General features: G+C 47.3%; 54 protein-coding genes (1 of these 54 running past the window's edge). 27 read left to right on the forward strand and 27 right to left on the reverse strand.

The window, feature by feature from the left end:
- Nucleotides 1–836, reverse strand: an 836-nt coding sequence (locus tag ACWIP2_RS05920; protein WP_448518987.1) for a carboxypeptidase-like regulatory domain-containing protein, incomplete at its 3' end; no start/stop codon positions are given.
- Between the two features lie 146 nt (nt 837–982).
- Between ACWIP2_RS05920 and ACWIP2_RS05925 the strand changes: the two genes are divergently transcribed.
- Together ACWIP2_RS05925 and ACWIP2_RS05930 are read left to right on the forward strand one after the other, a co-directional pair.
- Nucleotides 983–2,608 carry a GMC family oxidoreductase gene (locus tag ACWIP2_RS05925; protein ID WP_448518988.1) on the forward strand — a complete coding sequence of 542 codons (1,626 nt, stop codon included), beginning with the start codon at nt 983–985 and terminating at the stop codon, nt 2,606–2,608.
- Between the two features lie 8 nt (nt 2,609–2,616).
- Complete coding sequence (locus ACWIP2_RS05930) at nt 2,617–3,393, forward strand: YdcF family protein (protein ID WP_448518989.1); 777 nt, start codon at nt 2,617–2,619, stop codon at nt 3,391–3,393.
- Between the two features lie 62 nt (nt 3,394–3,455).
- On the opposite strand, the gene ACWIP2_RS05935 is transcribed toward ACWIP2_RS05930, so the two are convergent.
- Together ACWIP2_RS05935 and ACWIP2_RS05940 are read right to left on the reverse strand one after the other, a co-directional pair.
- Nucleotides 3,456–3,761, reverse strand: a complete 306-nt coding sequence (locus ACWIP2_RS05935; protein WP_448518990.1) for a hypothetical protein — start codon at nt 3,759–3,761, stop codon at nt 3,456–3,458.
- 108 nt (nt 3,762–3,869) lie between these two features.
- Complete coding sequence (locus ACWIP2_RS05940) at nt 3,870–5,630, reverse strand: T9SS type B sorting domain-containing protein (RefSeq protein WP_448518991.1); 1,761 nt, start codon at nt 5,628–5,630, stop codon at nt 3,870–3,872.
- Nucleotides 5,631–5,684: 54 nt separating this feature from the next.
- Here ACWIP2_RS05940 and ACWIP2_RS05945 point away from each other — a divergent pair, with 54 nt between their 5' ends.
- The 4 genes from ACWIP2_RS05945 to ACWIP2_RS05960 all read left to right on the forward strand — a co-directional run bounded on the left by ACWIP2_RS05945 (nt 5,685) and on the right by ACWIP2_RS05960 (nt 8,428).
- Nucleotides 5,685–6,395 carry a hypothetical protein gene (locus ACWIP2_RS05945; RefSeq protein WP_448518992.1) on the forward strand — a complete coding sequence of 237 codons (711 nt, stop codon included), beginning with the start codon at nt 5,685–5,687 and terminating at the stop codon, nt 6,393–6,395.
- 61 nt (nt 6,396–6,456) lie between these two features.
- On the forward strand, nt 6,457–6,720 hold the full coding sequence (locus tag ACWIP2_RS05950) for a hypothetical protein (RefSeq protein ID WP_448519050.1): 264 nt from the start codon (nt 6,457–6,459) through the stop codon (nt 6,718–6,720).
- On the forward strand, nt 6,621–6,881 hold the full coding sequence (locus ACWIP2_RS05955; RefSeq protein ID WP_448518993.1) for a DNA methyltransferase: 261 nt from the start codon (nt 6,621–6,623) through the stop codon (nt 6,879–6,881). Before ACWIP2_RS05950 ends, ACWIP2_RS05955 begins: the two co-directional genes overlap by 100 nt.
- Before the next feature lie 335 nt (nt 6,882–7,216).
- Nucleotides 7,217–8,428 carry an RsmB/NOP family class I SAM-dependent RNA methyltransferase gene (locus tag ACWIP2_RS05960; RefSeq protein WP_448518994.1) on the forward strand — a complete coding sequence of 404 codons (1,212 nt, stop codon included), beginning with the start codon at nt 7,217–7,219 and terminating at the stop codon, nt 8,426–8,428.
- A 3-nt stretch (nt 8,429–8,431) separates the two neighbouring features.
- Here ACWIP2_RS05960 and ACWIP2_RS05965 read toward each other — a convergent pair whose 3' ends face one another.
- The 5 genes from ACWIP2_RS05965 to ACWIP2_RS05985 all read right to left on the reverse strand — a co-directional run bounded on the left by ACWIP2_RS05965 (nt 8,432) and on the right by ACWIP2_RS05985 (nt 13,404).
- On the reverse strand, nt 8,432–9,970 hold the full coding sequence (locus ACWIP2_RS05965; RefSeq protein ID WP_448518995.1) for a YifB family Mg chelatase-like AAA ATPase: 1,539 nt from the start codon (nt 9,968–9,970) through the stop codon (nt 8,432–8,434).
- A gap of 35 nt (nt 9,971–10,005) precedes the next feature.
- Nucleotides 10,006–11,784, reverse strand: coding sequence for an ABC transporter substrate-binding protein (locus ACWIP2_RS05970; protein WP_448518996.1), 1,779 nt, complete (start codon nt 11,782–11,784; stop codon nt 10,006–10,008).
- A gap of 151 nt (nt 11,785–11,935) precedes the next feature.
- Nucleotides 11,936–12,700 carry an exodeoxyribonuclease III gene (locus ACWIP2_RS05975; protein ID WP_448518997.1) on the reverse strand — a complete coding sequence of 255 codons (765 nt, stop codon included), beginning with the start codon at nt 12,698–12,700 and terminating at the stop codon, nt 11,936–11,938.
- A gap of 3 nt (nt 12,701–12,703) precedes the next feature.
- Nucleotides 12,704–13,057, reverse strand: coding sequence for a hypothetical protein (locus ACWIP2_RS05980; RefSeq protein WP_448518998.1), 354 nt, complete (start codon nt 13,055–13,057; stop codon nt 12,704–12,706).
- Nucleotides 13,057–13,404 (reverse strand): carboxymuconolactone decarboxylase family protein, encoded by a 348-nt coding sequence (locus ACWIP2_RS05985; RefSeq protein WP_448518999.1) that lies wholly within the window; start codon nt 13,402–13,404, stop codon nt 13,057–13,059. Before ACWIP2_RS05985 ends, ACWIP2_RS05980 begins: the two co-directional genes overlap by 1 nt.
- Before the next feature lie 39 nt (nt 13,405–13,443).
- Here ACWIP2_RS05985 and ACWIP2_RS05990 point away from each other — a divergent pair, with 39 nt between their 5' ends.
- Nucleotides 13,444–14,136 carry a ComF family protein gene (locus ACWIP2_RS05990; protein ID WP_448519000.1) on the forward strand — a complete coding sequence of 231 codons (693 nt, stop codon included), beginning with the start codon at nt 13,444–13,446 and terminating at the stop codon, nt 14,134–14,136.
- 32 nt (nt 14,137–14,168) lie between these two features.
- Here ACWIP2_RS05990 and prfB read toward each other — a convergent pair.
- Nucleotides 14,169–15,246, reverse strand: a protein-coding gene (gene prfB, locus ACWIP2_RS05995; RefSeq protein WP_448519048.1) for a peptide chain release factor 2 whose coding sequence is annotated in 2 segments (ribosomal slippage) — nt 14,169–15,194 and nt 15,196–15,246 — 1,077 coding nt in all. Because the reading frame shifts where the segments join, the coding sequence is not laid out codon by codon here.
- A gap of 170 nt (nt 15,247–15,416) precedes the next feature.
- Between prfB and gcvH the strand changes: the two genes are divergently transcribed.
- From gcvH to tatC, 3 genes are all read left to right on the forward strand, one after another.
- Nucleotides 15,417–15,794: a glycine cleavage system protein GcvH gene (gcvH, locus tag ACWIP2_RS06000; RefSeq protein WP_448519001.1), complete on the forward strand. Its 378-nt coding sequence runs from the start codon at nt 15,417–15,419 to the stop codon at nt 15,792–15,794.
- A 331-nt stretch (nt 15,795–16,125) separates the two neighbouring features.
- On the forward strand, nt 16,126–19,500 hold the full coding sequence (gene ileS / locus ACWIP2_RS06005) for an isoleucine--tRNA ligase (RefSeq protein ID WP_448519002.1): 3,375 nt from the start codon (nt 16,126–16,128) through the stop codon (nt 19,498–19,500).
- Nucleotides 19,497–20,360, forward strand: coding sequence for a twin-arginine translocase subunit TatC (tatC, locus tag ACWIP2_RS06010; RefSeq protein ID WP_448519003.1), 864 nt, complete (start codon nt 19,497–19,499; stop codon nt 20,358–20,360). Before ileS ends, tatC begins: the two co-directional genes overlap by 4 nt.
- A gap of 94 nt (nt 20,361–20,454) precedes the next feature.
- On the opposite strand, the gene sucC is transcribed toward tatC, so the two are convergent.
- Both sucC and ACWIP2_RS06020 read right to left on the reverse strand, forming a co-directional pair.
- Nucleotides 20,455–21,666 (reverse strand): ADP-forming succinate--CoA ligase subunit beta, encoded by a 1,212-nt coding sequence (gene sucC, locus ACWIP2_RS06015; RefSeq protein WP_448519004.1) that lies wholly within the window; start codon nt 21,664–21,666, stop codon nt 20,455–20,457.
- Between the two features lie 64 nt (nt 21,667–21,730).
- Entirely contained in the window at nt 21,731–22,360 is a 630-nt protein-coding gene (locus ACWIP2_RS06020; protein WP_448519005.1) for a 3'-5' exonuclease, read from the reverse strand.
- 164 nt (nt 22,361–22,524) lie between these two features.
- Here ACWIP2_RS06020 and ACWIP2_RS06025 point away from each other — a divergent pair, with 164 nt between their 5' ends.
- On the forward strand, nt 22,525–24,093 hold the full coding sequence (locus ACWIP2_RS06025) for a SulP family inorganic anion transporter (RefSeq protein ID WP_448519006.1): 1,569 nt from the start codon (nt 22,525–22,527) through the stop codon (nt 24,091–24,093).
- Here the strand turns inward: ACWIP2_RS06025 and ACWIP2_RS06030 are convergent.
- The 5 genes from ACWIP2_RS06030 to ACWIP2_RS06050 form a co-directional block, all read right to left on the reverse strand.
- The gene (locus ACWIP2_RS06030; protein ID WP_448519007.1) at nt 24,090–24,449 is read right to left on the reverse strand and encodes a hypothetical protein; all 360 of its coding nucleotides are present in this window, start codon (nt 24,447–24,449) and stop codon (nt 24,090–24,092) included. The two genes, ACWIP2_RS06025 and ACWIP2_RS06030, sit on opposite strands and share 4 nt — an antisense overlap.
- A gap of 57 nt (nt 24,450–24,506) precedes the next feature.
- On the reverse strand, nt 24,507–26,423 hold the full coding sequence (locus ACWIP2_RS06035) for an OmpA family protein (RefSeq protein WP_448519008.1): 1,917 nt from the start codon (nt 26,421–26,423) through the stop codon (nt 24,507–24,509).
- Between the two features lie 129 nt (nt 26,424–26,552).
- Complete coding sequence (secDF, locus tag ACWIP2_RS06040; protein ID WP_448519009.1) at nt 26,553–29,606, reverse strand: protein translocase subunit SecDF; 3,054 nt, start codon at nt 29,604–29,606, stop codon at nt 26,553–26,555.
- Between the two features lie 112 nt (nt 29,607–29,718).
- Complete coding sequence (locus tag ACWIP2_RS06045) at nt 29,719–30,120, reverse strand: hypothetical protein (RefSeq protein ID WP_448519010.1); 402 nt, start codon at nt 30,118–30,120, stop codon at nt 29,719–29,721.
- Between the two features lie 138 nt (nt 30,121–30,258).
- Nucleotides 30,259–31,332, reverse strand: coding sequence for an anhydro-N-acetylmuramic acid kinase (locus ACWIP2_RS06050; RefSeq protein WP_448519011.1), 1,074 nt, complete (start codon nt 31,330–31,332; stop codon nt 30,259–30,261).
- Nucleotides 31,333–31,362: 30 nt separating this feature from the next.
- Between ACWIP2_RS06050 and ACWIP2_RS06055 the strand changes: the two genes are divergently transcribed.
- Nucleotides 31,363–31,773: a hypothetical protein gene (locus ACWIP2_RS06055; protein ID WP_448519012.1), complete on the forward strand. Its 411-nt coding sequence runs from the start codon at nt 31,363–31,365 to the stop codon at nt 31,771–31,773.
- Nucleotides 31,774–31,819: 46 nt separating this feature from the next.
- The gene (locus ACWIP2_RS06060; RefSeq protein WP_448519013.1) at nt 31,820–32,557 is read left to right on the forward strand and encodes a 3'-5' exonuclease; all 738 of its coding nucleotides are present in this window, start codon (nt 31,820–31,822) and stop codon (nt 32,555–32,557) included.
- Nucleotides 32,558–32,574: 17 nt separating this feature from the next.
- Here ACWIP2_RS06060 and ACWIP2_RS06065 read toward each other — a convergent pair whose 3' ends face one another.
- On the reverse strand, nt 32,575–33,357 hold the full coding sequence (locus tag ACWIP2_RS06065) for a DUF3050 domain-containing protein (RefSeq protein WP_448519014.1): 783 nt from the start codon (nt 33,355–33,357) through the stop codon (nt 32,575–32,577).
- A 111-nt stretch (nt 33,358–33,468) separates the two neighbouring features.
- On the opposite strand from ACWIP2_RS06065, the gene ACWIP2_RS06070 reads away from it, so the two are divergent.
- The 6 genes from ACWIP2_RS06070 to ACWIP2_RS06095 all read left to right on the forward strand — a co-directional run bounded on the left by ACWIP2_RS06070 (nt 33,469) and on the right by ACWIP2_RS06095 (nt 36,981).
- Entirely contained in the window at nt 33,469–34,092 is a 624-nt protein-coding gene (locus tag ACWIP2_RS06070; protein WP_448519015.1) for a Crp/Fnr family transcriptional regulator, read from the forward strand.
- A gap of 62 nt (nt 34,093–34,154) precedes the next feature.
- A complete protein-coding gene (locus tag ACWIP2_RS06075) occupies nt 34,155–34,952 on the forward strand; it encodes a sulfite exporter TauE/SafE family protein (protein ID WP_448519016.1) in 798 nt (265 codons plus the stop codon).
- Nucleotides 34,953–35,215: 263 nt separating this feature from the next.
- Entirely contained in the window at nt 35,216–35,530 is a 315-nt protein-coding gene (locus ACWIP2_RS06080; RefSeq protein WP_448519017.1) for a rhodanese-like domain-containing protein, read from the forward strand.
- 20 nt (nt 35,531–35,550) lie between these two features.
- Nucleotides 35,551–35,844 carry a thioredoxin gene (gene trxA / locus ACWIP2_RS06085; protein ID WP_448519018.1) on the forward strand — a complete coding sequence of 98 codons (294 nt, stop codon included), beginning with the start codon at nt 35,551–35,553 and terminating at the stop codon, nt 35,842–35,844.
- 21 nt (nt 35,845–35,865) lie between these two features.
- Nucleotides 35,866–36,435, forward strand: coding sequence for a YeeE/YedE family protein (locus tag ACWIP2_RS06090; RefSeq protein ID WP_448519019.1), 570 nt, complete (start codon nt 35,866–35,868; stop codon nt 36,433–36,435).
- A 99-nt stretch (nt 36,436–36,534) separates the two neighbouring features.
- Nucleotides 36,535–36,981: a DUF6691 family protein gene (locus tag ACWIP2_RS06095; RefSeq protein ID WP_448519049.1), complete on the forward strand. Its 447-nt coding sequence runs from the start codon at nt 36,535–36,537 to the stop codon at nt 36,979–36,981.
- Between the two features lie 76 nt (nt 36,982–37,057).
- Here ACWIP2_RS06095 and ACWIP2_RS06100 read toward each other — a convergent pair whose 3' ends face one another.
- The 3 genes from ACWIP2_RS06100 to menB form a co-directional block, all read right to left on the reverse strand.
- Nucleotides 37,058–40,393, reverse strand: coding sequence for a VCBS repeat-containing protein (locus ACWIP2_RS06100; RefSeq protein WP_448519020.1), 3,336 nt, complete (start codon nt 40,391–40,393; stop codon nt 37,058–37,060).
- Nucleotides 40,394–40,586: 193 nt separating this feature from the next.
- Entirely contained in the window at nt 40,587–41,060 is a 474-nt protein-coding gene (locus ACWIP2_RS06105; RefSeq protein WP_448519021.1) for a hypothetical protein, read from the reverse strand.
- Between the two features lie 303 nt (nt 41,061–41,363).
- Nucleotides 41,364–42,185, reverse strand: coding sequence for a 1,4-dihydroxy-2-naphthoyl-CoA synthase (menB, locus tag ACWIP2_RS06110; protein ID WP_448519022.1), 822 nt, complete (start codon nt 42,183–42,185; stop codon nt 41,364–41,366).
- Nucleotides 42,186–42,531: 346 nt separating this feature from the next.
- On the opposite strand from menB, the gene thrA reads away from it, so the two are divergent.
- Nucleotides 42,532–44,979, forward strand: a complete 2,448-nt coding sequence (gene thrA, locus ACWIP2_RS06115) for a bifunctional aspartate kinase/homoserine dehydrogenase I (RefSeq protein ID WP_448519023.1) — start codon at nt 42,532–42,534, stop codon at nt 44,977–44,979.
- Nucleotides 44,980–45,049: 70 nt separating this feature from the next.
- Here the strand turns inward: thrA and ACWIP2_RS06120 are convergent, their stop codons facing one another.
- The 6 genes from ACWIP2_RS06120 to ACWIP2_RS06145 form a co-directional block, all read right to left on the reverse strand.
- Nucleotides 45,050–46,354, reverse strand: a complete 1,305-nt coding sequence (locus ACWIP2_RS06120) for a cryptochrome/photolyase family protein (RefSeq protein WP_448519024.1) — start codon at nt 46,352–46,354, stop codon at nt 45,050–45,052.
- Nucleotides 46,341–47,252: a rhomboid family intramembrane serine protease gene (locus ACWIP2_RS06125; protein ID WP_448519025.1), complete on the reverse strand. Its 912-nt coding sequence runs from the start codon at nt 47,250–47,252 to the stop codon at nt 46,341–46,343. Before ACWIP2_RS06125 ends, ACWIP2_RS06120 begins: the two co-directional genes overlap by 14 nt.
- Nucleotides 47,253–47,296: 44 nt before the next feature.
- Nucleotides 47,297–48,079: a rhomboid family intramembrane serine protease gene (locus tag ACWIP2_RS06130; RefSeq protein ID WP_448519026.1), complete on the reverse strand. Its 783-nt coding sequence runs from the start codon at nt 48,077–48,079 to the stop codon at nt 47,297–47,299.
- 52 nt (nt 48,080–48,131) lie between these two features.
- Complete coding sequence (gene rlmB / locus ACWIP2_RS06135; RefSeq protein ID WP_448519027.1) at nt 48,132–48,875, reverse strand: 23S rRNA (guanosine(2251)-2'-O)-methyltransferase RlmB; 744 nt, start codon at nt 48,873–48,875, stop codon at nt 48,132–48,134.
- Between the two features lie 90 nt (nt 48,876–48,965).
- Nucleotides 48,966–50,069, reverse strand: coding sequence for a vWA domain-containing protein (locus ACWIP2_RS06140; protein ID WP_448519028.1), 1,104 nt, complete (start codon nt 50,067–50,069; stop codon nt 48,966–48,968).
- A 28-nt stretch (nt 50,070–50,097) separates the two neighbouring features.
- Nucleotides 50,098–50,880, reverse strand: a complete 783-nt coding sequence (locus ACWIP2_RS06145) for an alpha/beta fold hydrolase (RefSeq protein ID WP_448519029.1) — start codon at nt 50,878–50,880, stop codon at nt 50,098–50,100.
- 119 nt (nt 50,881–50,999) lie between these two features.
- Between ACWIP2_RS06145 and ACWIP2_RS06150 the strand changes: the two genes are divergently transcribed.
- Entirely contained in the window at nt 51,000–52,952 is a 1,953-nt protein-coding gene (locus ACWIP2_RS06150) for a GAF domain-containing protein (RefSeq protein ID WP_448519030.1), read from the forward strand.
- Between the two features lie 7 nt (nt 52,953–52,959).
- Nucleotides 52,960–53,427 (forward strand): gliding motility lipoprotein GldH, encoded by a 468-nt coding sequence (locus tag ACWIP2_RS06155; protein WP_448519031.1) that lies wholly within the window; start codon nt 52,960–52,962, stop codon nt 53,425–53,427.
- A gap of 5 nt (nt 53,428–53,432) precedes the next feature.
- On the opposite strand, the gene ACWIP2_RS06160 is transcribed toward ACWIP2_RS06155, so the two are convergent.
- On the reverse strand, nt 53,433–53,780 hold the full coding sequence (locus tag ACWIP2_RS06160) for a hypothetical protein (protein ID WP_448519032.1): 348 nt from the start codon (nt 53,778–53,780) through the stop codon (nt 53,433–53,435).
- A 177-nt stretch (nt 53,781–53,957) separates the two neighbouring features.
- Between ACWIP2_RS06160 and ACWIP2_RS06165 the strand changes: the two genes are divergently transcribed.
- From ACWIP2_RS06165 to ACWIP2_RS06185, 5 genes are all read left to right on the forward strand, one after another.
- Nucleotides 53,958–54,254, forward strand: a complete 297-nt coding sequence (locus ACWIP2_RS06165) for an FtsB family cell division protein (protein ID WP_448519033.1) — start codon at nt 53,958–53,960, stop codon at nt 54,252–54,254.
- Between the two features lie 8 nt (nt 54,255–54,262).
- A complete protein-coding gene (locus ACWIP2_RS06170) occupies nt 54,263–55,222 on the forward strand; it encodes a transketolase family protein (RefSeq protein WP_448519034.1) in 960 nt (319 codons plus the stop codon).
- 18 nt (nt 55,223–55,240) lie between these two features.
- Nucleotides 55,241–56,527 (forward strand): M16 family metallopeptidase, encoded by a 1,287-nt coding sequence (locus ACWIP2_RS06175; RefSeq protein ID WP_448519035.1) that lies wholly within the window; start codon nt 55,241–55,243, stop codon nt 56,525–56,527.
- A 106-nt stretch (nt 56,528–56,633) separates the two neighbouring features.
- Nucleotides 56,634–57,086: a RidA family protein gene (locus ACWIP2_RS06180; RefSeq protein WP_448519036.1), complete on the forward strand. Its 453-nt coding sequence runs from the start codon at nt 56,634–56,636 to the stop codon at nt 57,084–57,086.
- 71 nt (nt 57,087–57,157) lie between these two features.
- Nucleotides 57,158–57,671 carry the 5' portion of a TerC family protein gene (locus ACWIP2_RS06185; protein ID WP_448519037.1) on the forward strand. Its footprint extends 215 nt past the window's final position, so the window shows 514 of its 729 coding nt (coding positions 1–514); the start codon lies at nt 57,158–57,160; the stop codon falls past the right edge of the window.

Genomic DNA, 57,671 nt, shown 5'->3' on the forward strand with positions numbered 1-57,671 from the left:
CCGCCGATATATTTGTTTTGATACACAGGCAATACGGCGGTGTTGCCAAATACAGACTGTGTCAATGTGATTTCGGCAGGTTTGTTCTTCGTACTTGCGTTCTTGGTAGTAATCAAAATAACACCGTTTCGACCTTGGTCGCCATATAGCACGGCAGCCGCCAGACCTTTCAGTACGGATACGTTCTCGATATTGTTAGGGTCAATATCCAAGAATCGGCTGGGCGCGGCTTGACCGCCTTCAAGAAAATTACCTCTTGCATTAGTAGCTGAATTGAAAGGCACGCCATCTACTACAAACAAAGGCTGCACAGAACCTGTGATAGAAGAGTAACCGCGAATGGTAATGTTTGTACCCGTACCGGATACGCCTGAAGTTTGGGTAATGTTTACGCCGGCAATCTTGCCTTGCAACACGCGGCCCACATCGGCCAGCGGGCGGTCGGCGATAGCATTTTGATTAACCGTTGCAACGGCATAGCCCAACGCTCTCTTTTCGCGTACTATACCTTGTGCGGTTACAACCACTTCGCTCAATTGCTTTGTATCTGGTTCTAAAACAACATCAATCGTTGTTCTGCCACCGATTTCCACTTCCTGTGTCAGGAAGCCTACAAATGAAAAAACAAGCCGCGTAGCCCCTTCGGGAACGCTTAGCTTGTACTTACCATCACCGTCGGAAACCACGCCTGTGTTGGTTCCTTTCGCCAGAACGTTTACGCCAGGCAAGGGCGAGTTGTCTTCAGAAGACGTGATCTTGCCCGAAATAACCCGATCTTGCGCATACGCGGAAATCATCAGCGCATAAAGTGCGCCAAAGAGTAGAAATCGCTTCATGCTTTGAAATTTAGTTAGGTTAATAAATCCACACCAATTCTACGAAAAGCATGACTTAAAATCAAAGAAACGTTAAAAAAAAAATACTGCTCATTGGCATAAAGTTTCTTAATTGCGTAGCAATCACCAAAAATCACCACGTAATTATGGGTCTATCACACAATTATGACTTTATCATTATCGGTGCCGGATCTGCGGGTAGCGTGCTGGCGCATCGCCTTTCGGAAAATCCCGGTAATTCTGTGCTTCTATTAGAAGCCGGCGGCCCCGATACGGCTATGAAAATTCACATACCCGGCGGATATACAGATCTGTTTCGCACTGAGGTAGATTGGGCATTTTATTCTGAACCACAGGCTTTTGTGGCTAATCGCAAAATATTTTTGCCGCGCGGCAAAACACTCGGAGGCAGCAGCAGTACGAATGCAATGGCCTATATCAGAGGGCATCAGAAGGATTTTGATACATGGGCTGCTACAGGTAATCAAGGTTGGGATTATAACAGTGTACTGCTATATTTCAAAAAGTCGGAACACAATGAAACTATTCAAAACAGCTACCATGGACAACAAGGTCTGCTTCATGTAAGTAATCCGGCATTTGTTACACCTTTCGGGCCGGCATTTATCCAAGCCTGCGCCCAAAAAGGGATTCCGTTAACTGAGGATTTCAACGGCGTGCAACAGGAGGGCGCGGGCATGTTGCAGTTTACTATTAAGCATGGAAAAAGGCATAGCACAGCAACTGCATTCATTAAAACTGCGCTAAGTCGTCCTAACCTGACCGTTATTACCAAAGCATATACGACCAGAATTTTACTCAATAATGATAAGGCTACCGGGGTAGAATGTCTGATTAAAGGAAATTTGCAGACCTTCAAAGCCAATAAAGAAGTTATTCTGAGTGCCGGCGCTTTTTCCTCGCCGCAGTTGTTGATGCTTTCGGGCATCGGCTCGCCTGACGATCTCAAATCGCATGGCATAGATCTAAAACACAGGTTGGAGGGCGTAGGTAAGAATCTGCACGATCATTTATTTTATCCGGTAAGTATGCTTTCTAAAACAGCAGTCGGCAAAAACCATATCCTGAAGCCACTCAACATGATAGGTGCGCTTTTTTCTTATTTGATCGCTAAAAGGGGGGCGCTTACTACAGGACCGTTGGAAGCCAACGCCTTTGTCAAAACTTCAGCAGCAGCTGTACAGCCCGATTTGCAACTGCACATGGCTCCCGTACAACTCGGCGATCAGTATGGACTGGACATTTACGATCTAAGTAAATATCCGAAAGATCGCGATGGATTTATTATACTGCCGACGCTGCTGCAGCCTGAAAGTCGCGGTTATGTGGCCTTGCGCTCTGCCAATCCTACCGATGCCCCGATCATCCAGCCCAATTTCCTTTCCAAAGAGGCAGACTTAGAACTGCTCGTTAAGGGTGGGAAACTGGCGCAGGAAATATTGCAGCAGCAAGCCTTAGACGACCTGCGCGACCGTTTGCAGTTTCCTCAGCCCAATATTAGCGACGATGAGTGGGCAAACCACATCCGCCTTTCGTTAGAAACAGTTTATCACCCCGTAGGTACTTGCAAAATGGGCAGCGATGAAATGTCTGTTGTTGATGATCAGTTGCGAGTGCACGGCATAGAGGGACTGCGCGTCGCCGATGCCTCGATTATGCCGCGCATTGTATCGGGCAATACAAATGCCGCCTGTATTATGATTGGGGAAAAAGCTGCCGATATGATACTTGCAGCACATGCTATGAGCTAAATTGCACCATGTTTTTCCTGTTGTCCAAATTGCTGACCTTTCTGATTAATCCGCTTTTCTGGTTGATGGTGGGAATACTCTGGGCGCTGCTGACCCGAAGCGCAAAGCTACGGCAGCGACTACTGATAGTTGTTGCCGTAGCATTTTGGTTTTTTGGTAATCCATGGGTGGCTAATGAGGTATTGCTGCGTTGGGAAATTGCACCGACTCCGTTTGCAGCCATTCCGCAGGATAAGTACGAGGTTGCAATTGTCCTGATGGGAATGACACAGGACAGCAAGTCGCCCAAAGATCGGGTGTATTTCATGCGCGGCGCCGATCGCTTGCTCTATGCCATTCGGCTCTACAAAGAAGGAAAAGTCAAAAAGATAATTATCAGCGGGGCATATATTGATAAACTCGCAGCAGTGCATGCTGAAGGTGCAAATAATGTAACAACGCTTTGTCGCATGGCGGGCATCCCCGACGAGGATATTTTGACCGAAGAGGTATCGCTCAACACACACGAAAACGCGCTTTATACAGCACAATTACTACGGGAAAACGGTATTAGCTTGAAAAAATGCATTGTAGTTACGTCTGCATTTCACATGCGCCGGGCTTTGCTGTGTTTTCAGAAACAAGGCATTCATGCACAGCCTTTTGCTGCTGATTTTTATAGCGAAGATCGTTTTTTTGATATAGCGCGGCTGCTTGTTCCCTCTGCTGCTGCCATTGATCGTTGGAATATATTGTTAAAAGAGTGGACAGGCATCATCGTGTACCGGCTGGCAGGTTATCTGTAGGAATACTGATGTAAGATATGACCTGCTCCAAAGGCATGCTATACTTTAATTATTTACCCCGATCAGCGCAACAGCAGACGCAAAACCGCGAAAAAAAAGCTAAGCGGTAAAATGAGTGTCAGGCAGACCAAACCGAAACTAACCCAGTGTGGAGGAAGTTGCGTGGTTTCATAAAAGTTCACAAGTAGGCTAATACCAATGACGGACTTTGTAATTAAAAGAAAAAACGAACATACGAGCCATTTACCTGTAAAAGGCTTTTGTTTGGGGCTGGCTGACTTCAGAATTTGATCTGCTCCTATCAAATTACCATGCTCATCTACGCTGAGAAAATCAGAGATACCCTCTTTTTCTTTTGTCTTTTTCATTTGAAAATGCTGCTTAGAGAAGTTAAATGTATCAAAAGTCCTATTAGCGAAGTTGCAGCATTAGTTTAGATGATCAAATAACGAACTGCGCGTTAGTTTGTTTTAGACTTATTCCAATAAGTGTAGCACCCCTGCCATTCTGCCTGAAAATAGAAATCCGTTCTGGCAGCTTGTGTACTGAATGATGACTTGATAAACGCCCGCCTGTGCAGGTTTGCCTTCAAATGTGCCATCCCAACCCTGCTCGGGGTCGCTGCTGCGATAGACCAGATTACCCCATCGGTTGTAAATCTGAATATCAATGCTTTGCAAGTTGTCGTGCCTGATGCGGAACAGGTTATTGGCAGGTGTGCTGTGTGGAGTGAATGCTGTAGGCATTTCGATCACTGCTTGGCAGCAGTTGGTAACAACGATGCTATCCCGAAACGAACAGCCTGCCGCTGTTGTAACGGTGAGGAAGTATTTGCCCAGCTCCCGCACGGTCAGCGTTGGCGATGAGCCGATAGTTTGCCCGCGTTCGTTTTGCCAGCGATAAGTTCCCAAACCTCGCGGCGCTTCCAGCAGGGCAGCAAGCTCGCCCGCACAGATGGTAGAGTCGCCGCCAATCTGGAAGACGGGTATTGGCACTACATTGATCTGTACCTGCGCCTGTACTTCGCCGCAGCCTCTGGCAACTACCCGCAGTGTTTGCGATTCATTGGGGCGAAGGGTGCGTACCTGCCCTGTTTGTCCATCCGACCATTCGTAGGCAGGATAGCCCGCGCCTGCATCTAAGGTTACCGACTGCCCGCGGCAAACGGTTAAAGTGGTCGGGAGGCGGAGAGGTGGAGGGGTCTGTGGTGAGAAGGTTACTTGCCCTGTTGGGTGTAAAGCCGATAATTTGCCTTCGGTAACAGCATAGGCACGGTAGTGATAGGTGCGCCCCTGCTCAATATTCCGATCGGTAAACAATGCAGCGGGAGCATTTACCTGTGTCAAAAACTGGTAGTTGATACCGTCTGTAGAGCGATAGAGCACAGTACCTACTGCATTAGCTGCCTGATTGCGCCATTGCAACTGTACTGCATCGCTACCTAAGCAGCTAACCGTTAGGTCTGTCAGTTGCCCATTAGGAACAGGTGGATCAAAAGTAAACTGCCTGCGCTGTCCGTCAGCAGTGCTGTTGAGTTGGGGAATAGCTCCCGGACTAATTGGATTGCTGCTCGATACGCCCTCGCGAGCAGTCAGCGTGGCAAGGCTGATTGCAAGGAACTGCGTAGCCCCGTCGCCGCTGCCGATACCGATGTTGATGCTGTTCAGTTCTACGGTAGATCGCACCTGTCCGTAGCGAAACTCAATACGCCCGCCGTTGGCATTGCCCGGGGCAGTTTCATAGATAACAATCTGGAAAGTAGCATCTGCCGTATTGCTGGTAAAATTAACCGCCATGTTGCGACTTTCTACAATTAAAAAGCGATTAGGGGCTGTGCCGCCGCGTCTGAAGTGCACTCGTCCCGTAGCCGAAGTACGCAAAGAGCCTACCTGTGTTTGTGTCTGCGGGTTAAAGTCTGTCCCAACAAAAGGTACGAGCCGCGCATTACCTGCAATAGTGAATGCGTTGCCTGTATTAACAATTGGTTGATTGCCCAGACGCATGACACCGTTGCTATTGACTGAAAAGTCTGTGTAACGAACACCCATGAACCAGAACTCAAATCCAATAGGAATTACCGGGCTGGCACTGAGATGTGTATTAGGCCCGTGTACGAGCGTAGTCGTTGCGTCGTTCATAGGCAGCAGCGAAGCACTTGTAACAGTTGAAAACGCATAATTGCCTGCGCGTTGTGCAGAAGTTGCAAAAGGCAACAGAATTATTGTGCCAAAAATCAAACAAAAAAACTTTAAATTGCTTTTATTGAAACAGTATCGGATTTTCATTGTCGCATGTTGTTGGATTTAGCCTTGATAGGTGTGCTATTTTTGCTGAGTATTCCGCTTACTTGCGGCTACTTTGCGTACACACGCGGGCGCTCATTCTGGTTGTGGTTTACTTTAGGTATGCTGCTGCCAGGAGTTGCGCACCTGATATTGGTTTGCCTTCCCGACAAATCTAACCCAATAGAGAAAGAACTCGAGAATATACGAATAGAAAACAGTCTTTTAGGTACAAAGCCACAATCGAGTGCCGAAAAACGCTTCCGCAAACTCATAGCAGGCAAAAAACATACCATCAGGTTTTCAGGAAATGTACTCGGAGAAGGTCAGATAGCCGTTGCACAAATTTGGATTGACGAACACTCGCTGCTCGAGAAATTCACTGCCAACGAAAAACTGCTGAAAAACTATCAGTTTGAGCCGCTGCCTGTAGATCTGGTCATGCCGCCTTCCAATCACTTACTGGGCGAGCCTGTTGCTCCTTATCAAAACTACTACAAACGCTCGGCTATTTTTGTGCACCGCAACAGTGCAGGCGTAGCAACGGCACAGGTTCGCGTCAAGATCGAACCACATTCCGAATATATCATCTGGCATGATTTCGTACTGGAACACATGGGCGTTGAGCGCCCGCTGCGCAGAATTAAGGCGCTGGTTTTCAATCGCCTGCAATACATCGAGGCATTAGACTATTTGGCAGATTTGGAAATAAGGGCATAGCACAACAGTAATTTTTATGTAATTTTGGTGATAAGAGAACTTATATCAGAGTTACGTTACTATGATTCTTAGTGAAAACTTTCCTGTCAATACTATTATACAAGGCGACTGCATTGATGTAATGAAAAAATTACCAGATAATTCTGTGGATTTAATTATTACTTCACCGCCATATAATCTCAAAAATTCTACAGGTAATGGCATGAAAGATGGTCGCGGTGGCAAGTGGAAAAATGCGGAATTAGTGAAGGGGTACATCCCGCCCCATTCCCCGTTGCTCTCATTAGCCAAATCATACGTTCTACAACTGCTGAAGTTATTTTAGATCCATTTATGGGATCAGGTACTACTGCTATTGCAGCACTCATACACGGCAGAAAATACATAGGCATTGAAATATCACCCGAGTATATTGATATGGCAAATACAAGGATTGCAAAATATTATGCAACACAAGAAGCGTCTTCTTACAAATCAGCAATATGATTACAATTCAAAACCAAATAGCGGCTTCTATGCAAATTGGCATTTCTTGTAAAAGAACTATTCGCGAGCGGTGGAAGCAGGTTTCTTCCGCAGAAGCTCAAATACTCAGTAAATACAAAATCAAATATATCTTTCATATCGTAACCTACGATGAGGATCTATCAGATGATAAGCTGTCCCTCTTAGGAGGACAGCGACATATTTTTTACTTACCCGATAGCAGTAGGCGATTAAACTATGCAAGCCAACATATTGGCTTAAGAGACTATGTACGACCAATTTCAGAATTAGTAAATGATTTGCACAAACATTTACACTAAAAGCTAATTCTTACCTTGAAATTACACCTAAACTTAGTAGGGGCAGTCGTAGAAGGGCTGCAAGCCATCTTCGGCGAAGGCCGCTATGCCGATAAAGTCATCGAGAGTGTCTTGCGTTCCAATCCCAAATGGGGTTCCAGCGACAGAGGGTTCATTGCCGAAACAACCTACGATATGGTGCGCCATTGGCGGCTGCTCTGGCATCTTGCAGACGCAGAACCTTCGCTGAAACATCAGGCGCTTTGGCAACTTTTCGGCGTTTACTGGACTTGGCGTGGTTTTGAACTGCCCAATTGGCCCAAATTTGAGCATACCAATCCTGCACATATCGCTGTGCGCTTTGAACAGGCGCAGCGGGCGATAAAACTGTTGCACTCCTTCCCCGATTGGTTAGATACACTGGCAAGCAATGAACTTGGTAGCGAACGTTGGGCAACCGAAGCCGCCGCGCTCAATACGCAAACGCAGGTTGTACTACGTGCCAATACCCTTAAAACTGATCGCGATGCGCTCATGCGACTCCTTTCAGAACACAAAGTAGAAACCTACACGGTCGAAGATTTGCCGGATGCTGTCATTTTGAAAAAACGCCTCAATATTTTCGGTAATCCGCTGTACAAACAAGGTCTTTTCGAGATTCAGGACGGTTCGTCGCAATTAGTTGCGCCGTTTGCACAAGTTGCGCCCGGTATGCGCGTAATAGATGCCTGCGCAGGTGCAGGCGGAAAAACACTGCATCTGGCAGCACTGATGAAAAACAAGGGCAATATCATCAGCATGGACGTAGAAGGTTTTAAATTAGATGAACTGCGCCGCCGTGCTAATCGCGCAGGCATCAGCATTGTCGAAACTCGTCTGATTGAAAATAACAAGACGATCAAGCGCCTCCGCGAGAGTGCCGACGTAGTGCTGCTCGATGCGCCTTGCTCCGGAACAGGGGTAATCCGCCGCAACCCCGACAGCAAGTGGAAACTTTCCGAAGATTTTATTGCGCGCGTACGGGACATCCAGCGCGATATTTTGCGCCGCTATAGCCAAATGACCAAGCCGGGCGGCATCTTGGTCTATGCTACGTGCAGTATTTTACCATCAGAAAATACCAGACAGATAGAGTGGTTTTTAAACGAACCCGAAGGCAGAGATTTTACACTCGAGGCAGAACGTACTATTATGCCTTCTGAATTTGGCTTCGATGGTTTTTACATGTCGCGGCTGAAGCGCAAATGAGAATTAACCTGCCCAATTTTCGCGGTCTAAGCTGCGGTACTGAATAGCTTCTGCCAAGTGTTCGATCTTAATTTCGTTGCTGCCTGCCAGATCAGCAATGGTTCGCGAAACTTTCAGGATGCGATCATAGGCGCGTGCGGAAAGTCCCAGCCGCTCCATGGCGGTTTTCAGCAGGGTCTTACCCGAGTTACTGATCACACAAATTTCTTTGACCATCTGAGAAGGCATCATAGCGTTGGAATAAATGCCTGCATGATTTTTGAACCGCTTACTCTGGATCTCTCGTGCCTGTACTACACGCGCGCGGATTTCCTTGCTGCTTTCGGCAGGGCGCATGCTGGTCATCTGATCGAAGGATACAGGTGTTACCTCTACGTGGAGATCTATGCGGTCTAAGAGCGGCCCGCTTACTTTGTTCAGGTAGCGCTGTACGACACCCGGACCGCATACACAGTCTTTATCGGGATGATTATAGTAGCCGCAAGGACAAGGGTTCATGCTGGCTACAAGCATAAAGTTCGCCGGAAAATCTACCGTAACTTTTGCGCGGGAAATGGTTACGCGGCGTTCTTCCAGCGGCTGGCGCATGACTTCGAGTACCGTCCGCTTAAATTCGGGCAGTTCGTCTAAAAATAAGACGCCGTTATGTGCCAGCGAAATCTCTCCGGGCTGTGGAATACCGCCACCGCCTACCAGTGCTACGTCGCTGATCGTATGGTGAGGGGCGCGAAAAGGGCGCTGCGCAATCAGTCCGGCTCGTGCGCCTAACTTACCTGCTACGGAGTGTATTTTGGTAGTCTCCAGAGACTCTTGCAGGCTCATCATCGGCAGGATAGACGGCAGCCGTTTGGCAAGCATTGTTTTACCTGCCCCGGGCGGCCCGATCATAATTACATTGTGTCCGCCGGCTGCTGCTATTTCCAATGCACGCTTGATATTTTCCTGTCCCTGAACATGCGAGAAGTCTGCCGTATAGTGGTCTTGCTCGTGAAAGAATATTTCGCGCGTGTCTTTGCGCAGGGGTTCTATCCGCTGTTCGCCGTTGATATGCTCGATTGCTTCAAGCAGTGTTCCTACACCTATGACATCAATATTATTGACAATAGCGGCTTCGTGAGCATTTTCTTTGGGAATAATGAGTGTTTTGTAGCCTCTTTTGCGCGCCTCGATAGCGATTGGCAGCACTCCCTTGATCGGGCGAACGATACCATCGAGCGATAGCTCACCCATAATCAGGTAGCTGTCCAGATCGTCAGCAAGCAACTGATCAGAAGCCCGCATAATACCAATAGCAAGGGTTAGATCATAAGCAGAACCCTCCTTTCGCAGGTCTGCAGGGGCCATATTGATTACGACACGCTGTCGAGGCATTTTGTAACCAAAAAACTTCAAAGCTGATTCTACACGTTGAGCGCTCTCTTTAACAGCACTGTCGGGCAAACCTACTATGACAAAACCTGTGCCTTGCATGATCGTTACTTCGACAGTGATAATAGATGCATCAACGCCAAAAACAGCGCTGCCAAAAGTTTTAGCTACCATACAAAAGTTCTTTTACAATGGGGCTGCAAATCTTGTTAGTTAGTTTTTTGGGGTCTGAGATAGACTTCGCTGAAATCGCGGTATTGCATAGGGTTATTGGGCAGATTTTCTACATGCTGCTGCAAAAGACGATAGCATTCGTCGTACCATAAAACGATGATAGGAGCGTCTTCCATCATAATAGATTCAGCTTTTTGGAAGTACTCGGTTTGTTCTTCTATGCTAGAAGCCCTTAGTGCTTTTTCGTAATTCTCGTTGAACCTTGGGTTGTAGTAGCGCGAAATGTTGGGGTAGGTATTCTCGCCCGGCTTGAATGTAGATTGCTTGCTGTAGAACATCCATAAGAAGTTTTCAGGGCTTGGAAAATCGGCTACCCACGACAGGCGGATCATTGAGTAGTTGCCTGAAAGACATTTATCCGTAATGTCGGAGTGAGTAACTACGTTCAGTTCGATTGAGATGTTGAGTACTTCTTTAAGTTGGCGCTGAACCTCTGTAGCTACCAGTGTGTGGCGCTCGCCTTCCGGGTTGAGATCGAGGGTGATCTTAGGGAAGTTTTTACCCATCGGATAACCTGCTTTTGCTATGTAGTACAAGGCAGAATCTCTGTTAAAGTCATAACCGCGTATCTTGTGAATGTCGTACCAGCGGAAAGAAGGAGGAGTCAGTCCGTGCAAACCTGCTTCGTAGCCTTCGCCGTTTAGTACCCGATCGAGAATTTCCTTGCGATCGATCGCAAAAGAAAATGCCTTGCGCACGTTCAGATCTTTGAAAACAGGATGTATGTTGAGCATGGCATAAAACTGTGTCTGCGTTTCGGGTTCGCGCTGTAAGGTGTATTTGCTAATGCCGCCGTCAGGATCAGATTCGGCTTCTTCCAATATCTCGATGATGTAGTCTGTAGGCAGACGATACATCATATCTAACTTGCCTTTTTTAAACTCGAAAAACTCGGTGCGCTTCTCGCGGATGAATTGAATAAATACACCATCCAGCAGGGGCAGTTGATTACCAAAACGATCTTTGCGATGGTAGTTAGGATTCCGCTTGAGTGTAATTGAGTTGTTGTCGTCAATATTTGTGAGTATGAAAGGCCCTGTACCAACGGCTTTAAACTTCATTTCATTACCGTACTTTTCGTAAGCTTCGCGCGGAAAGATGAATCCACCGCTGCGTGCTAAGTTGGAGAGCAAAAGGGAGTAGGGTTTTTCGAGCGTCAGTTGGATCGTGTACTTGTCAAGTACTTTGATGCCTTCTACCTCAAAAGTAGGTTTTTTACCTCCCGCTGAAGCGTTGTAATATTCCTTTGCCCCTTTGATGATGCCATCGAAAAGGTGAAAAGACTGGTTATCGGTGCTTTGCGTACAAATTCTTGTGAAGGAGTATTTTACGTCTTCAGCTGTCAGTTCGCGCCCTTTGCCCCCCGGAAAAGCAGGATCATCGTGGAAGAATACATTACGCCTCAGTTTGAAGGTATAAATGGTTTGGGTAGGATCTACGTCGAAGGTATCGGCCAGCGAACAAATTACCTTCATATCGGTCTGATCGAATTTGAAAAGTCCTTCGTAGATGTGGTTGGCGACCCGGTAAGAATATACATCAACAATAGCAGGTGGATAGAGTGTTTTGATGTATTCGGTTTCATTGATGCGCAAAACTCCGCCGTAGAAACGTCCACCCGCAGCTTCGCGGGGGGGAGTGGTAGAGACTTGCTTTTCGCTATTGCTCTGGCATCCATAAAAAGTGATGAATGCAATTGCGTAGAGGACTGTCTTTCCCAGTTGCTTCAATTTATTGCACAGCTTGTGTCGCATTATAAGTGTTAGTTGTTTGGGCATATACTCAGTTTGTACAAATATCCGCTATAAAAGCAGTTATCACAATACGAATTAACAAAAACGCAGGTGGTTTGTTACCGCTTGCTATATTAAGCATAAAAAATTATCGTGCCAATATTAGCACGTTCTACTGCCGAATTTCCACTACTACAGGGCAATGATCTGAGTGGACAATAGCTTGTAAAATGTCACAGGCAAGCACGCTGTCGCGCATCAGATCGTTGGCTACCCAATAGTCAATCCGCCAGCCTAAGTTTTTAGCGCGGGAATTAGCACGGCTGCTCCACCACGTATAGCGATGCGGCTCTGGGTGAAAAGTACGGAATACGTCCCAGAAACCTTCCTCGAACAGCCGATCCATCCACTCGCGCTCGGCAGGCAGAAAGCCCGAACTGTTTTTATTTGATACCGGATTGTGGATGTCTATTGGGCGGTGTGCAATGTTAAAATCGCCGCCGATAAGCAAACCGCGCCCCTGCTGCTGCAAATCCTGCAAATAAGACTTGAAATCGTCTAACCATTCGTATTTGAATTGCTGACGTACGTCGCCCGTAGTGCCGGAAGGCATGTACACATTAATAACAGAAAACTCGGACAGGTCAAACTTGATCACGCGCCCCTCTGTGTCATACTTGGGTTTGCCCATGCCGTAGGTAACTGCCAACGGTTCAACTTTAGAAAAGATTGCAACGCCGCTGTAGCCTCTTTTTTCGGCTTCGTGCCAGTAGTATTGGTAGCCCATTGCGGTGAAAGGTGTCAAATCTATTTGTGTAGGTGCAGCTTTGACCTCTTGCAGGCATAAAATATCGGGTTGTTCCTCTTCCAGCCACCCGACAAGGTTTTTCTTCATAGCTGCCCGAATGCCATTGACGTTGTAAGTAATGATTTTCATGTGTCATGCTTCAGGGAATATTTCCTTGCGGAAATACTCGATGATATATTGCTTGAGCAGTTCTTCTTGCAAACGAAGGCTGAGGAAGGGTAGTTTGGCAGTAGGTTGCCAGTGTGGCCAGCCCTCGTTATCAACTCCTTCCAACTCGTAAAAACCGGCATAGCTAAGTACCTTGCATACAGCAATGTGCATCAGATCCTGCTTTTCTTCTTTGCTGAAGTTGCGCACACCCTGTCCTAATTCCTGAACGCCAATTAGAAAGAGTACGCCGTTGAGGTCGGGCTTTTTGCCAAAATGCACTTTTAGCCGTTCCAAAAGCTCTTCCCACGCTTTTTGAATGGAAATATCTTCACACATTACCGGGCATTTAGTTTAAACTCGTCTAAGTATTCTACTGCACGGCGCAAATGCGGGATTACAATGCTGCCGCCTATCAGTAGGGCAATGGAAAATACTTCTTCTATTTCTTCAGGGCTAATCCCGGCCTCTACACACTTGCCGATGTGGTATTTGATGCAGTCGTCGCAGCGCAGCACCATCGAGCTTGCCAGCCCGATCATTTCTTTGGTGCGCACGTCCAATCGTCCGGGAGCATAAGCGTTCGTATCCAGATTGAAAAAGCGCTTAATCACCAGATTATCAGAGTCGAGAATGCGCTCATTCATCCGGCTTCGATATTCGTTGAATTCTTCAATTTTTCCCATGTGCTTTGTAAATTTACCCTAAAAGTAAACCAAAGGAAGATGTTACTTTCAAAGTTGTGGGGCGATTTTGTGCAATTGGCCTTTCCGAGCTTGTGTGCAGGCTGCCGTTCGGCACTGCTTGCCGAGGAGTGCATGGTTTGCACGGTCTGTCGGCTGGGTTTTCCGCTGACTTATTTCCATAACTCTCCTGACGATAACCCGCTGTTCGACAAGTTCAAGGGCAGGTTGCCGATTAGCTATGCTGCCGCTTTCGCATATTTTTCCGATGGCGGCATTGTGCAGTCGCTGGCCCATCAGGTCAAATACGACGGCAACCGCGAGTTAGGCGTTTATCTGGGCAGGTGGTATGGTTCTTATCTAGCCCAAAGCGATCTGAGCAGTCGTTTTGATTGTTTGGTGCCTGTTCCCTTACATAAACAGCGACAAAAGGAGCGCGGCTACAATCAGTCGGCCTGCTTTGCAAAAGGCATTAGTCAGGTTACAGGTATTCCTATGCGCGAAGATCTGGTGTTTCGCTGCAAATCAACTACCTCGCAAGTACGGATGAATCAGGAACAGCGCGTCGAAAATACCAATAAAGCCTTTCAGCTACTGCCCAATGCCCGGATCAATCACCTGCGGATTTTGTTTGTCGACGACGTGATTACCACAGGTGCGACCATAGAAGCCTGTATCGAGCCGTTTCTTGGCGGCTGCGCCGATATTGGCATATTAGCGCTGGCAAACGTGTAAACAAGCACATACCAAAGTATATCTTTTTGATGTTAGTTTTGCATTAAAAATGCCTTGATGAAATCATCAATTTCGCCATTCATCACGCCTTGAACGTCTGAGGTTTCTGCGCCGGTGCGCAGGTCTTTTACTAATTTATAGGGGTGAAATACATAATTGCGGATTTGCGAGCCAAAATCAATTCGTTTTTTGGTGTTTTCTATTTGGGCGCGGGCTTCGTTGCGCTTCTCAATTTCCAACTGATACAGGCGCGATTTGAGCATCTTTAGTGCTTTGTCCTTGTTCTGGACTTGTGAGCGCTCCTGCTGACACTCAATAACCAGTCCCGAAGGCGCATGGCGGAGACGCACCGCTGTTTCTACTTTGTTTACGTTCTGACCGCCTTTGCCTCCTGCACGGAAAGTTTCCCATGTAATATCGGCCGGGTTAATTTCAATATTGATCGAGTCATCTACAATCGGATAGGCATACACCGAAGCAAAGGAAGTATGGCGGCGAGCATTGGCATCAAACGGAGAGATACGTACCAATCGGTGTACTCCTATTTCTGCCTGCAAGTAGCCGTAAGCAAAAGGCCCGTCTATTTCCAGCGTAGCGGACTTGATACCCCCGCCTTCGCCCGGCTGATAGTTGAGTTCGGAAACTTTGTAGTTGTGTTTTTCTCCCCACATGATATACATGCGCATTAGCATTTCTGCCCAATCCTGACTTTCAGTGCCACCTGCACCAGGGTTAATTTCAATAATGGCACTTAGCTGGTCTTCTTCTTTGTCCAGCATTTTCTTCAGCTCCAGCGCTGCTACTATTTCTTCGGTCTTGCTTTTTTCTACCAGTATTTCTTTTTCGCCGATTTCCCCTACAGTATAAAATTCATAGAGGACTTCCAGATCTTCGACGGCTTTCTGCGCCTGCTCAAAGTCGTTTGTCCAATTCTTGCGCAGTTGTATTTCTTTCATTGTTCGCTGTGCAGCCTGCGGGTCATCCCAAAAGTCAGCGGCAGTGGTTTTTGTTTCCAGTTCGGCTATTTCTTTGCGCTTGCCGTCATAGTCAAAGATACCTCCTCAAGGCAGAAATGCGTGCCTTTAAATCTTCTAATTGTGTGAGCGTCATTTGTGTCATCTGAATTTCAGGAAACAAAATTAGGATTTGGTAGGTAAAGTAGTGCGTTAGCTGCATTTTATGCAAAATCGTTGGCTATTGATAGGAGTATTATCGCGCGGATGTGCTATAAATCTCTATTTTTGTCCCCATCAGAAAAAATTGAATTTAGCCTCACGATCATGAACATCCCACAAGACCTCCTCTACACCAAAGACCACGAATGGATTCGCTACGAAGGCGACATCGCCATTGTAGGCATTACTGATTTTGCTCAGGGCGAATTGGGCGATATTGTTTATGTTGATGTGAATACTGTTGGCTCAGAAGTAAAAGCAGGCGAGGTATTCGGCACTGTAGAAGCCGTAAAAACAACCTCAGACCTATTTATGCCCGTAGATGGCGAAGTGCTGGAAGTGAACGACAGCCTCAACAGTAACCCCGAGCAAGTAAACAGCGATCCCTACGGCAGCGGCTGGATTGTTAAAATCCGCCCGACAGGCGGCGGCAAAGAACACCTGATTGATGCTGCAGCTTATGGTTCGCTAGTAGGTGCGTAACAAGAGCATGCATACCACGAGGCTGTCCAAAAAGTAACACGGACTTTAGTCTGTGATTTATTAATAACTTGATAATCAAATAGCTACAGACTGAAATCTATGCTACATCCATCCTTTTTAGACAGCCTCAAAATCTACGTGATACATGCATTAGACTATTCCTTTCCATCAGCTGACCGGGTGCGGTAAAAATCGGTGAACAAACAAACCTAAGGGGAACTTTGTGTATCTCATCACAAAGGCGGAATGGTACACTTAAAAATCCAACTTCACACGAAAAAACCTAACTTTGCCTTTGCACTTTTTTGCAGGCGTTTGGAACAAGGTTTCTATGAAATACAACGAATATAAACAGTCTGTAACCGAGCTTGGCAGGCAAGCCGGCGAGCAAATCCTGACCTACTGGAAGGAAAATGCCATTTTTCAAAAATCTGTTGAATCGCGTCCCGCCGACCGACCTTTTGTATTCTACGAAGGTCCCCCTTCTGCCAATGGAACGCCCGGCATTCACCACGTGATGGCGCGTACCATCAAAGATATTTTCTGCCGCTACAAAACCCTGAAAGGCTACCGCGTAGAGCGCAAAGGCGGATGGGATACGCACGGTTTGCCCGTTGAATTGCAGGTAGAAAAGGAACTGGGCATTACCAAAGAAGACATCGGCAAAAAAATCAGCATCGCGGACTATAACCAAAAGTGCCGCGAGGCAGTGATGAAATACAAAGCTCAATGGGACGACCTGACCGAGCGCATCGGCTTTTGGGTGGATTTGGAAAACCCTTACATCACCTTTGACAACAACTACATCGAGTCTTGTTGGTGGCTGCTCAAACAACTGTATAACAAAGGTTTGCTATACAAAGGCTATACCATTCAGCCCTATTCGCCTGCGGCAGGCACAGGTTTGAGTTCTCACGAACTCAACCAACCCGGCTGCTACAGAACTGTAAAAGACACCTCCGTCATCGCGCAGTTCAAGGTGAAAGGGTCGGATAACGACTACCTGCTGGCATGGACGACCACCCCCTGGACGCTGCCTTCCAATACCGCGCTGGCAGTCGGCAAGGACATCACCTATCTGAAAGTCAAAACCCACAATCAGTACACCAAACAGCCTGTGAGCGTTATTTTCGCCAAAGAGCGCTTAAACTATGTACTGGGCGGCAACTACATCAACCGCAACGATTTTGTGGAAGGCAAGCACAGCGGCAAAATCCCGTATGTGATTGTGGAAGAGTTCAAAGGCGAGTTTCTGGTGGGTATGGAATACGAGCAACTGCTGCCCTTTGTACAACCCCATGAAAATCAGCAAAATGCTTTCAAAGTATATGCAGGCGATTTTGTAACCACCCAAGACGGCTCCGGCATTGTCCATATTTCGCCAACTTTTGGCGCGGACGATGCCCGTTTGAGCAAGCAATATGATGTTCCGCCGCTATTAGTAGCCGACGAACACGGGCATTTTCAGCCAACAGTGGACAAAAAAGGCAAGTTCGTTCATGCGATTGGCACACACTTAGCCGAACTGACAAAGCATTATGGCATCAAAACCCATAAAACGCTTGGCGCGGAAGATTTCTACGTGAAAAACTACACCGACGAAGACGAGTCGCACCCTGACTACAAATCAACAGATGTCATCATTTCCATCATCCTCAAAGAGCAAAACAAGGCGTTCAAAGTAGAAAAATACGAGCATACCTACCCGCACTGCTGGCGTACCGATAAGCCCGTGTTATACTACCCGATGGAAAGCTGGTTTATCCGTACCACGGCGCTAAAAGACCGCTTGGTGGCGCTCAACAAAACCATCAACTGGAAGCCTGAAAGCACCGGAACGGGTCGCTTTGGCAACTGGTTAGAAAACTTGGTGGACTGGAATCTGAGCCGTAGCCGCTACTGGGGAACGCCGCTGCCTATCTGGCGTACCGAAGACGGCGCTGAGGAAATCTGCATCGGTTCTACTGAAGAACTGGCTGCCGAAATTGCCAAAGCCAATGCGCAATTGGGTTTGCAACAGCCGACCTCATTAGCCGATTTGCACCGCCCGTATGTGGATGAGGTAACGCTGGTTTCAGCCTCTGGCAAACCTATGAAGCGCGAACCCGACCTGATTGACGTTTGGTTTGACAGCGGCGCAATGCCTTATGCGCAGTGGCATTATCCTTTTGAAAATGCCGATTTGATTGACCAACGGAAAACTTATCCGGCGGATTTCATTTCCGAAGGCGTTGACCAAACGCGCGGCTGGTTTTTTACCCTGCACTCTATCGCGGGATTGGTTTTTGACAGCGTAGCCTTTAAAAATGTGGTTTCCACAGGGCTTGTGCTGGATGCCAACGGCAACAAAATGAGCAAGCGACTGGGCAACGTGATTGACCCTTTTGAAACCGTAGCCAAATACGGACCCGACGCGGTTCGGTGGTATATGATTGCCAACGCTGCGCCTTGGGAAAACCTCAAATTCAGCCTTGACGGCTTGGCGGAAATGCAGCGCAAATTCTTCGGAACGCTGCAAAATACTTACAACTTCTTTGCGCTGTACGCCAATCTGGACGGATTCCGCTATCAGGAAGCCGATGTGCCGCTGGCTGAGCGCACCGAAAGCGACCGCTGGATTCTATCGCGACTGAATGCTATCATCAAAGAAACCGATGAGGCATATGCCGACTACGACCCCACCCGCGCCGCACGTGCGATTCTCAACTTCGTCAATGACGACCTGAGCAACTGGTACGTGCGCCTGAACCGCAAACGTTTCTGGAAAGGCGAGTACAATACCGACAAACTGGCGGCTTATCAGACGCTTTATACCTGTCTGGTAACGGTTGCCAAGCTGGCTTCGCCGATTGCACCGTTCTACACCGACCTGCTGTTCCGCGATTTGAACAGCATTTCGGGCAAAGAAACTGCCGAGTCGGTGCATTTGGCAAACTATCCTGAATATCAGTCTTATCAGAGAGATGAGGACTTAGAGGATATTATTGCTTTTGCTCAGACTGTTTGTTCTTTGGCGCACTCTATCCGTAAGAACAAAAAATTGCGAGTACGTCTGCCCTTAAAGGAGATTTTAATTGCGTCAGATGAACGCTTCTTCCAGGATAATATCAAAAAAATCAAGGACTTAATTCTTTCGGAAACGAATATTAAAGAACTTGGCTTTGTAAACGCGCTTGGTCAGGTTACAATGAAAGCAAAGCCTAATTTTCCTGAGCTTGCAAAAAAAGGTTTAGGCAAACAGATAAAAGTTATTCAGGAGCATCTTGCAAAAATGGATACGAATGATATTCGTACTTTCATGTTTAATGGAGAATTTGCAGTGCCTGAAACAGATATTATCTTACGACTCAGTGATGTCATTATAGAAACATTTGATATTCCGGGTTGGGTGTCAGCTACTGAAAGAGGCATCACGGTTGCATTAGACATCAGCGTAACGCCTGAGCTGCGCAAGGAAGGCATCGCCCGCGATTTGGTGAACCGCATTCAAAACCTGCGCAAAGACCAGAACTTTGAAGTACAGGACAAAATCAGCGTTGCGATTGCAGCAGGTGAGGCGCTTGTCGCCGATGCAGCCAAAGAATTCGCCGACTACATTCAGTCTGAAACACAGGCGGTTTCCCTGCAAATCCACAGCGACCTGAACGGTACGGAAGCCTACGAAATTGATGAGTTCATGGTGCCTATCCGCATAGCCAAAGCATGACAGAGGAAAAAGAAATGTCGTTTATAGACCACTTGGAGGAACTGCGCTGGCATCTGATCCGCGCGGTTGCTTCAGTGGCTGTTTTTTCAGTAATTGCCTTTTTGTCCAAAGAGTTTGTGTATGGAACGCTCATTCTGGGGCCTTCCAAAGTAGATTTTTGGACGTACCGAATGCTTTGCGCTCTTTCGGATGCTACTTGTATTGACAAGATCAACTTCAAACTGCAAAGCCGCCTGATGACAGGGCAGTTCACCATGCACATGCTCTCCTCGCTTGTGATTGGGGTTATTTGTGCTTTCCCCTATGCCTTTTGGGAAATTTGGAGTTTCGTTAAGCCGGGTTTATATCCGCAGGAGCGCAAAGCGGCAAGCGGAGCGGTGTTTTTTGTTTCGCTGCTGTTCATTTTGGGGATTCTGTTCGGTTATTATGTGATTGCGCCGCTGTCTATTCAGTTTTTAGCTAATTATCAGTTAGACCCGTCCATTTCCAACGAGTTTGATATTGTTTCCTACATCTCTACGCTCACCACGCTGGTGCTAGTAACGGGATTGATGTTTCAGTTGCCGATGGTGGCGTTTTTCCTCGCCAAAATAGGAGTGATTTCACCCGCATTTATGCGCGAATATCGCCGCCATGCGTTTGTTGTTGTGCTGATTATCTCTGCCATTATTACTCCGCCCGATGTGATTAGCCAGATATTAATTTCTCTGCCGCTGATGTTACTATACGAAATCAGCATATGGGTAGTAACAATCAGTGAAAAACGCAATAAGGCAGCGGAACTGCTGGAAGAGAAGTCGCGCAAGCAACCTACAGGGAGCTACCCGGCTTCTACCCCGCTCGACCAGTTGCCTGATTAGCCGATTGAAGGCATTGAATTTTCAGGGAGTCATAAAAAAATCCCAACAAGCTATCAGACTTGCCGGGATTTTCGTTTACGGGTTAATCTCAAACTTATGCAAGCGCCTGTTGTACTTTGGCGGCAGCATCTTTCAGCGCGATTGCAGATGTTACTTTCAGTCCCGATTCTTCAATCACGCGCGCACCTTCTTCGGCATTAGTACCTTGCAGGCGAACGATGATAGGAATGTCAATATTACCGATTTTCTTGTAGGCTTCAACTACACCGTTAGCTACGCGATCGCAACGCACAATACCGCCAAAAATATTAATCAGTATAGCTTTCACATTAGGATCTTGCAGAATGATGCGGAAACCGGCCTCTACGGTTTGGGCATTCGCGCCGCCGCCTACGTCTAAGAAGTTGGCAGGTTGGCCACCTGACAGTTTAATGATGTCCATTGTAGCCATTGCCAATCCTGCGCCGTTTACCATGCAACCAACGTTGCCATCCAGTTTTACATAGTTCAAACCTGATGCAGAGGCTTCTATCTCTAGCGGATCTTCCTCGTTGAGGTCGCGCATGGCGGCTAATTCCGGATGACGGAAGAGTGCATTATCATCTAAGTTGACTTTGGCATCAACAGCGATGATTTTATTATCAGAGGTTTTCAGACAAGGATTAATTTCAAACTGCACAGCATCAATAGCATCATAGGCTTTGTAGAGGGCAGTGATGAATGAGACCATTTCTTCATGGGCTTTGCCTGAAAGTCCGAGTTTATCGGCTATTTCTTTTGCCTGTTCGGGTTGCAACCCTTGTATCGGATCTACCCAAACTTTGATGATTTTTTCGGGAGAATGGTGTGCAACCTCCTCAATATCAACGCCGCCTTCGGTGCTTGCCATGATTACGTTGCAAGCCTTCGAGCGGTCTAAGAGGATCGCGAGATAATATTCTTTGGGTTCGTTTTCGCCTTTGTAATAAACATCCTGCGCCACTAATACTTTATTTACCTTACGTCCTTGTTCGCCTGTCTGGATCGTTACCAGTGTGTTACCGATCAGGTTGCGAGCCACCGTTTCAACTTTTTCCAACGAGGTGCAGAATTTTACGCCTTCCTGTTGGGTTTCAATGGTTTTGCCTTTGCCACGACCGCCGGCATGGATTTGTGCCTTTACAACCCAGCCTTCAGTGCCTGTAGCTGCCTGCAACTGACGCGCTGCTTCTACCGCAGCCTCAGCAGTATCGGCTACGATGCCTTCCTGAATACGAACGCCATAACTTTTCAGTATTTCTTTTGCCTGATATTCGTGAATGTTCATGTGGGCGAGAATTTGATTTTTTGGATTGCCAAAATTACGCAATCCATATCAATGAACAACCTTTTTATTGGTCATCGTCTTCCCAAAATGCTAAATCGTCTTTCTTGACTCTGAACTTGTCGCCATTTTTTAGGATCAGTGCCAAGCAACGTCCGGTCAAGATAGAATCTTCCAGAGCATTGTGAGTTTCCGTTTCGCGCTCCATGCCAAAATAGGCGGCTACACTTTTGAGACTTAGCGATTTGGGCCCTGCAATACCATTTGCTTTAAGGATGCGGAAGTAAAAGTTGGAAAGAACGAACAGGTCGAGCGGACGGAACGAAAACTCCCAGCTCATTTGCGATTTCCTGTAGGCAAATCGCAGAAAGTTAATGTCTGTAGCTACGCTTTGCCCGCAGATGGTGATGCGGCGCAGGTCGTTGCGGCTTTGCAGGTTCAACTCGTCCATGAGCCAGTCCTCGAAGTCTTCGAGCATTTCATAGATCATGGGCGCATCGTCCAGATCCTCTACTGTGAGGTTATGTACCTCAGAGGCAGGAATAGAGAACCTGTCGGGGTATTCGGGATAAACATTACTCAGGAAAGTAGCAAGTTGGTTCCATCGGTCGTCATACAAGACGGCGCCGAGTTGTATGATTTCGTGATAATCCGGCTCAAGTCCGGTAGTTTCTACATCAAAAACTAAGTAAGGCATGAATAATTATTGATTATGCGGCGGCCGAAATTGGTTCTTTTGCGCTTTAGCAGCGCTGTGCCGCAATTTAGCGCATAAAACAAGCATATCAACTACTTTCTTAACAATTCACTTACGATATTTGCCTTACCTAAGGCGCATCAGCGCGATGGACTTATTGCCTCATGCAACCACGTTTTAGTCATTATGTATCTCATTTGAAAAGCGATTTGGCTGCGGGGCTAGTAGTGTTTCTGGTCGCTTTGCCGCTGTGTCTGGGCGTTGCTCTGGCTTCGGGAGCGCCGCTTTTTTCGGGCATTATTGCCGGGATTGTCGGCGGGGTAGTTGTTGGTATCATCAGTGGCTCGGCAGTAGGCGTGAGTGGGCCTGCCGCCGGCCTGACTGTAACTGTGCTTACTTCCATTGATAAATTGGGCAGCTACCAGGCTTTTTTGCTGGCAGTTATTGTAGCAGGGCTGATACAGATTGCTCTGGCAGCACTTAGGGCAGGTATCTTGGTGTATTTCTTTCCCTCATCGGTGATTAAAGGAATGCTGGCAGCTATCGGTCTGATCCTGATTCTCAAGCAAATACCTCACGCATTGGGCTTTGATGCCGACCAGATGGGCGACGAGTCTTTCCTGCAAAGCGACGGCAACAATACGTTTACTGAAATTGCTTATGCCCTCGAGCGCTATAGCCCTGGAGCGATTGTCATTAGCGCGCTTTCGCTTGCACTGCTCATACTCTTCGATCGGCCTTTTATGAAGCGCTTTGTGCTGTTCCAATTTTTGCCGAGTGCGCTGTTTGTCGTAGTGGCAGGCGTAGGCATCAATGAACTGTACAAACTCTTTTATCCTGATTGGGTATTGTCAAAAGATCATCTGGTTACGCTACCCGTTACCGATTCGCCTGACGACTTATGGGCGCTTTTCATGCAACCCGACTGGTCGGCATTCCGCAATTTTGAGGTATATACCACTGCCGGAACGATCGCCGTTGTTGCCACGTTGGAAACCCTGCTTTCTGTAGATGCTACTGATAAATTAGACCCCTACAAACGCAAAACCCCTGCCGACCGCGAAATACTTGCGCAAGGAGTAGGCAATATCGCATCGGGGCTGCTGGGTGGCATCCCGATCACGCAGGTAATCGTGCGCAGTTCTGCCAATATCAATGCAGGGGGACGTACCCGTGTTGCCACTGTTGTACACGGGCTGCTTTTGCTCGCCTCTGCCGTATTGATTCCGCACCTTTTGAACCTGATCCCTCTAGCTTCGCTTTCGGCAATTCTTTTGTTGCTTGGCTATAAACTCATCAAGCCTTCGATGATGGTGCAAATCTTCCGGATGGGCTGGGAGCAATTTATTCCTTTTGCTGTTACGGTGGTAGCAATTGTATTTTCGGACTTGCTCCAAGGCATCGGCGTGGGAATGATCGTTTCTATTTTTTATATCCTGCGTGCCAATATGCGCAATGCCTATTCCTATAACCGCACCGAGATGGGAAAGCGCGATGGTATCTATATCACTCTTTCACAGGGCGTTACCTTTCTCAATAAAGGAAGTATCATCACGATGTTGGAGAAGCTGGAGTCCGGCGACCATGTGATAATAGACGGCGTTCAAACTAAATATATTAATCACGATGTGCTGGAAATACTACATGACTTCAAGGAAAATATTGCCCCGCAGCGCGGTATTCACTTTGAACTGAGAAACCTGCCTGCGCTGCCGGTAACGCTTGAGATTTAACGAAACTTCTTATGGTCAGCAATGATTTGGGCGATTTCGCTGTTGAGCATATTATCTTGATTAGCAGGTGGTAGTTCTCGATGTGCCTCGTTACTGCTCCTTTTTACCTGCCTGAGATCGGCCGATATATCGCCTAGCGTTACAATCGTTTCCAGATTTTCTACGCGCTGGCGCAGTTCTGTATTTTCTTTGGCAAGTTTATTTACCATGTGTGTGAGTTGCTCCAAAGCCTTAGCTGTATGACCGTTGTCTTTGCTTTGCTGAAGTTCCAACTTCTTGTACTTCAAGAAAGTAGCAGACAGAATCCCTGTGATTGGGACTGCCATGATGATACTGATGATAAAAATATCCTGCATTGTTTTGAGCGCTTTCAGGTTAAAGGTACTGATTTCTATAGGAAGGGTGGCTCGATTCTATAACAATTTAAACTCAATGCGGCGATTTTTAGCGCGGTTCTGGTCGCTGTTGTTGGGTACTTGCGGGACCGTTTCGCCGTATCCCTTAGCTGTAAGTCGGACTGCATCTATGCCGTTTTGGGTCAAGTAGTCGACAACTGACTGTGCTCGTTTGCGCGAAAGCTCCAGATTGGCAGCATCCGAGCCAACATCGTCCGTATGTCCGCCAATTTCTACTTTGAGTTGCGGATTTTGTTCTAACAGCCGTAGTAGCTTGCGTAGTTCGGTAATAGATTTAGGTTGCAAATCCCACTTGGCGGTTTCAAAGAAAATATTGTTCAAAACAATTTTTGCACCTTTACTAATCGGGTCTAATTCGATGTCTATCACTACGTCTGTGCCTTCTTCGGCATAATTAAACGTCAGACTTTTGAACAGATAACCTTCGCAATTGACGTAAAGTGCGTATTCTGCGCCTTTGTTGAGTACAATCAGGTAGCGCCCGTTGGCCGCGTCTGATGAAACCTGCTGCTGAATGCTGTCAGTAGCAAGATCAATTAACTCTATGCGGGCGGCAAGGGCTTTTTTAGTAACAGCATCGCGCACCGTTCCTTTGACGTAGTTGGAGGTTGTTGTAGGTCGAAGTTCTTCGGGTAGCTCGAACATGTAAATACGGCTCGAAATCAGTTGATTGCCAATATTTTCCTCATGGGAATAATAGCCCTTTTTGCCATCTGCCGTAATAAAAAGTCCCATTTGATTGCGGTGATCGTTGATAGGATAGCCCAGATTGGTAGGTTTGCTCCATCCTTCTGCCATGCGCTCGGCTTTGTACAGATCGTAGCCACCATAACCCAGATAGCCGTCGGAAGCAAAAAACAGCGTTTGTCCGTTGACGTGAATAAAAGGCGCAACTTCGTCGCCGCGTGTGTTAATTTGCGGGCCTAAGTTGAAAGCCTCCCCCCAGCTCCCGTTTTCGTGTCTGTGCGTAACCCAGATGTCATGCCCGCCGATTCCTCCCGGCCGATCGGACACGAAGTAGAGTGTTCTGCCGTCAGCGGAGAGCGAAGGCTGCGTATCCCAGTGGCGCGAATTAACAGCAGGGCCCATGTTGCGCGGCTCAGACCAGCGGTCGCCTGTGCGATAGGTGATGAACAGATCGCAACTGCCAATGATTTCTTTGTCCTTATTTTCACAAATGGTAAAGATCATTGTTTGCCCGTCGGCAGAGATCGTACAGGTGCCTTCGTTGAAAGGTGTGGATAGTTCGGTAATGATTTTGGGCATCGTCCACTGCCCGTTTTCCTGATAGCTGATGTAAATATTTTCGTCATTGATGTTTGCTGTTCCTTCTCGTGCGGTGTAAATGATCTGTTGCTGATCAGCAGAGAGAACAGGGAAATACTGCAAGGGCAAATGGTTGATTGGAGCAGCAACGGCCACAGGCTTGAAATCCACAGGTTTTTTCATGCCCTCGACCGCATAACGACAAGAGGCAATCCGCTTGCGGGCATCTTGTATGTGGTTATTGTTGCCGGTACCCATAGAAAGAAACTTCTCTAATTTGGAGAGCGCCCCTGCGTAATCGCCTCTGCTGAAATCTATCACTCCTACGTGGTAGTACACGGGAGCAAGTTTTTTATCGTTGGGGCTGATGGTAAGACACTTTCGATAATGAATTTCCGCCTCCTCAGTTCGGCGCATCGTATTGAGCGCGTTGGCAAGGGCATATTGTGCTTCCAAGAAGTTAGGATCAATCTCCACTGCTTTGCGCAACTTTTCTATGCAGCGATCAAAATCGCGGCGGCGCAGGAACTCTTTAGATTCCTCATACAGTTTTTCTGCCTTTTTATTGGTAGTGCTCAGTTGTGCATAAGAAGTAGTTGTAAACAGGAAGAGTATAAGCCCGAAAAGGGCAATGATGCGTTGAAACATTGGCTTGAGAAATAATACACCTAAAATAACGTCAAAATTCATGCAATCTGCATAGGAATCCATAAAAAAACGAAGCCTTCGCTGTCGGGCGAGGGCTTCGCATGCATGGGTACATCGGTACAAGGGAATTTACGCCTTAGCGCGGGCAACCTTTACTGGTGTTTTCGCAGCTTTGGCATCTTGTTGTGGTGCAGCAGTAGCCTCTATACTATCCATTGTATCTGTTACTAGAGAACTTGCAACGAAAATAGAGGAATAAGTACCAAAGATTACACCCAGCAACAAGGCGAAAGAGAAACCGCGCAGTACTTCGCCACCTGCCATGAACAGCACGAATACGACAAGAAAAGTAGTAAGCGCTGTGATGATGGTACGGCTAAAAGTATCGTTTACAGCTTTATTCATGCCTGTAATCAGTTCCTGCTTGTTGGCCGCACCTCTGGAGAGCGACTCGCGTACGCGGTCAAATACAACCACAGTATCGTTAATTGAGTAACCGATAATAGTCAGGATTGCTGCAACAAATACCTGATCAACTTCTACGCTAAATCCAAGTACACGGGCAATAGCAACGCATGACATAACGATCAATACGTCGTGGAAGAGTGCCAATACCGCCCCTAAACCAAATTGCCACTTGCGGAAGCGCAGGAAGATATAGGCAAAAATAGCCAGCAGCGAGGCGAAGATAGACTCCAGAGCAGAGTCGCGAATGTCGCTTGCAATAGTAGCGCCCACTTTAGATGAACTCAAAATCTGCGGATTCAGATTAGCGTATTTGCGCAAACCTTGATTCAAAGCGGCAAGTACTTTTTCATCTGCCGCGTCAGAGTCGTCATCAATCAAAAAGGTTGTAGTAACTTTTACCTTGTTATTGGTGTCGTAGGTTTTTACCTCAGTGCCTTGTCCTTCGAAGAAAGGACTCAAAGTTGAGCGAACTTCAGAGGCTATTACATTTTCTTTGAACTCTACTATATAGGTTCTGCCACCTTTGAAATCAACACCCAGATTGAGTCCTTGTGTGAGCATCAGTCCGAGTCCGATCACAATCATAATACCCGAGAAAGCATAGGCAATCTTGCGCTTGCCGATGAAATCAACGCCTTCAATGCGGAAAGCATTGAAGGTAAATGGCATAGCGAAAGAAATTTTGCTTTCTGCGCCTTTGCGGTTGATCAGCGAATAAATAATTACGCGGGATACGTAAACGGCAGTAAAGAATGAGCAGAAAATACCGATAATCAACGTGATGGCAAAGCCTTTGATAGGGCCTGTTCCCAATGTATAGAGGAAGAAAGCCGTCAGCAAAGTGGTCAGGTTGGAGTCAAAAATAGACCAGAATGCGCGGTCATAACCCAGTTCGATTGCTTCCATCAGTGGTTTCTGGTTGCGGAGTTCTTCGCGGATACGCTCAAATACAAGTACGTTCGCATCTACCGCCATACCAATCGTCAGTACGATACCTGCGATACCGGGCAGTGTAAGCGCTGCCTCGAAGTTGGCAAGGATACCTACGATAAAGAAGATATTGAACAACAGTGCGCCGTTAGCAACTAAACCCGCACCTGAGTAGTAAATAGCCATGAACACTACTACAGCCAAGAAGCCAATGACAATAGAAATAAGCCCCTGCTGTACTGCCTCGCGCCCTAAGGATGGACCTACGACAGCCTCTTCTACGATACGCGTAGGAGCAGGTAGTTTACCAACTTTAAGGATATTTGCCAAGTCTTGTGCTTCTTCGATCGTAAAATTGCCCGAGATAGAAGAATTACCGCCTGCAATTTCGGATTGCACTACCGGTGCCGAATAAACATTGTTGTCCAGTACAATAGCTATGCGGCGGTTGACGTTTGCGCCTGTCAGCTTTTTCCATACTTTGCTGCCTTCTGCGTTCATCACCATTTGTACGTCGGGTCTGCCTCGGTCGTCGAAGCCTTGACGTGCATCTTTGATCGCCTCACCGTCGAGCGGTGCCTGATTGCCGCGTCCTTTTTTGATTACGTAGAGTGTGTAATACTGTCTGCCTTGCTCTTCAAACGTTGGCTTTACGCCCCAAAGAAACTTAGCCGTTGGCGGAATAGCAGGCGCCATCACGGGATCAAACAGCACATCGTTCACAGCAGCGGTGTCCTGCGCTTCGTAGATCAACTCGAAGTAGTTCGGATTGACGCGCACCAACTTGGTGAACAACGCAGAGGCGCTCTGGTTCATGGTGTTGTTCAGCGAGTCAATCATGCGCTTAGCAATAGTCGCTGAGTCTTCTTTGGCAGCAGCAGCAACCGCCGGATCATTACTATCCGCCGCCTTTAAAGTGTCCGCCCCTTCGGTCAGTGCGGCAAGAGCATCGTTGGTAGCAGTAGGTGCATTGGTAGCAGATGAGGTGCCTGTTTTCTTTTTGCTTACCGCAAAGTCGTTGATTTTTTGCAGGAATTCGCTATACTCGTTAGGCTCATAAACTTCCCAGAACTCCAACTTGGCAACACCTTGCAAGAGTTTGCGTACGCGCTCAGGGTTGTCCACACCCGGCAGTTCAACCTGAATGCGTCCTGTACCCGGAATGCGCTGTACGTTGGGGTTGGTTACGCCAAACTTATCAATACGCGACTTCACAATGCGGTAAGAACGTTCAATCGCACCTTCTACTTCTGTGGTAATAATGCGTTTGATCTCAGGCTCAGGAGTTTTGAAGTCAATAATTCCTTGGTTAGCAGAATTAGCAAAAATTTTACTTAGTTGATTAGCGCCGGCTAATTTTTCGTACTCATCAAAGAAAATTTCAGTGAAAGTACGCTGGCTGCCTACTGCCAGTTTCTGGGCATTGGCAAGTGCCTGCACGAAATTGGCATCTTTACTGTCGCCGGACATCGCCTTGATTACGTCCACAGGCGATACTTCCAGTACTACGTGCATACCACCTTGCAAGTCAAGACCGAGGTGCAGTTCAAAATCTTTTACTTCTTTCAAAGTAAACTTTGCAAAGCCCAGATTGTAAACGGGCAGATTCCACAGCGAGTCGTAGTAGCGCTGGCGTTTGTTGTAATTGATATTGCCGTTGCTGTCCGTAGCATAGGCGTTGGCATCTTTTTGAATGTTGTAAGATACCAGCGAAAACGACAGGTAGAATAAGCAAAGCAGGGATATAATCACGGTAAGCGTGATGATAAAACCTCTGTTTCTCATGGTTTTGTGATGAAATAAAATTTGATAAATGGATTTTCAAAGCAAAAACAACCGTTGGGCTGTAACCTCAGCAATGGGTCGGGCAGTTGCTGAGCAAAACAAATGGAAACTACTAAGGCGCGTTGGGGAGAATGAGCGTTTCAAATAACACTTCCACATACACAGGAAGTGCAATTTGATGCAAAGGCTTCACTACAGGCAGTTCGCGCACTGCTGCCAAGAGGAAAAATAAAGGTGCTTGCAGTTGCCACTTGGGAATGGCGCACTGTACTACGCTGCTGATAACAGCCTCTAAGTCAGAGGCTTCGCTAATGATTGTGCGTTTGCTGCTTTCTTCGGGCGCACCTTGCTCGTTTGTATCGGACAGGTTGCTATCGGTTTGGGCAGCGGTTTCTTTCTTTACAGGCAACGCCGATTGTTCTTGCAACAGCGATAAAGGATAAACGGCCAGTGTGTAAAACACGAGCAGTATCATCCCAATAGTACGTCCTATCGCCGATTTTGAATGTTGCATAATAAAGAAAGGTCGGCAAATGTAGTTTTTTTCACACATTTTGCAAACCTTGCAGCGATTTGACAAGCAATAATTCTTTGTGGTAAAACATTTAGCCGCGAAGAATATGCCGCCTGAAATTATATGCTGCCTGATTGTTTAGGGTAACTTCCCCCAGATAGCTCCGCCGCAATTGTCTGCTGAAGCGCCCGTTACCGAAGCTAGGCAGTTGGGCTGTCCCAAATAGCGCAACACACCCAAAAAGGCAAAGACAATTGCCTCTTTAAAAGCAATAATCTCCGCTTCGGGGATGAAGATTTCTGCTTCGGGCAGTTGGCTTTGCAGCACTTCCACAAAAAAGGTGTTGAAAGCGCCGCCGCCTGTTAGCAATACCTTAGGCTTTGGGTAGTTGAACTGCCGGATGTTTTTCGCCAACTGACCTGCTGAATAATGCACCGCCGTACAAAGCACATCTGTTACCGAAGCATCGCTTGCTTCTATGAGCGGCACATAGTACGAAACAAAAGTCTCCTTGCCCAGCGACTTGGGGAAAGACTGCTGCAGATACGGATCAGCATTGAACTGCTCCAACAAGTCGGGCAGGCATTTGCCGCTGCGGGCAATCGCGCCGCCTCTGTCATATGCTTTTCCGATCTTTTTTGTCAGGTAATTGAACAGCATATTGGTAAAGGCTACATCATAGGAAATACGTTTGCCCTGATGCTCGACCGAAAAGTTGGAAATGCCGCCCAGATTGACACAAAAGTCGTAATCGGCAAACAGCAAGCGGTCGCCTGCGGGGACAAGTGGCGCACCCTGTCCGCCCAGCGCTACATCTAATGTGCGGAAATCGCAAATGACGGGATAGCCCGATGAAGCTGCCAGCGCCGCCCCGCTCCCTATTTGCGTAGTCAGCCGAATAGATGGCTGATGAAAAATCGTATGCCCGTGCGAAGCAATGAACAGCGGCTTGGCGGCTTGCGCTGCGATGAATTGCCGCGCCTGTTCACCGAAGTAATGTCCCAGTTCTGCATCGGTGCGGGCATAGTCAAAGGCCGTGCGGTTTTCCAAATCGCTCAGAATGGCTTTCCATTCCTCACTGTAAGGAATAGTTGTAGCAGCGTGTAGGCGAAAATGCCATTTGCTGTCCTGCCAAAATTCTACCAGCGCCAGATCAAGACCATCTAAAGAGGTTCCGGACATCATTCCCAGAACGTACAGGCTGTTTTGCATATCGGGCTAAACATTTATTTTTGTCAAACTATGAAAAAAGATATTGTTTTCCCAACAGTAGAAGGAATTCGCGTGGCAGTTGCTTGTGAAGATACAACGGCAAAAGCGCCCCAATGGATAGTTTACCTGCTGAATACTAATGACTTCGATGTGAATGATGTCATGGTGGTTTCTACAGGATACAGCGAAAAAGAACAAACACAAGAACAACAGCGCACCTCAGTACTACGACAGTATCTGGGTACTGTTGCGGCAGGTGCGCACATGCAAATAGAACTGATAGACCCTTCAATTTTTCATTTGTTCAATGAATACTGGGTAAGTTACTATGTAAACGGACAGATTTACGACAAAAAATTCATCTTCGTGCCTGAAAGTATTGTTGATGAAAATCTGGTGTATATCCCGCAGTTGGAGTTGAAAGGCATTCTGCATTATTAAAACTGTACATTCTGCATTACGTACAAACAAGCAAACTTTCACTGCCATGACTTCCCTCACGCCTGCGCAGATTTTCCGCGAATTGAAAAACCTGTTGTTCATAGACATTGAAACGGTTTCCGAACAGCCCGATCTGGATTTGCTGGATGAGACGATGCAGACGCTCTGGACAAAGCGGGCAAGCCGTTTAGATCCGCAGCAAGATCCCGACATTCTCTATAAACAGCGAGCCGCGCTTTCGGCAGAGTTTGGGAAAATTATCTGTATTGCAGCAGGCTATTTCTACCTGAATGACGAGCAAGAGTTGAGCCTGCGCGTCAAGTCCTTTTATGGAACCGATGAGGTACAACTGCTGCAAGATTTTAAATACCTGCTGGAAAATCGCTTCAACAAGCGCACACGATTAGTTGCACACAACGGCAAGCACTTTGACTACCCGTATCTCTGTCGTCGGATGCTGATTAATCGCATAATGCCGCCTGCTATCCTTAATATCGCAGACCAGAAGCCTTGGGAAATTACGCACTTAGACACAATGGAAATGTGGCAATACGGCGACAAACGCTATCTGACTTCGCTCAAATTATTAGCCACTTTGTTTGGCATTCCTACAGGGAAAGACAACATAGACGGCAGTATGGTACACGAGGTCTTCTATCGGGATGGAGACTACGAGCGCATCGCCGCCTACTGCCGCAGCGACGTAAAGGTTACTGCACAGGTATATCTGGCGATGCGCTGTTATCCCGAACTTTTGCCGGAAAATATCATTGAACTTTCCTAAACGCAGTTGAGGTGCTGTTACACCTCCATCCCCTGTTCAATCTCTGTAAGTACGCCGTCCCAGAGGGCGATGCGCATTTGTAGGGCTTTTTGTGCGGCTTCGGTGGCTTGTTGCCAACGGTTGGCATCTTCGCCGCAGAGGTGAGCGGTCATTTCCAGCGCTAAGTGACTGTGGTGGTCGCCGTCCACTTCAATGTGCCGTTCCAGATAATATTTGAACAGGCTGATTTTTTCGGGGGCATCCTGAAAAATTTCGTTGATAATAGAGAGAAACATTTGCGGAATCAGGTCTTCGCGCCCAAAGGTGAACACGGCAGCCTGCACGTGCGGCTGATTGTCGTTGATAACCTCAAACGTATAGCGGACAAACTGACGGGCGGCTTCGGGTACGCGGGCAACGGCAAAGGCTTTTTCCATATCGCCCGTTTGGCGCAGCGTGGCGGTAAACATCTCAATCACAGAAATATCCGCGCCGCACTGTTGCATCGCGTCTAAATACATCTCAAAATGACTTTTGCGCTTACCGAAAAAGTCCACGTCCGACTCTTCGCCAACTACGATTTCATTAATCAGAAAGCGGGTATCGGCATGGCCTTCGGGAAACCAGGGCGTGCGTGTGCAGGTCAGGTTGTTTTGCAGCGCTTTGAGCAGCGACATAAAGTCCCAAACGGCGAAAACATGGTATTGCATAAAACTGCGCAGGCTTTCCTCATCGCGGATAGCGGCATAAGCCGGATGATTGACCACCTGACGGCTCAATGGTTCAATTGTTTGCTGTAATTGGCTGATGTACGGGTTCATAAGAAATCAATATAGATTTACCACAAAAACTAACAGCGACGGGTTTTGTTAGAGCGCAGGCTGCGGGCACATGTACTTTTTTTAACTTACTTTGCAGCAAAACCAACCACTATGTACGATTCCGACAGTGTTTCTGCCTTTAAATCTTCCCCCGTGCTAACGGCGAAGTTGTATGAGTACAGCAAAATCAAGCATTACAAGGCGGGCGACATTATCCTCAACGAAAACGCCTACGTCAAAGCCATTCCCATTGTGGCGGAAGGCATCATACGGGTGATTCGCACCGAAGAAGACGGGCGCGAAATCTTGCTGTACTACATCAAGGCGGGTGAAAGTTGCATCATGTCGTTTCTGGGCGGCATCCACAACGAAAAGAGCAAAGTACGCGCAGAGGTGGAAGAAGACGCGGAAATCCTGTTTTTGCCCTTAGACAAGGTCATGTCGCTGATGAAAGAGTTTCCGCAGTGGCTGGACTATATTTTCCGCCTCTACCACAAACGTTTTGAGGAATTGCTGGAAATTATCAATGAAATTGCCTTCCACAAGGTAGATGAACGCCTGCTGTCGCTGCTCAACCGCAAAGTAGCGCTGACGGGCAACAAGACGCTTAACGTTTCACACGAACAGTTGGCCAATGAGCTGGGGACAGCCCGCGTGGTCGTTTCGCGCCTGCTGAAAAAATTGGAAGAAAAAGGCATCGTGCAGCTGGGGCGCAACAAAATCACAGTTTTGTAACCAAAGTAACCGTTTGCCGCGCTGCCGTTGCCGTACTTTGTGGTCAGAAAATAACGACACACATGGAGTATATTGGCTATCTGGCTTCTATCCTGATTGGCATTTCACTTGGGTTGATTGGCGGCGGCGGCAGCATCTTAACCGTACCTGTTTTAGTTTACCTCTTTGCCATAGATGCGGTTACCGCTACCGCCTATTCACTTTTCATCGTCGGGCTGACAAGCGCCGTCGGTTCGTTTGATTACTTCCGCAAAGGGCTGGTCAATATCCGCACCGCGATTGTTTTCGGTATTCCATCTATCGTGGCAGTATTTCTCACGCGCGCCTACATTGTGCCTGCCATTCCCAAAGAAATTTTTTCCGTCGGCGAATTTACAATTACTAAAAGCATCCTGCTGATGCTGCTTTTTGCTGTGCTGATGATTGCCGCTTCGTACAGCATGATTAAAAAGGACAAAAAACCAGCGGCAGAAATTTCAGGCGAACAACAATTTAATTACCCGCTCATCCTGATTGAGGGGCTGGTAGTGGGTGCGCTGACCGGACTGGTAGGCGCAGGCGGCGGCTTTCTGATTATCCCCGCATTAGTTGTATTGAGCAAACTGCCCATGAAAGAAGCCGTAGGCACTTCATTAGTCATCATTGCCGCCAAATCGCTCATCGGTTTTTTTGGCGAAGGCAGGGAAACTATTATCAATTGGGGCTTTCTGGCGGTTGTTTCAGCCTTTGCCACTGGCGGCATTTTCGTTGGCACAGCTCTTTCCAAGCGCATTGACGGGGCAAAATTGAAGCCTGCCTTCGGCTGGTTCGTCCTGGTAATGGGCGTTTATATCATTCTCAAAGAAACTATGTTTGCCTGATTGGTCGCTGTGTAAAATGTAACATACTCTTCAGGGTGTGTTGCTAATTGATATTCAAAAAGTAAAAGAGCACACCCTAAAGGGCGTGATACACTTTAATCTGCCTAATTGGGCGCTGTGTAACCAAAGTAGCTGACAGGCTTTTTTTAACCATCTAACTTTGTGTCAGCATTATGCAAACAACCGTTGCACCTAACTGTCAAGGGCTTTGTATATCCCGTCAGTTAATTACCGGAATTGTCATCACCATAACACTCATAATCATGTTCAATCTACTCAAAAACTTATTTGGTCAGCCCGACGAAGGCACGCTGCGCGCAGCCATTCAAGAGGGAGCTTATTTGGTAGATGTGCGCACGCCCGCCGAATTTGCCCAAGGTTCTGTCAAAGGCGCGGTGAATATCCCGCTGGATCAGATAGAAAAAAAACTGGCTTCCTTCAAAGGCAAGAAAAATATTGTGGTATTCTGCCGCAGCGGCAACCGCAGCCGTCAGGCAAAGGCTATTTTGGAACAGAACGGTTTCACAAATGTCATTAACGGGGGAACTTGGCAAAACGTCAGCGCGTTAGTCAAGTAACTATAAAAAATAATTGACATATGAAATTTAACGAACTGATTAACAGCGACAAGCCCGTTTTGGTAGATTTTTTTGCTACGTGGTGTGGTCCTTGTAAAATGATGTCGCCTATTTTGGATGAAGTAAAAAGCGAAGTAGGCGATGCGGCAAGCATCATTAAAATTGATGTGGACAGAAACCCACACGTGGCGCAGGCCTATCAAATCAGAGGCGTACCTACGCTGATACTGTTCAAAAACGGCAAGGCGCTGTGGCGACAAAGCGGCGTAGTCCCTAAACACGAACTGACACGCATCATCAAACAATTTGCTTAACCAATCTTAAAAAATTATTGCATGAATTTCATTGAATTAATCAAACAGCCTTGGCCTTGGTACGTAGCGGGGCCGCTGATTGGGCTTACTGTTCCGGCTTTATTGATTTTAGGTAACAAATCTTTCGGCATATCATCTTCTTTGCGCCACATATGTGCGGCTTGTATGCCTGCCAATATCCCATTTTTTAAATACGAATGGAAGAAAGAAGCATGGAATTTATTTTTTGTGGCAGGCATTTTAATAGGCGGCTTTATTGCGGCAACTTGGCTGGCAAATCCTGAACCGATGATCGTACACCCCGACTTGTCGGCAGAACTTGCCAAATACGGCATCACCGATTACAGCAACTTAGTTCCTGTACAACTAATGAACTGGGAAGCGCTGGCAACGCCGCGCGGCTTTGTGATGATGGTTGTCGGCGGCTTTATGGTGGGTTTTGGCACGCGCTACGCGGGCGGCTGTACCAGCGGACACGCAATTATGGGGCTTTCTACCTTGCAGTGGCCTTCATTGGTCGCAACCATTTGTTTTATGATTGGCGGTTTTACCATGGTAAACGTCATTCTGCCTTACATTCTGGCTCTTTAATCCTTTAAAACCGAAAGACTTATGTTGCAAAATACAGACACAACAACAGAACAACAGATAGCTGAAAACACCGATTTTGAGGTGCGTTCGTTAGACGCTATGTGCGTGAACGACAGCCACGTTGAGCATAAATGGTATGACAACCTGAAATATATGCTAGTAGGTGTTATGTTCGGCATCGTTTTCGTAAAAGCCGAAATAGTAAGCTGGTTTCGCATTCAGGAAATGTTCAGACTGCAATCTTTCCATATGTACGGTGTGATTGGCAGCGCGGTAATGGTTGGCGTAATCAGCGTGTTTCTGATTAAGAAATTCAACATCAAAACCATTGACGGTGAGGCGATTACCTTCCGCCCAAAAACATTTAACAAAGGTCAGGTTATCGGCGGTTTGATGTTCGGCTTAGGCTGGGGTATCACCGGCGCATGTCCGGGTCCGCTGTTTGCTCAAATTGGGGCCGGCGCTACGGCAATTATCGTAACGTTGTTAAGCGCTATTGCAGGCACATGGGTGTACGGTCTGCTGCGCGAAAAGCTGCCGCATTAATTTTTCCCTGTTCATTTTTTACCGCAAAGGACGCAATGATTATTCTAACGCCCTTGCGGTATTTTTTTAGTGATACCTATTGCACACGCTGTTGCACACGCTGTTGCACGCGCCACACCTGTACCGGTTCGTTGTTTTTGGCTGCAATGATTAGCGGATTGCCGTTTTTAGGTACGACAGCCCGCAAGTGGCGCACTTGTCCTTTCATCACCATACCACTCTGCAAAGGAGATACGGCTGAGAAGTTACCTTTGCCGTCTCCTGCCAGCATGAGACCGTACAGCGCATCGTAACGCACTATTTCAGGCAATACGTCAAAAAAGTTGCCTGCCAGCAACAAGTCCATGTTGCCATCGCCGTTGAAATCCATCGGTAAAATTGCCTGTACGGGCGATACTTGTGCCTGCCATGCCATTGGGCGGAATTCCCAACCTGCTGCCCCATTATTGATGAAGATGCCGCTGCGCTGCTCGGTAGCGGTTTTTACTGTTGCGCCTTCCATTTGCGAAGCATCAAAAATTTGACTGATTGGCTTTGCGGCATAATCAGTGAATTTGAGATACTTCTTTTTAATCATCGGCACTTGCGTTTCCAAATCGCCTTTGAGTAGCATAGGGTAGTTTTTGCCGTCTTCAGCAGGGCAGGAAATGATTTGCTCAATTTCGCCGTTGCGGTCGAAGTCGTTGATGTGCAATTCGGCAGGGCGCGCCGCGTCTATTCGAATACGGGAGTTCAAACCCAGATTGCCCGCCACCAAGTCAATATCGCCGTCGTTGTCCACATCCATCGGCACAACGGTGTTCCAGAAACCGCTTGCCGCTGTTTTGGCAAAGGCTTCGTCGGCAACGAAACTTCGTCCTTGTTGATTTTTGTATAAAATAGGCGCGCGCCACTCGCCAAATAGAATCAAATCCTGATAGCCGTCGCCATCGGTGTCTGCCCATGCCACATCGGTCAGCATCCCGATTTTTTCCATATCGGGCAGGTAGCGCTTGGTGAAATTCTTGAATCCACCCGTACCGTCGTTAATCAGCAGGGTGTGCGGCGGATTGAGTCCATATTTGCCGGGGATCAAACGATTGGCGACGAACAGATCTATGTCGCCGTCTTTATCAAAGTCGGCGGCGGCTACGGCTGCTCCGCTGTCATAAAGTTTAGGCAAACGCTCGTCTTTGGTAAAGTTGCCCTTGCCGTCGTTTAAATAAAGTAAATCCTGCAAAAGCGCATCCTCTGCGCTGAACTCGTTGCTGCCTGTAACGATGAATAAATCCAAATCCTTATCGCCGTCAGCATCAAATAAAATAGCATCTACGGCCTCGGCGGCTTTGTCGGCATCAAAGGCAGGCACGGGCTTTAGCGCAAACTTGCCGTTGGGCTGCTGCAACCAGATTTGCGAAGGCTGACCTGCCGCGCCACCAAAGAAAATATCTTCCAACCCATCGCCGTTTACATCGCCTGTTGCCAGCGCAGGGCCTTGAGTGGAGTACTTCTGTTTGAGCAGCGCATCGCGTTTGAAATCCACAAATTCGCTTTCCTGATGGGCGAACGCAAGCCCTGTTTCAGCAGTGGCATCGGCAAAATAGCTTTCGACAGCAGTTTTTTCGGGCTGCCAGATTTGGTTAGCGTTGGCATAGTCCAGTTCTAAGGTCTGATTGACGTTGGTTTTGCCCAGCGTCTGCATCTTGTCGTCTGTCCAAATGACGACTAAGGAATCTACCTGCGCGGCTTTTCCCAAACCGAAAACCAGCGTCCAGTCCACAGATGACTGGAAACCGCGATTAGGCATTTGTTGCAGCCACTGCACCGTTCCGCCGTGATGAACAGCGAGCTTCGCGCCAACTCCGTTTGGATTAGCGGCGGTTCCTTTGAGCTTGATTTTCAAATAGTTGTGTTTGAGTCTTTCGCTTGTATTGTTACGGTAAATGCCGACAGGCATGTTCACGTTGTTCACAATCAAGTCTAAATCGCCGTCGTTGTCTAAATCGCCGTAGGCTGCGCCATTAGAAAAGCCGGGGTCGCCCAATCCCCACTCGCGGGCTTTGTTCACAAAGTTCATATCGCCCATGTTGCGGAAGGCATAGTTGCTTACGGGCTTAGTTTCCATCAGGTCTAAATATTCCTGAATATTGAAATTGCCTGTTTGTACGCGGCGCAAATTTTCTTCGCTTGCCAGAAAATTGACAAAGTCTTGGTCGGTGAGGTTTTTATGGATGCCGTTGGCGACAAAAATATCTTTTTGCCCGTCGTTGTCCATGTCGAAAATGAGCGCGCCCCAACTCCAGTCGGTAGCGTGGGTCTGCGCCAGTCGAGAAACTTCGCTAAACGTACCGTTACCGTTATTGAGTTGCAGCGAATTTTGGTTGTACTGGTAATAGAAGTCGCGGGAAAGTTTGAGTTTGAATAAGTCATATCCCTCAAAGGTGGTGGTGGTTTTGAGTCGGTAGTCATCCCAAGGCAACATATCGGTTACGAAAATATCCTGCCAGCCGTCGTTGTTCAGGTCGGCGATGTCCGCGCCCATAGAAGAGAGGCTCTCGTGCTGAAAATAGTCTTTGGAAACTTCTGCAAATGTGCCATTGCGCTGATTGACGTAGAGGTAGTCGCGCTCGTAGAAGTCGTTGGAAATGTAAATATCCAACCAGTTGTCATTGTTTACATCGCCGATGGTGATGCCCAAACCGAACCCGATGAGGCTGCCGTAGATGCCTGCCTGCTCGCTTACATCTGTGAATTTGCCATTGTCGTTGCGGAAGAGTTTATCGCCGCCGAGTGGGTCGCGTTCTTCGCGGAGGTTGGCATAGCCCAGCCGCCCGATGGGGGTAAAACTGTTATTGAGCAGGTAGAGGTCTAAGTCGCCGTCGCGGTCGTAGTCAAAAAAGGCGGCATGTGTGCCGTATCCACGGTCGTCTAAGCCATATTCGGCAGCTTTTTCGGTGAAAGTAAGGTTGGCGTTATTAATGTAGAGTTCGTTGGCTTTGTCGTCGCCTTTTTTGTTGCCGCTGTTGCATACGTAAATATCCATCCAGCCGTCGGCATTTACGTCGGCAAAGGTTACGCCTGTACTCCAGCCGCGTTTGCCTGCCACGCCCGCTTTTTGGGTAATATCTTCAAACTGAAAATTGCCTTTGTTGAGGAACAGTTTGCAGTCGCCCTGATTGGAGGTCAGGAAAATATCGGGTAGCCCGTCGTTGTTGATGTCGCCGATAGCAACTCCGCCGCCGTTGTAGAAGTTGCGGTAATTGAATATGTTGAAATCTTTTTCGGGAGTAACGGTATTGGTAAACTCAATGCCTGTTTCGGCAGCCGAAAGTGCGGTAAAGAGCACACCCTGCGGTTCATTGGTAGTTTGTTCCTGCTTACAGCCGACCAGTACAAGCGCGGCAAGCGCTATCCCATAGCGTAGAATTTTCATGAAATCGGGTTTGTTTGGGCGGTTAAGTTATGAAATTTAGGACTTTTTACCGCAAATAGCATATCTGTAAGACGCGCAAATGGATTTTTACAACATGATTTAGGCGATTAATAAGGCTCGGCTTGATTGATTATCGTGATTTTCAGAGATTTATACGCCCAAAAATATAAAAGCCGTTCTTGATTGAACACAATTATGCAATCACCCGTTGCAGCAAATTCAGACTGATTTGTTTTTGCAGGTGATAGTTGCCAAGTATAGTAAGGTAAAACAGCCCTTTTGCAATCAACATGGTTGCCGCATAAAGCCACTCTTGCTGTATCAGCAGAAAATAAAGCGTAGCAGCAAGCAGGAACAGCAGTCCGACGGCGAGTAAAATCCGCGTTGTCATAAACAGCTCGCACTCTACAAAAACCAGACAGCCCGAAGAGGTTTGCTCAATGCGGCAGCGCAACAAGGGGAGAAATATGTTAGGGTGGCTTATCAATTGCGCCAACTGAAAAATCCCATCGCCAATCATCTGCCCGTTGAACTTGTGCCTGCTCATGCGGATTTCACCCTGCTGGTAGATTGCCGCTGCAATTTTCCTGCACAAGGTCTCTTTGTCATAGGCAGAAACCCATGTGAGGCGGTCGTGCGGAATGCGACTGAAAGGATATTCGGTCATGGATGTGTTGGTTTACCGCATGTTTTTTGCTGCGAAGGTTGCTAAGTTTTACATATAAAAGATAATTTTAACACATATGAAGGCAAATTGCACAGATAAACACGAACTTATTTTCAGAAAATCTGCGTAAACCTGTGTAATCTGCCTTTTCAGCGTTCTAATAGTCGTTCGTGCGGACACGAACAACGGTAGTAAGACGATGGCTTAACACGTATGAAAGCAGATTACACAGATGAACACGAATTTATTTTCAGAAAATCTGCGTAAACCCGCGTAATCTGCCTTTTGCAGCGTTCTAAACGCCTACGGGAACTTTGGAAACTTACTGAAATCGGGCTTGCGCTTTTCTAAGAATGCGTTTTTGCCTTCTTTGGCTTCGTCGCTTAGGTAGTAGAGCAGCGTAGCGTTGCCTGCCAGTTCCTGAATGCCTGCCTGCCCGTCCAATTCGGCATTGAAAGAGGCTTTGAGCATCCGCAGGGCAATAGGAGATTTTTCCAAAATTTTGTTACACCAAGCTACAGTTTCTTCTTCTAATTTTTCCAGCGGCACTACCTTGTTTACCAATCCCATTTGCAGGGCTTCCTGCGCATCGTATTGGTCGCAGAGATACCAGATTTCGCGGGCTTTTTTTTGTCCCACAATTCGGGCGAGGTAGCTTGCGCCAAAGCCGCCGTCGAAGCTGCCCACTTTTGGGCCAGTCTGACCAAATCGGGCGTTATCAGCGGCGATGGTCAGGTCGCAAACCACGTGAAGCACATGTCCGCCGCCAATTGCCCAACCTGCCACCATTGCAATAACAGGTTTAGGGATGCTGCGGATGAGTTTTTGCAGGTCTAATACGTTCAGGCGTGGCACGCCGTCGTTGCCTACATAGCCTCCGTGTCCGCGCACGCTCTGGTCGCCGCCGCTGCAAAATGCCTTGCCGCCTTCGCCTGTGAGGATGATTACACCGATACGGTCATCGTAGCGGCAGTGCGTCATCGCATCAATCATTTCCTGCACAGTGAGGGGCGTAAACGCATTGTGTACCTGCGGGCGGTTAATGCTGATTTTACCAATCCCGTTGTAGTAGGTGAACAGGATTTCTTTGTATTCTTTAATGGTTTCCCATTGGATTTGTCCCATGATAATGAGGTTTTTTTAATGTAAGAAATAGCGAGTGCAAAATTGCCGCATCAGCGTTAATCTGCCAATGAGTAAAACTGCGATAAATCCCCTTCGGTTTTTTCTTTTTTGCAATATTTTATTGATAGATTTGCACCGCCTTATCCACACCTATATAGTATGTTCGTAAACGTTGTTTTCATGTACAACACAGCATGCGGCACGACAACAACGATGCCCTAAGGGGCACGGCTATACGCATACTATAATCTATCATTGTACCTATTCCGTTTTTTCGAGCGGCTGTCGTGAGCGACCTGCCGCGCTAAATTCTATTTTTAACCCAAATTTCAGACTTAAACCTATTATGAAAGTACTCAAATTCGGAGGCTCATCGGTTCAGAATGCCGAGCGCATCCGCCATGTGGTAAGTATTATTAAAAACGACCCGGAAGCAAAGGTGGTGGTGTGTTCAGCGCTGGGAGGCATTACCGACGAACTGATTGCAACGGCAAAGGCAGCGGCTCAAAATGATACAGGCTACAAAACCCTCTTTGCCAATATTGAAAAGCGTCATCTGGATTGTGTAAAAGAACTGATAGATGTTCGCCAGCAAAGCGCCACGCTTGCCAAAGTAAAGGCAATGCTCAACGAGTTGGACGAGCTGCTCAACGGTATTTTCCTGCTCAACGAAATGAGCATCCGTGCGCTGGATTATGTGATGAGTTTCGGCGAGCGTCTTTCCTGCACCATTATCAGCGAGGCGGCACGTGAGCAAGGCTTACAGGCAACTTATTTAGATACAACCAAAGTTATCAAAACCGATGGGCGTTACGGCAACGCCGCCGTTGATTTTGAAGCTACCAATCCGCTCATCCGCGAATATGTGGCGGCTACCCCCGGGCTGATTATCGCCACAGGATTCATCGGCGGCGCACCCAACGGCGACACTGTTACGCTGGGACGCGGCGGCTCTGACTATACCTGCTCTATTTTCGCCGCCGCTTTGCAGGCTTCGGCAGCCGAAATCTGGACAGATGTGAACGGCGTAATGACTTGCGACCCGCGCAAAGTGCCGCAGGCATTGTCTATTCCGGCGCTTACTTACGAGGAAGCAATGGAAATGTCGCATTTCGGCGCGAAGGTCATTTATCCGCCAACGATGGTACCTGCCATGAAGGCTAAGATACCTATCGTTATTCGCAATACTTTCAACACAGATTTTGAGGGTTCATACATTGGCGAAGATGCTGCTTATACCGGTCGCCCGATTAAAGGCATTACTTCCATAAGCAAGATTGCACTTTTGCGCGTACAGGGCAGCGGTATGGTAGGTGTGGCAGGTATTTCTGCCCGTCTGTTTGGCGCACTGGCGGCAGGAAGCATCAGCGTCATCTTGATTACGCAGGCATCATCCGAACATTCCATTTGTCTGGCGGTAAAGCCCGAAGATGCGCTTATCGCCAAAAGTCTTATCGAGAAAGAATTTGCCTTTGAAATCCGCAGCGCGCTATTAGATGAGGTAATTGTAGAAACCGATTTGTCCATTATTGCGATTGTGGGCAAAGATATGCGCCGTTCCAGCGGTGTGGCAGGCCGTATGTTCCAAGCGATGGGTCGCAACGGCATCAACGTTGTAGCCATTGCGCAAGGCTCTTCTGAATTGAACATTTCAGCAGTTATCAGCAAAGCCGATGAGGTAAAAGCCCTTCGTGCGCTGCATCAAGCCTTCTTTGAGTCCGACACAAAAACGCTTAATATTTTTATGGCAGGTACAGGACTCATTGGCAGCGCCCTGCTCAAACAGATTCTGGAACAAAGAAGCTATCTGAAAGAAGAGTACAACATTGATTTCCGCATCATCGGGCTTGCCAATAGCCGCAAGATGCTGCTCAAAGAAAATGGCATTCCTATTGATAACTGGCGCGAAGAATTGGAAAGCAGTAGTACTGCTTCCGACATTCACGCATTTGTGAAACAGATGAATGAAATCAATCTGGCTAACTCTGTTTTTGTAGATAATACCGCCAGCGTTGCCGTTGCCAATACGTACGATGAAATTTTGCGGGCAAGTATATCTATCGTTACGCCTAATAAAATTGCCTCATCAAGCAGCTATGAGCAATACATCCGCAACCGCAGACTTGCCAAGCAACACGGAGTAGTGATGCTCTATGAAACCAACGTGGGCGCAGGGCTACCCGTTATCAGTACCCTACGCGACTTGATTAACAGCGGCGATAAGATTATTCGCATCGAAGCAGTACTTTCCGGTACGCTTTCTTACATTTTCAACACCTTTGACGGTTCTGCGCCTTTCAGCGAGGTAGTGAAGGATGCCAAACAAAAAGGCTACACCGAACCCGACCCACGCGAAGATTTGAGTTGCAAAGATGTTGGGCGCAAAATTCTGATTCTGGCGCGCGAGTGTGGCTATCCAATGGAGTTTGAAGACATTACCATCAACGGTTTTCTGCCGCAGCCTTGCTTAGACGCCCCGACGGTAGATGACTTCTTCAACGTGCTGGCCGCTTACGACAATCACTTTGAGGAAATGCGCCGCAAAGCCGCCGACAAGGGCGAAAAACTGCGCTGCATTGCCCGCTTTGAAGGCGGTAAAGCCAACATTTCACTGGATTCCGTAGGGCAAGAGCATCCTTTTGCATCGCTGTCAGGTTCGGATAACATTATTGCGTTTACCACTGTGCGCTATCCTGAGCGCCCGATGGTGGTGAAAGGTTCAGGCGCAGGCGCAGAGGTAACTGCCGCAGGCGTATTTGCCGACCTGATTCGCATTGCGAATTATTTGTCGTAGGTTTTTTAGAACGCAGATTTCGCGGATGATATGGATTTTTTTGGTTGTAGAGACAGGGCACGCCCTGTCTCTACTCGCTTAATCCTGCTTTGTAGGTTTCCAATGCGCGGTTGCGGGCAAATTCGTGCGGCACAATTGGCTTGTAGCTCATACTGCCGAACTCCGGCACCCACTTGCGCACGTAGCGCAGGTCAGGGTCAAATTTTTGCGTTTGCAGCGTAGGGTTGAACACGCGGAAGTAGGGCGCAGCATCGCAGCCGCTGCCCGAAGCCCACTGCCAGCCGCCGTTATTGGCTGCAAGGTCAAAGTCCAGCAGTTTTTTGGCAAAGTAAGCCTCTCCCCAGCGCCAGTCTATCAGCAGGTGTTTGGTCAGGAAACTTGCCGTGATCATGCGCACGCGGTTGTGCATAAAGCCTGTTGCATTGAGTTCGCGCATACCGGCATCTACAATCGGGTAGCCGGTTTTGCCTGCGCACCATGCCGCAAAATCTTTTTCATCATTGCGCCATTGGATGCGGTCGTAGGCAGGTTTGAAGGCGCTCGTAGCTGCATGTGGAAAATGATGCAAAATCATCATGTAGAAGTCGCGCCAGATAAGCTCGTTTAGCCAGGGTTCGCTCAGGGCAAGTCCGCGCCGTGCCAGTGCGCGAACGCTCACTGTACCGAATCGCAGGTGTACGCTCAGGCGCGAGGTGCCGGGCAAGGCGGGAAAATCGCGCTTAGCACCATATTGCCGCAGCACTTCATCCGGCACATCCATTGGCGGGAAAGCGACATCCATCGGCGCAAAGCCCATCTCTTCTAACATCGGGACGGGCAGCGGTTCTGTTTGCAAGAATTGATGAAAAAGAGAAGGCGTATCATAAGCCGCCGTGTGTGCATCGGTGAGCAGTTTTTTCCACTTGCGGCTGTATGGTGTGAAAACCGTGTAGGGCTTGCCATCGTCTTTCACCACTTCGTCGCGGTCAAAAATACATTGGTCTTTGTAGTCGTGGAAGGGAATATTGGCGGCGGCAAGTAGTTGAGCGATTTTACCATCGCGCTCTTTGGCGTAGGGTTCGTAATCGCGGTTGGTGAAAACGGCTTTTACGTCATACTCGCGTAGAATTTCTCGCCAAACATCTTCAGGCATTCCATACTTTACCAGCAGGCTGCTGCCCATCTGCTGCAATTGCTGCGAAAGGCGCGTAATGTGCTGGTGGATGAATACAACGCGCTTGTCCTGTCTGTCGTCCAAAGCATCCAGAATATGGCGGTCAAAGATGAACAGCGGCAGCACGGGCAAGCCGGACTGCAAAGCATAAAAAAGACCTGCGTTGTCTTCCAAACGCAGGTCGCGGCGATGCCAGAATATTGCAATGCTATTTTTTCTCACTGTATTTAAAAAGCGTTTGTTTCTCTTCGGTGGTCAGACTTTCATAGCCGGACTCGGAAATTTTATCCAGAATACGGTCAATTTCATCTTGCGAAGGTGTGGCACGTGAACCGGCTCCACTGCCGCGCTGGCTACGGGAGGCATCTTTATGAGAAACACGGATTTTTGATTTTGGTTTGGTGATTTTGTACCAAAAGTTGGGAATTGTCCAAAGCAAGCGATTCAGCGGCACGGAAATATCTTTACCGTTCTGCAAAAGTTTGACGAAGATATAACCCATCAGCGCTCCGCCGAGATGAGCAATGTTGCCGCCCGCATTAGAACCTGACGAGCCGATAAAAGACAGGAAAATCGTAATAGCGGCTATGTATTTGAGCCTTACCGCACCAAACAACAGCAGATGAATGCTGTATTCGGGCATCAGCGTTGCAATACCTGTAATGATGGCATACACGCTTGCCGATGCGCCAATCATCCCAACAGCAGGGATGTTATTGTAGAAAAACGGGATAGTGTTGTACACCAGCAGATATAGCAGGCCGCCAGCCAAGCCGCCAAAGATATACATGGCAATCGTGCGCTTGCTGCCCATAAATTGGTCGGAAAGCATCCCAAACCAATACAACATCAGCATATTGAATAAAATATGAAAAAAACTCTGATGCGCAAAGAAGTAGGTAAACAGCGTCCATGGGCGCATAATCACATCTCCAAGTGGGGCAGGGATGTAGAAGAGCGCTCGCATAAAATAGGCTAAGGGCGCAACATCAAATATCTGTGCTGTCCACATAAATATGTTCAGCACAACGAAAATGGCTACATTGATAATGATTAGCCTGCTCAAGCCGCTGTTCTGCTTGTTCCAGGCAACTTTGAAATCTTGCACAAAACTATTCATACCCAAATAATCAACGTGTTAGCGCTTTAAAGATAATCAATCGGCTAAATTTCACCACGCCTTCTCCAGCGGCGAATGAGGATAAATGCAAATAACATCCCACCCAAATGCGCAAAGTGTGCGACATTGTCGTTAGGGGCAGCCTGTATTACTGAATAAATCTCATATACGCCATAGAACAATACGAGGTATTTTGCCTTCACCGGAATCGGAGGGAAAAGCAGCATTAGCTCCATGTTAGGAAACATCATACCAAAAGCCATCAGAATGCCAAATACTGCACCCGAAGCGCCGACCATCGGGACATTGATTTTGGCTTCGTACATACTGAGAACGAGTTGCTTGCTTGCCGCTATCATCTCACTGCTTTGCGGATTGTCGCCAAAGTTTTCTAAAAAACCCATCAGCCCTCTGTTATATACGCTGCCGTGCTGGGCAACGAAACTGTCGAAAGCCATAAATCCCGGATTCTGTATATAAGCATCTACGGCAGCCCGCAGTTGGTATAACTCAATAGCTTCTACGGCTAAATAGCAGCCGCTTGCACCCAATCCGCATATAAAATAGAACATCAGGAAGCGTCTGCTACCCCAAAACATTTCCAGTGCAGGTCCGAAAATGATCAGCGCCAGCATATTGCTGAAGATATGCCCGAAACCTGCGTGGACAAACATGTGCGTAAATACCTGATAGAAGGCAAATTCACTAGAACCGGGAAATCGCAGCCCGAACATTGCCGGCATATCAAAACTCAGAAACGAGCCGAGGGCAAAAACTGCGATGTTCAGCAGCAGCAGGTTGCGGACGATAGGAGTGAGTTGGAACATTGAGTCTTAGAAAAACAATGATTGGATTTTTTACCATTAAAACGCAGGGCATCTAAGAATGTTTTCCCTGACGCTGGCGCAAGGCTTCAAACAGGCAAATGCCCGCCGCCACAGATACATTGAGCGATGAGATGCGTCCGACCATTGGTATGTTGGTGCGCACATTGGCAAGCGACAGCAAATCGGGGCTGATGCCGTCCTCTTCCGAACCCATCAGGATGACTGTTGGGGATGTAAAATCTACACTGTAAATGTCTGTATCGCCTTTTTCGGTGCATGCTACTACCTGCAAGCCGCTGCTTTGGAGGAAATGGAGCGCTCCGCGCAGGCTGCGCTCGCGGCACACGGGCAAGTGGCTCAAAGCACCCGCAGAGGCTTTGAAAGCATCTCCGCCCAGCCGCGCTCCGCCGCGTTCGGGTACTACGAGCGCCTGCGCACCTGCACACTCTGCCGAGCGGGCAATCGCGCCCACGTTGCGCACGTCGGTAATGCGGTCTAAGGCAATTACCAGCGGCAATTTGGCAGCAGCATAGGCTTCGCTAATGATGTTATCCAACGAAGCAAAGGCGACAGAGGAAAGAAAGCAGATAACTCCCTGATGGTTTTTGCGCGTTACGCGGCGCAGTTTCTCTTCAGGCACCTGCACCACCGGAATATGCATTTGCTGGCAATAAGCAGCCATTTCGGCAAGGGCTGCGCTCTGGATGCCTTTCTGAATCAGTAATTTGTCTATCTCTTTACCCGATTGCAGCACTTCTTGTACGGGACGAATCCCAAAAACAAAATCTGTTGTCATGTTAAAAAATTCAACTATAAATATACACAAACCTGACGGGTTTCTGAAACCCGTCAGGTTTAAGACAATGTGGCACAAATAAACCCCAACTTACACCCTCTTAGTGCGATGTTTGTTGCGCCGGTAATCCTCAAAAATGAGGTTGCCAAGCCCTTCTAAACTGCTGAAATAGGCGTTGCCGCCGTTTACTTTGGTAAACTCGCGCACAAACTCCTGCAAGTAAGTATCCGAAGCAATCATAAAGGTTGTAATCGGGATGTTGAGGCGGCGACACTGCGCGGCAAGGTTCAGCGTTTTGCCCATAATTTTGCTGTCTAATCCGAAGCTGTTTTTGTAGTAGCGCACGCCTTCTTTCAGGCAGGTTGGCTTGCCATCGGTAATCATAAAAATTTGCTTGTTCTTATTCTTGCGGCGGCGCAGCAAATCCATCGCCAACTCTAAACCCGCAACCGTGTTGGTATGGTAAGGTCCCACTTGCAAATAGGGCAGGTCTTTAATTTCAATTTGCCAAGCGTCATTGCCGAAAACGATGATGTCCAGCGTATCCTTTTTGTATTTGGTCGTAATCAGTTCGGCAAGCGCCATCGCCACCTTTTTGGCCGGCGTGATGCGGTCTTCGCCGTAGAGAATCATAGAGTGGCTGATGTCTATCATCAGCACGGTAGAAGTTTGTGTTTTATATTCTTTTTCTACCACTTCCAAGTCCTGTTCAGTAAGCACGAAATCGCCCAGCCCGTGGTTGATTTGCGCGTTGCGGATGGTTTCCGTCATAGAAATTTGGTCTAATTCATCCCCGAAACGGTATTGACGAATATCGGCGCTGAGTTCATCGCCTGCGCCGCTAAAAACCGTTTGATGATTGCCGCCGGCGCTTTTTTTCAATTTGCCGAAAATTTCTTCCAACGATTGCCTACGGATGGTTTGTTCGCTTTTGGCGGTAATTTGGATGCTGCCGTTTACGGGGTTTTCCTCGATGTAGCCTTTTTGTTTAAGGTCTTCAAAAAAATCGCCGATGCCGTATTGGCTGTTGGTAAGCCCATAGCGACGGTCTAAATTCGTCAGCCAGCGCATGGCTTCGCCCACATCGCCGGAGGTCATGTTGAGCAGTTGCATAAAAATATTCAGCAGGTTTTCAAAAGTTGCCTTTTGTTTGTTCTCTTCGGGGTTGAATCGGGTAAAGCGATAGCCAAGCATAACAAAATTGAAAGAGTAAGTAAAACATTTATGACGTTGCCGAATAACGGCGCATGAAATCAATAGAATAACGATTGAACAACTCAGGTTGTTCTACGTTGCAAACATGCCCACAATTATCCAATATTTCCAAAAACGAGTTTTTATGTTGTTTAACCAGATTTTTCACTTGCGGAAGAAACATGTAATCCTCATCGCCCATCAAATAAAGAGTTGGAATAGGCAACTCTTTTTCCCGAAAATAGCGCAGCAGCGGGTTAATACTTGCCGTAAGGGTAAACCAGCGCAAAAACTCCGATTGTCGCAATTTTTTTGCATCGTTGATAAATAAACTGCGCGATTCGCGATTGCGGGCACGCGGCATGAGAATGTAGGCACAAATCGTGTAGATCCAGATGAAAGGCACAAAAGGTTTGACTGTATTGGCCAGCCAAACCAAAAAGCGCGAGCGAATATTGAGACGCGTAATTGCTCCACCTAAAACCATTGTCTGAATTTTTGAATGATCTATTTCGGCAATGGTGCGGATAATGAGCGTACCGAGCGAAATACCGACAAAATGTGCTTTTTCTATACCTACGTGATTCATTACATCTAACACATCGCGGCTGACATCGTCAAATGAATAATTCCGCTGGGCAAAAACATCCTTTGATTTGCCATGCCCGCGAAGATCAAGTAAGAGTACATTAAAATTCGCCATATAGTCGCGCAACTGGCGAAACCAGATAGAAGAACTACCGCCTGCCCCGTGCACCAATACTACCCAGTCGGTTGCTGTCGGATGTTTGTAAACCTTATGATAAAGCATTCGCAGTGATTATTTTCCTTAAATTTAACGTAAAAAGAACATCGTAGATACTTTTTTGGTTTGGCTTCGTTTAATAATTGTTATTTTTGAGCAAATCACTAACCTTAACTGCAAAACTGATGCAAGCGCCGAGCCTTCGCCGTTCTCTCAATTTGTACCTGATCATCAGTATCGTATTTATTGCGGTAGGCGGATTTTTTTTATGGCAATCATGGACGAACCGTGTAAAAAGCGAAAACCTATACCGACGCAGGCTACTGACTAGCGCTACAGCCGCATCGTTTGAATGCGGCTATTTTGCGCAGGCTGTTATGCGCTATCCCGAAGATGATAAGCTGCGTAACCAACTTAGCATGGCGAAGGTTAAAATGGAAAATATTATTCGCATTTTAATACAGGGGGGGACTTTCACAGGTAGCAATGCAGCAGAAGTGATGACTTTATCACCGGCAACAGGTGATGAATTGGTTAATATGCAGCAACTGGCAGCAGCATGGCAGGAGATCAAAAAAGTACTGGACCGACTCGAAAGTAACGTGCTTGCAGCCAATAACAGCAATCTGAACCCAGTAGAATACCGCAACCAGATCAATGCGGTGGCAGACTTTCTGGAACAAAACCTATCAAAACTGAACAGAAATTTAGACATAGACATTACCATAGTATCGTTGTTGGTACAGAAAGAAGAGCAAACAGCTTTTGGATGGCTCTATATCTATCTGATTGTGCTGACAACTAATGCAATTATAGGCTATCTGTACTTCAAGGATTATTTGATCGGACCTTTGGAAAAAATTAGCAATAAAGTCAAAGAATTAGCCGATGGACAGTCCGGAACAGCTATCAATCTGCCTCAAAACAGCCCACCTGAAATGGTCATGCTTAACGAAGGCATCAGCCGGTTGAGCCATATCCAGAACACGATGGCAGAATTTGCTGCAGAAGTTGGCAAAGGAAACTATGACCATAATTTTACTGCCCGTAGCCAAAGCGACACGCTGGGTATATCTCTGCTCGCCATGCGCGACAACCTGAGGCGTGCAAGCGAAGAAGATGCTATCCGAACTTGGGCTAACGAAGGTCAGGTAAAGTTTGGTGATATTTTCAGACAATATGCCAATGATTTGGAGGCGTTCTCTTACCAGACGATCTCTGGGCTTGTAAAATATGTAGGTGCAAATCAAGGTTTCTTCTTCGTATTACAAGGGCAGGGCAACGAAAGCTACTTAGAACTGACCGCTGCTTATGCTTACGAAAAGCGCAAATACTTAAGCAAACAGGTGCCTGTCGGCACGGGACTTTTAGGGCAAGCAGTGCTGGAAAAGCAATCGCTTTACTTTACCGACCTTCCACAAAACTATGTAAGTATCACCTCAGGTTTAGGTGAAGCAACACCTACCTGCCTGATGATAGTACCTCTTCAGACTAACGACACTGTTTACGGTGCTATCGAAATTGCTGCTTTTGAAACTTTTGCACAACATCAGATTGATTTTATTGAAAAAATAGCTGCCAATATTGCCGGAACACTGGCTTTTGCAAAAACCAACGAGCAAACGCAGCGCCTGCTCGAAGAATCGCAAACATTTGCTGAACAAATGCGGGCACAAGAAGAAGAGATGCGCCAAAACATGGAGGAGCTTTTAGCTACACAAGAAGAAATGCAGCGCGTACAGGCAGAGATCCGCAAGAAAGAAGCAGGCCTCAGTAGCCTGATTAATAATACAGACACCTATATTTTTTCCATTGATAAAGGTTTCAACCTGCTGCTTATCAACGATGCATTCAAAAAGTATCTCAAGGCTACTTTGGGCATAGAGCCGCAAATAGGCATGAATATGTTGCACAATATAGTAGCGGAAAATAACCGCGAAATGCGCCGCCAGCAGTACGAACGAGCCCTTGCCGGTGAAAGTTTCACCGTTATTGAAAATCACAAAGGCAAAGACCACTCCGACAACTACTACGAAATATCATTCCAGCCAATTTTTAATCAGGCTAATCAGGTAGAAGGTGTATCTGTATTTATGCGTAACATTACGCATCTTAGCCCAATCCGCTGGGATTCTTAATTTGAAAATGAAGCATTCAGCATTGATTACAACAGTACTTGCACTGATAATATCGGCTTGCGGCAATGCCATTTTTGAAGCAAAGCAAGACTTGCCGCAAAACCAATGGATTCGCAATAATCCTTCGGAGTTTATCTTCGAGATAACCTCGCCCGATATTGTGTGCAACATTACCTATCACACGCGATATGCCATAGCATACCCCTACTACAACCTGTACGTTACGGCAGAACTTTCCGACGGCGCAGGTAATGTATTGGCAAGTAAAGTACACGAAGTCAATCTCTTTGATCCGCAAAGCGGTAAGCCACAGGGCAAGGGTCTGGGCAATCTTTTTGAAAAAGAAGCGATTTTATTTGAGCATTACAAGTTTCCTGTTAAAGGCATTTATCGCCTGCGCCTACAGCATTATATGCGACCGGATACGCTTACCTCTATCTCTGCAGTAGGTATCGCGATCCGGCCGGCACAATAGCCCGGCTATCTGCGTCGGGCAAAACCATATTGCTCGATCTTACGCAAATCGTCTTTATGTACATTCCCTACAATAGTGCGCCCCGAAGTACAGATACAAGCCAGACAAACGATCAGGTTTTCTTCAGCGGGAATTATTTCTGTGCCCGTAAAGCGGATACCTCTTTCGCGCATGAAAGCGTCTATATTGCGGAGCGTTTGCTGGTCTGTATCGCCGCGCATCCATGGATCGGCGCATTGAGTTTCGCTATAGGCAACACTGATCAGATTGCCATTTTCAGGTAATATATCCTGATTACACTGAAAAGCTGTCAGGGACAGCAACAGCAATAAAGCCACAAAATAGTTTCGCATAGAATTAATATTTGGTGTGCTAACTACTTGACGCATTAACGAAGCATATCGTTGCAGCAAGGCGTAAAATTCGTATCCCGAAAGGCTGTTTTCTAAAATTTCCATATCTTTAAAAACCAATTGGTTAAAATTAGCAGGTTCAACTTTTAGTGAATAGCTCCCCAAACTTGTTACGCCATGAAAAACAAAATCAAACAACTGGTAGGCAGGCTGAATAATTTCTATGTTATTTTTGCCGGGTCATTTCTTCTCTGGATGGCATTTTTTGATGGTAATAACCTCTACAGCCAGTATGAGCAGCGCAAGAGAATCAACGAACTCCGTCAGGAGCGCGATTTCTATAAAACAAACGTTGACCGGTTGGAAAAAGAGATTGCCGAGCTGAACCACAATCCGAAAATGCTGGAGAAGTTTGCCAGAGAAAAATATTTAATGAAAAAGCCTAACGAAGATATTTACATCGTTCAGGATTAACCGCATCCATGAAAAAGTACACATTTACCGAAAAAAAAGACACTCGCTCAGGGTTTGGCGCAGGTTTGCTGGAGGTAGGCAAGCAAAATTCTAATGTTGTGGCGCTTTGTGCAGACCTCACCGGCTCGCTGAAAATGAATGACTTCGAGAAAGCCTTTCCCGAGCGCTTCTTTCAGGTCGGTATTGCCGAAGCTAATATGATGGGGCTGGCAGCAGGCATGACCATCGGCGGAAAAATACCCTACACAGGGACATTCGCCAATTTTTCTACTGGAAGAGTGTACGATCAGATTCGCCAATCCATTGCCTACTCGGGCAAAAACGTAAAAATATGCGCCTCGCACGCAGGACTTACGCTCGGCGAAGACGGCGCAACGCACCAAATCTTGGAAGATATCGGCATGATGCGTATGCTGCCCCACATGACTGTTATCAATCCCTGCGACTACAACCAAACCAAAGCAGCGACTATTGCCATTGCGGCACACAAGGGCCCTGTTTACCTGCGCTTTGGCAGACCGGCTGTCCCTGTGTTTATGCCCGCCGATCAGCCTTTTATTATCGGTAAAGCAATCATGCTCAACCAAGGCGCAGATGTTTCTATTTTCTGTACCGGACACTTGGTTTGGGAAAGCATCGTAGCCGGTGAAATACTTGCTGAACAAGGCGTTGATGCTGAAATTATCAATATTCACACAATTAAGCCTTTAGACGAGCCGGCTATTGTAAGTTCCGTACAGAAAACGCGCTGCGCCGTAACTGCCGAAGAACATCAGATCAACGGTGGACTAGGCGAAGCTATTGCGCAGGTGCTGGTACGTCATCTGCCTGCACCGGTAGAGATGGTCGCCGTTCGCGATAGCTTTGGAGAAAGCGGTACGCCCGACCAGCTGATGGTCAAGTACGGACTGAAAGCTCAAAACATTGTAGATGCAGCCAAAGCAGCCATACGTCGCAAGGGCAAATAATCTGCGTAACTTTGCTGTATGGAACAACCCTTAGACCGCAGCCTTGCGCCGCAAGTTTTTGCGTTAGAAGATTTTTCGCTCGTATGCCCGCAAACCTTTACACTGCCTAATGGTGTCAAACTCCGTTTGATTAATGCAGGGGTGCAGCCGACAATCAATGTGCAACTGAATTTTAACACCGGCAGGCAGGCAGGTAAACAGCGCGCTGTCAGTTTTCTTGCCAATAAAATGCTGGCAGAGGGTACAAAGTATCGCTGTGCAGGTGCCCTGATGGCGGCAATAGACCAAAAAGGAGCATTTCTGGAGCTGAACGTAGGACTTGACCACAGCGAGGTAGAGTTTTATTGCCTACGCAAACACCTGCGCTCGATGCTGGAGATCATCTGCGAGATGATCGCTGCGTCTAATTTTCCGCCGCAACAGTTGGAAAAGCTCAAAACGATACACGCGCAGAACATCCGCATCAACCTCGAGAAGACCTCGAACCTAGCAACTGCACTGTTTCGCAAAAGCATTTTCGGGGCAGAACATCCTTACGGCAGCCTGATTACCGAAGAATTAATCATGGAAAGTTTGCAGGATGAGGTATGGCAGTTCTACGAGCGATATTACGCAGGTAAATCCTTTGAAATCATTGCTGCGGGGCAGTTTACACCCGAAGATGTGCAACTTTTTGCCGAAACACTCGGCACACTGCCCGCATCTGAACCTGTCCCATCTTCTTTGACTGGTTATATTGCCGAACTTCCACCTGTTAGGCTTCATCAGCCCAAAGAAAGTGCTGTACAAAGTTCTGTTCGCATTGGAAAGGCAATTGCACTTGAGCAAGGAAAAAGCAGCGGCGACTACCTGCCCCTTTCGGTGCTAATAGAAGCCTTGGGCGGCTACTTCGGTTCGCGCCTGATGCAGAATATTCGCGAAGAGAAAGGACTGACCTACGGTATCTACGCCAACTTGGTTACGCTGCAACAGGCTTCCTATTTAGTCATTGGTGCGGATGTAAAAAAGGAAGTACGCGAACTGGCGATTGACGAAATTCAAAAAGAAATAGCAGGCATGATAGCGCAGCCCGTAGATACGGATGAGTTGGACTTGGTGCGCAATTACATGCAGGGATCGTTCATTGGATCGCTGAATACTGCATTTGCTATCGCCAGCCGTTATAAGGATATTTACTATCATGGGCTACCCGAAGATTTCTACCATTCCTATGTTTCTTCGCTGAATAAAATCACCACCGACGATATTTTACAGACTGCCGAAACCTACCTGAAAGATGGTTTTTCGGTAATTTCGGTGGGGTAAAGGGCACACGGATGAAGACGGATAACGCGGTTTTCCGCTGATTTTTTGTAAAATCAACATCCGCGTGCTAATATTCTTTCTTTGCGGTAAAACCACATAATTAACCATGAAAAAACTCATCTGTACATTATTATTCGCTCTGGCAGGCAGTTTTGCACAGGCGCAGGTAGAATTTATTAATCCTGAGGGCTGGCCAAAGCCACCCGGCTATACGCACGTAGTGAAGGTGAGCGGCGGAACGATGATCTACCTTTCGGGGCAAGTGCCTACCGATGCCGCCGGGCAGTTAGTCGGCAAAAATGACTTTGACGCGCAGGTCAGGCAGGTATTTGAAAACCTGCAAACAGCGCTGAAAGCCGCAGGAGCAAGTTTTTCAGATGTAATCAAAATGAACACCTTCGTAGTCGGGCTGAATGTAGAGCGCCGCAATCGTCTCCGCGAAATCCGCCGCAGCTACCTCAATATGGAGCAGCCGCCTGCAAGCACACTTTTGGGGGTAGAGGCGCTCTACGACCCCGAAGTACTCATTGAAATTGAGGCGATTGCAGTTATCAAATAACAACAGATGCTCGCATATTTCTGCATTGTCTGATACTTCCTGTAAATTGCTGCGTTTTTATCCAAACAACCATGTTTGACGTACTTTTTACCTCTGAAGGACTTATCAGCTTACTTACGCTGACTGCGCTTGAAATTGTTTTGGGCATTGATAATGTAATTTTCATTTCCATTATTGCTTCGCGTTTACCACCTTCGCGACAGTCTTTGGGTAGAAAAATAGGGCTTTTCTCTGCGCTGGTAGTGCGGCTCCTGCTGCTGCTGATCGTGCAGTGGATCATCGGACTGAATGCCGACCTGTTTACTGTCATGGATATGGGGTTTAGTGGCAAAGATCTTATCCTGATGGCGGGCGGTCTTTTCCTGATTGCCAAAAGCACCTCAGAGATTCACGCCAAAATGGAACACGCAGGCAAAACGGAGGATGAATTGAAAAGTAAAATCACAGCAGGCTTCATGCTCGTAATGGCGCAGATTGTTTTTGTGGACATCGTTTTCTCTTTTGATTCCATCCTGACTGCCATCGGCTTGGTAAAGGAAATTATCATCATGGCAATTGCCATCATTATTTCCATTGGTGTAATGG

The sequence above is a fragment of the Rhodoflexus sp. genome, assembly GCF_053489755.1.

Bases quoted from the DNA above. Each gene is read 5' to 3' on its own strand.
- ACWIP2_RS05925 (WP_448518988.1), top strand. From the start codon at position 983: ATGGGTCTATCACACAATTATGACTTTATCATTATCGGTGCCGGATCT.
- ACWIP2_RS05930 (WP_448518989.1), top strand. From the start codon at position 2,617: ATGTTTTTCCTGTTGTCCAAATTGCTGACCTTTCTGATTAATCCGCTT.
- ACWIP2_RS05935 (WP_448518990.1), bottom strand. From the start codon at position 3,761: ATGAAAAAGACAAAAGAAAAAGAGGGTATCTCTGATTTTCTCAGCGTA.
- ACWIP2_RS05945 (WP_448518992.1), top strand. From the start codon at position 5,685: ATGTTGTTGGATTTAGCCTTGATAGGTGTGCTATTTTTGCTGAGTATT.
- ACWIP2_RS05950 (WP_448519050.1), top strand. From the start codon at position 6,457: ATGATTCTTAGTGAAAACTTTCCTGTCAATACTATTATACAAGGCGAC.
- ACWIP2_RS05965 (WP_448518995.1), bottom strand. From the start codon at position 9,970: ATGGTAGCTAAAACTTTTGGCAGCGCTGTTTTTGGCGTTGATGCATCT.
- ACWIP2_RS05970 (WP_448518996.1), bottom strand. From the start codon at position 11,784: ATGCGACACAAGCTGTGCAATAAATTGAAGCAACTGGGAAAGACAGTC.
- ACWIP2_RS05975 (WP_448518997.1), bottom strand. From the start codon at position 12,700: ATGAAAATCATTACTTACAACGTCAATGGCATTCGGGCAGCTATGAAG.
- ACWIP2_RS05980 (WP_448518998.1), bottom strand. From the start codon at position 13,057: ATGTGTGAAGATATTTCCATTCAAAAAGCGTGGGAAGAGCTTTTGGAA.
- ACWIP2_RS05985 (WP_448518999.1), bottom strand. From the start codon at position 13,404: ATGGGAAAAATTGAAGAATTCAACGAATATCGAAGCCGGATGAATGAG.
- ACWIP2_RS05990 (WP_448519000.1), top strand. From the start codon at position 13,444: ATGTTACTTTCAAAGTTGTGGGGCGATTTTGTGCAATTGGCCTTTCCG.
- gcvH (WP_448519001.1), top strand. From the start codon at position 15,417: ATGAACATCCCACAAGACCTCCTCTACACCAAAGACCACGAATGGATT.
- ileS (WP_448519002.1), top strand. From the start codon at position 16,126: ATGAAATACAACGAATATAAACAGTCTGTAACCGAGCTTGGCAGGCAA.
- tatC (WP_448519003.1), top strand. From the start codon at position 19,497: ATGACAGAGGAAAAAGAAATGTCGTTTATAGACCACTTGGAGGAACTG.
- sucC (WP_448519004.1), bottom strand. From the start codon at position 21,666: ATGAACATTCACGAATATCAGGCAAAAGAAATACTGAAAAGTTATGGC.
- ACWIP2_RS06020 (WP_448519005.1), bottom strand. From the start codon at position 22,360: ATGCCTTACTTAGTTTTTGATGTAGAAACTACCGGACTTGAGCCGGAT.
- ACWIP2_RS06025 (WP_448519006.1), top strand. From the start codon at position 22,525: ATGCAACCACGTTTTAGTCATTATGTATCTCATTTGAAAAGCGATTTG.
- ACWIP2_RS06030 (WP_448519007.1), bottom strand. From the start codon at position 24,449: ATGCAGGATATTTTTATCATCAGTATCATCATGGCAGTCCCAATCACA.
- ACWIP2_RS06035 (WP_448519008.1), bottom strand. From the start codon at position 26,423: ATGTTTCAACGCATCATTGCCCTTTTCGGGCTTATACTCTTCCTGTTT.
- secDF (WP_448519009.1), bottom strand. From the start codon at position 29,606: ATGAGAAACAGAGGTTTTATCATCACGCTTACCGTGATTATATCCCTG.
- ACWIP2_RS06045 (WP_448519010.1), bottom strand. From the start codon at position 30,120: ATGCAACATTCAAAATCGGCGATAGGACGTACTATTGGGATGATACTG.
- ACWIP2_RS06050 (WP_448519011.1), bottom strand. From the start codon at position 31,332: ATGCAAAACAGCCTGTACGTTCTGGGAATGATGTCCGGAACCTCTTTA.
- ACWIP2_RS06055 (WP_448519012.1), top strand. From the start codon at position 31,363: ATGAAAAAAGATATTGTTTTCCCAACAGTAGAAGGAATTCGCGTGGCA.
- ACWIP2_RS06060 (WP_448519013.1), top strand. From the start codon at position 31,820: ATGACTTCCCTCACGCCTGCGCAGATTTTCCGCGAATTGAAAAACCTG.
- ACWIP2_RS06065 (WP_448519014.1), bottom strand. From the start codon at position 33,357: ATGAACCCGTACATCAGCCAATTACAGCAAACAATTGAACCATTGAGC.
- ACWIP2_RS06070 (WP_448519015.1), top strand. From the start codon at position 33,469: ATGTACGATTCCGACAGTGTTTCTGCCTTTAAATCTTCCCCCGTGCTA.
- ACWIP2_RS06075 (WP_448519016.1), top strand. From the start codon at position 34,155: ATGGAGTATATTGGCTATCTGGCTTCTATCCTGATTGGCATTTCACTT.
- ACWIP2_RS06080 (WP_448519017.1), top strand. From the start codon at position 35,216: ATGTTCAATCTACTCAAAAACTTATTTGGTCAGCCCGACGAAGGCACG.
- trxA (WP_448519018.1), top strand. From the start codon at position 35,551: ATGAAATTTAACGAACTGATTAACAGCGACAAGCCCGTTTTGGTAGAT.
- ACWIP2_RS06090 (WP_448519019.1), top strand. From the start codon at position 35,866: ATGAATTTCATTGAATTAATCAAACAGCCTTGGCCTTGGTACGTAGCG.
- ACWIP2_RS06095 (WP_448519049.1), top strand. From the start codon at position 36,535: ATGTGCGTGAACGACAGCCACGTTGAGCATAAATGGTATGACAACCTG.
- ACWIP2_RS06100 (WP_448519020.1), bottom strand. From the start codon at position 40,393: ATGAAAATTCTACGCTATGGGATAGCGCTTGCCGCGCTTGTACTGGTC.
- ACWIP2_RS06105 (WP_448519021.1), bottom strand. From the start codon at position 41,060: ATGACCGAATATCCTTTCAGTCGCATTCCGCACGACCGCCTCACATGG.
- menB (WP_448519022.1), bottom strand. From the start codon at position 42,185: ATGGGACAAATCCAATGGGAAACCATTAAAGAATACAAAGAAATCCTG.
- thrA (WP_448519023.1), top strand. From the start codon at position 42,532: ATGAAAGTACTCAAATTCGGAGGCTCATCGGTTCAGAATGCCGAGCGC.
- ACWIP2_RS06125 (WP_448519025.1), bottom strand. From the start codon at position 47,252: ATGAATAGTTTTGTGCAAGATTTCAAAGTTGCCTGGAACAAGCAGAAC.
- ACWIP2_RS06130 (WP_448519026.1), bottom strand. From the start codon at position 48,079: ATGTTCCAACTCACTCCTATCGTCCGCAACCTGCTGCTGCTGAACATC.
- rlmB (WP_448519027.1), bottom strand. From the start codon at position 48,875: ATGACAACAGATTTTGTTTTTGGGATTCGTCCCGTACAAGAAGTGCTG.
- ACWIP2_RS06140 (WP_448519028.1), bottom strand. From the start codon at position 50,069: ATGCTTGGCTATCGCTTTACCCGATTCAACCCCGAAGAGAACAAACAA.
- ACWIP2_RS06145 (WP_448519029.1), bottom strand. From the start codon at position 50,880: ATGCTTTATCATAAGGTTTACAAACATCCGACAGCAACCGACTGGGTA.
- ACWIP2_RS06150 (WP_448519030.1), top strand. From the start codon at position 51,000: ATGCAAGCGCCGAGCCTTCGCCGTTCTCTCAATTTGTACCTGATCATC.
- ACWIP2_RS06155 (WP_448519031.1), top strand. From the start codon at position 52,960: ATGAAGCATTCAGCATTGATTACAACAGTACTTGCACTGATAATATCG.
- ACWIP2_RS06160 (WP_448519032.1), bottom strand. From the start codon at position 53,780: ATGCGAAACTATTTTGTGGCTTTATTGCTGTTGCTGTCCCTGACAGCT.
- ACWIP2_RS06165 (WP_448519033.1), top strand. From the start codon at position 53,958: ATGAAAAACAAAATCAAACAACTGGTAGGCAGGCTGAATAATTTCTAT.
- ACWIP2_RS06170 (WP_448519034.1), top strand. From the start codon at position 54,263: ATGAAAAAGTACACATTTACCGAAAAAAAAGACACTCGCTCAGGGTTT.
- ACWIP2_RS06175 (WP_448519035.1), top strand. From the start codon at position 55,241: ATGGAACAACCCTTAGACCGCAGCCTTGCGCCGCAAGTTTTTGCGTTA.
- ACWIP2_RS06180 (WP_448519036.1), top strand. From the start codon at position 56,634: ATGAAAAAACTCATCTGTACATTATTATTCGCTCTGGCAGGCAGTTTT.